49 protein-coding genes and 1 riboswitch (1 of these 50 running past the window's edge) are annotated in these 57671 nt (G+C 38.0%); of the genes, 41 read left to right on the top strand and 8 right to left on the bottom strand.

The features are described from left to right. From ACSU6B_RS11375 to ACSU6B_RS11360, 4 genes are all read left to right on the top strand, one after another. Positions 1-844 carry the end of an FTR1 family iron permease gene (locus ACSU6B_RS11375; RefSeq protein ID WP_410885266.1) on the top strand. 908 nt of this gene lie to the left of the window's left edge, so only the last 844 of its 1752 coding nucleotides appear in the window; the start codon falls outside the window, past its left edge; its stop codon occupies positions 842-844. A gap of 105 nt (positions 845-949) precedes the next feature. After that, the gene (locus tag ACSU6B_RS11370) at positions 950-2284 is read left to right on the top strand and encodes an oligosaccharide flippase family protein (RefSeq protein WP_410885264.1); all 1335 of its coding nucleotides are present in this window, start codon (positions 950-952) and stop codon (positions 2282-2284) included. Between the two features lie 87 nt (positions 2285-2371). Beyond that, on the top strand, positions 2372-2899 hold the full coding sequence (locus ACSU6B_RS11365; RefSeq protein WP_410885262.1) for an RNA polymerase sigma factor: 528 nt from the start codon (positions 2372-2374) through the stop codon (positions 2897-2899). A gap of 43 nt (positions 2900-2942) precedes the next feature. Beyond that, a complete protein-coding gene (locus tag ACSU6B_RS11360; RefSeq protein WP_410885260.1) occupies positions 2943-4694 on the top strand; it encodes an aromatic amino acid hydroxylase in 1752 nt (583 codons plus the stop codon). A 57-nt stretch (positions 4695-4751) separates the two neighbouring features. Here the strand turns inward: ACSU6B_RS11360 and ACSU6B_RS11355 are convergent, their stop codons facing one another. The 3 genes from ACSU6B_RS11355 to ACSU6B_RS11345 form a co-directional block, all read right to left on the bottom strand. Then, a complete protein-coding gene (locus tag ACSU6B_RS11355; RefSeq protein ID WP_410885258.1) occupies positions 4752-5387 on the bottom strand; it encodes a Bax inhibitor-1/YccA family protein in 636 nt (211 codons plus the stop codon). A 48-nt stretch (positions 5388-5435) separates the two neighbouring features. After that, positions 5436-5831 carry a large-conductance mechanosensitive channel protein MscL gene (gene mscL, locus ACSU6B_RS11350; protein ID WP_410885256.1) on the bottom strand — a complete coding sequence of 132 codons (396 nt, stop codon included), beginning with the start codon at positions 5829-5831 and terminating at the stop codon, positions 5436-5438. A gap of 77 nt (positions 5832-5908) precedes the next feature. Continuing rightward, positions 5909-7411 (bottom strand): response regulator transcription factor, encoded by a 1503-nt coding sequence (locus ACSU6B_RS11345; RefSeq protein WP_410885254.1) that lies wholly within the window; start codon positions 7409-7411, stop codon positions 5909-5911. A 201-nt stretch (positions 7412-7612) separates the two neighbouring features. Between ACSU6B_RS11345 and ACSU6B_RS11340 the strand changes: the two genes are divergently transcribed. From ACSU6B_RS11340 to ACSU6B_RS11330, 3 genes are read left to right on the top strand one after another with little or no spacing between them, the layout of a single operon-like run. Next, complete coding sequence (locus ACSU6B_RS11340; protein ID WP_410885252.1) at positions 7613-8188, top strand: DUF6230 family protein; 576 nt, start codon at positions 7613-7615, stop codon at positions 8186-8188. Between the two features lie 17 nt (positions 8189-8205). Further along, positions 8206-8592 (top strand): DUF6114 domain-containing protein, encoded by a 387-nt coding sequence (locus ACSU6B_RS11335; protein ID WP_215002946.1) that lies wholly within the window; start codon positions 8206-8208, stop codon positions 8590-8592. A gap of 13 nt (positions 8593-8605) precedes the next feature. Further along, positions 8606-9799, top strand: coding sequence for a hypothetical protein (locus tag ACSU6B_RS11330; RefSeq protein ID WP_410885250.1), 1194 nt, complete (start codon positions 8606-8608; stop codon positions 9797-9799). Between the two features lie 39 nt (positions 9800-9838). Here ACSU6B_RS11330 and ACSU6B_RS11325 read toward each other — a convergent pair whose 3' ends face one another. After that, a complete protein-coding gene (locus ACSU6B_RS11325) occupies positions 9839-11071 on the bottom strand; it encodes an aminopeptidase (RefSeq protein ID WP_410885248.1) in 1233 nt (410 codons plus the stop codon). A 404-nt stretch (positions 11072-11475) separates the two neighbouring features. Next, positions 11476-13566 carry a DNA topoisomerase III gene (locus ACSU6B_RS11320; RefSeq protein WP_410885246.1) on the bottom strand — a complete coding sequence of 697 codons (2091 nt, stop codon included), beginning with the start codon at positions 13564-13566 and terminating at the stop codon, positions 11476-11478. A 345-nt stretch (positions 13567-13911) separates the two neighbouring features. Here ACSU6B_RS11320 and hutH point away from each other — a divergent pair, with 345 nt between their 5' ends. The 24 genes from hutH (at position 13912) to ACSU6B_RS11200 (ending at position 44103) form a co-directional block, all read left to right on the top strand. Beyond that, complete coding sequence (gene hutH / locus ACSU6B_RS11315) at positions 13912-15438, top strand: histidine ammonia-lyase (RefSeq protein WP_410885244.1); 1527 nt, start codon at positions 13912-13914, stop codon at positions 15436-15438. A 629-nt stretch (positions 15439-16067) separates the two neighbouring features. After that, positions 16068-16829, top strand: a complete 762-nt coding sequence (locus tag ACSU6B_RS11310; protein WP_215002954.1) for a DeoR/GlpR family DNA-binding transcription regulator — start codon at positions 16068-16070, stop codon at positions 16827-16829. Positions 16830-16991: 162 nt separating this feature from the next. Further along, the gene (locus ACSU6B_RS11305; RefSeq protein WP_410885241.1) at positions 16992-17747 is read left to right on the top strand and encodes a DeoR/GlpR family DNA-binding transcription regulator; all 756 of its coding nucleotides are present in this window, start codon (positions 16992-16994) and stop codon (positions 17745-17747) included. Between the two features lie 346 nt (positions 17748-18093). Then, positions 18094-18957, top strand: coding sequence for a sugar phosphate isomerase/epimerase family protein (locus tag ACSU6B_RS11300; RefSeq protein WP_410885239.1), 864 nt, complete (start codon positions 18094-18096; stop codon positions 18955-18957). A gap of 289 nt (positions 18958-19246) precedes the next feature. Then, positions 19247-19636 carry a tautomerase family protein gene (locus ACSU6B_RS11295; RefSeq protein ID WP_410885237.1) on the top strand — a complete coding sequence of 130 codons (390 nt, stop codon included), beginning with the start codon at positions 19247-19249 and terminating at the stop codon, positions 19634-19636. A 214-nt stretch (positions 19637-19850) separates the two neighbouring features. Continuing rightward, complete coding sequence (locus ACSU6B_RS11290) at positions 19851-21314, top strand: CoA-acylating methylmalonate-semialdehyde dehydrogenase (RefSeq protein ID WP_410885435.1); 1464 nt, start codon at positions 19851-19853, stop codon at positions 21312-21314. A 96-nt stretch (positions 21315-21410) separates the two neighbouring features. Beyond that, positions 21411-22229 (top strand): 5-deoxy-glucuronate isomerase, encoded by an 819-nt coding sequence (gene iolB / locus ACSU6B_RS11285; protein ID WP_410885235.1) that lies wholly within the window; start codon positions 21411-21413, stop codon positions 22227-22229. Between the two features lie 19 nt (positions 22230-22248). After that, positions 22249-23247: a 5-dehydro-2-deoxygluconokinase gene (gene iolC / locus ACSU6B_RS11280; RefSeq protein ID WP_410885233.1), complete on the top strand. Its 999-nt coding sequence runs from the start codon at positions 22249-22251 to the stop codon at positions 23245-23247. 14 nt (positions 23248-23261) lie between these two features. After that, positions 23262-25172, top strand: coding sequence for a 3D-(3,5/4)-trihydroxycyclohexane-1,2-dione acylhydrolase (decyclizing) (iolD, locus tag ACSU6B_RS11275; RefSeq protein WP_410885231.1), 1911 nt, complete (start codon positions 23262-23264; stop codon positions 25170-25172). A 94-nt stretch (positions 25173-25266) separates the two neighbouring features. Further along, positions 25267-26133, top strand: coding sequence for a class II fructose-1,6-bisphosphate aldolase (gene fba / locus ACSU6B_RS11270; protein WP_410885229.1), 867 nt, complete (start codon positions 25267-25269; stop codon positions 26131-26133). A 79-nt stretch (positions 26134-26212) separates the two neighbouring features. Then, positions 26213-27406 (top strand): MFS transporter, encoded by a 1194-nt coding sequence (locus tag ACSU6B_RS11265; RefSeq protein WP_410885227.1) that lies wholly within the window; start codon positions 26213-26215, stop codon positions 27404-27406. Between the two features lie 472 nt (positions 27407-27878). Next, entirely contained in the window at positions 27879-28928 is a 1050-nt protein-coding gene (locus tag ACSU6B_RS11260; protein WP_410885433.1) for a Gfo/Idh/MocA family oxidoreductase, read from the top strand. Positions 28929-29058: 130 nt separating this feature from the next. Beyond that, complete coding sequence (locus ACSU6B_RS11255; protein WP_410885225.1) at positions 29059-30060, top strand: LacI family DNA-binding transcriptional regulator; 1002 nt, start codon at positions 29059-29061, stop codon at positions 30058-30060. A 457-nt stretch (positions 30061-30517) separates the two neighbouring features. Then, positions 30518-31507 carry a Gfo/Idh/MocA family protein gene (locus ACSU6B_RS11250; RefSeq protein WP_410885223.1) on the top strand — a complete coding sequence of 330 codons (990 nt, stop codon included), beginning with the start codon at positions 30518-30520 and terminating at the stop codon, positions 31505-31507. Between the two features lie 176 nt (positions 31508-31683). Further along, positions 31684-33192, top strand: coding sequence for a sugar ABC transporter ATP-binding protein (locus ACSU6B_RS11245; RefSeq protein ID WP_410885221.1), 1509 nt, complete (start codon positions 31684-31686; stop codon positions 33190-33192). Positions 33193-33196: 4 nt separating this feature from the next. Further along, entirely contained in the window at positions 33197-34198 is a 1002-nt protein-coding gene (locus ACSU6B_RS11240; protein WP_410885219.1) for an ABC transporter permease, read from the top strand. 110 nt (positions 34199-34308) lie between these two features. Further along, a complete protein-coding gene (locus tag ACSU6B_RS11235) occupies positions 34309-35289 on the top strand; it encodes a sugar ABC transporter substrate-binding protein (protein WP_410885217.1) in 981 nt (326 codons plus the stop codon). An 81-nt stretch (positions 35290-35370) separates the two neighbouring features. Continuing rightward, positions 35371-36375 carry a LacI family DNA-binding transcriptional regulator gene (locus ACSU6B_RS11230; RefSeq protein ID WP_410885215.1) on the top strand — a complete coding sequence of 335 codons (1005 nt, stop codon included), beginning with the start codon at positions 35371-35373 and terminating at the stop codon, positions 36373-36375. Positions 36376-36545: 170 nt separating this feature from the next. Further along, positions 36546-37565 (top strand): inositol 2-dehydrogenase, encoded by a 1020-nt coding sequence (gene iolG / locus ACSU6B_RS11225; RefSeq protein ID WP_410885213.1) that lies wholly within the window; start codon positions 36546-36548, stop codon positions 37563-37565. A gap of 125 nt (positions 37566-37690) precedes the next feature. Further along, on the top strand, positions 37691-38587 hold the full coding sequence (gene iolE, locus ACSU6B_RS11220; RefSeq protein WP_410885211.1) for a myo-inosose-2 dehydratase: 897 nt from the start codon (positions 37691-37693) through the stop codon (positions 38585-38587). 578 nt (positions 38588-39165) lie between these two features. Further along, positions 39166-40194, top strand: coding sequence for a LacI family DNA-binding transcriptional regulator (locus tag ACSU6B_RS11215; protein WP_410885209.1), 1029 nt, complete (start codon positions 39166-39168; stop codon positions 40192-40194). Between the two features lie 319 nt (positions 40195-40513). Beyond that, the gene (locus ACSU6B_RS11210) at positions 40514-41944 is read left to right on the top strand and encodes a sugar porter family MFS transporter (protein WP_410885207.1); all 1431 of its coding nucleotides are present in this window, start codon (positions 40514-40516) and stop codon (positions 41942-41944) included. A 164-nt stretch (positions 41945-42108) separates the two neighbouring features. Next, positions 42109-43131 (top strand): Gfo/Idh/MocA family protein, encoded by a 1023-nt coding sequence (locus ACSU6B_RS11205; RefSeq protein WP_410885205.1) that lies wholly within the window; start codon positions 42109-42111, stop codon positions 43129-43131. Between the two features lie 30 nt (positions 43132-43161). After that, positions 43162-44103 (top strand): sugar phosphate isomerase/epimerase family protein, encoded by a 942-nt coding sequence (locus tag ACSU6B_RS11200; protein WP_410885203.1) that lies wholly within the window; start codon positions 43162-43164, stop codon positions 44101-44103. 181 nt (positions 44104-44284) lie between these two features. Here the strand turns inward: ACSU6B_RS11200 and ACSU6B_RS11195 are convergent, their stop codons facing one another. Further along, complete coding sequence (locus ACSU6B_RS11195) at positions 44285-44410, bottom strand: hypothetical protein (RefSeq protein WP_410885201.1); 126 nt, start codon at positions 44408-44410, stop codon at positions 44285-44287. 365 nt (positions 44411-44775) lie between these two features. Between ACSU6B_RS11195 and ACSU6B_RS11190 the strand changes: the two genes are divergently transcribed. From ACSU6B_RS11190 to ACSU6B_RS11175, 4 genes are all read left to right on the top strand, one after another. Beyond that, positions 44776-45636, top strand: a complete 861-nt coding sequence (locus ACSU6B_RS11190; RefSeq protein WP_410885199.1) for an AraC family transcriptional regulator — start codon at positions 44776-44778, stop codon at positions 45634-45636. 287 nt (positions 45637-45923) lie between these two features. Beyond that, positions 45924-46844: a sugar phosphate isomerase/epimerase family protein gene (locus ACSU6B_RS11185; protein ID WP_410885197.1), complete on the top strand. Its 921-nt coding sequence runs from the start codon at positions 45924-45926 to the stop codon at positions 46842-46844. A gap of 28 nt (positions 46845-46872) precedes the next feature. Further along, on the top strand, positions 46873-48039 hold the full coding sequence (locus ACSU6B_RS11180; protein ID WP_410885195.1) for a Gfo/Idh/MocA family protein: 1167 nt from the start codon (positions 46873-46875) through the stop codon (positions 48037-48039). A gap of 153 nt (positions 48040-48192) precedes the next feature. Then, a complete protein-coding gene (locus ACSU6B_RS11175; RefSeq protein WP_410885193.1) occupies positions 48193-49614 on the top strand; it encodes a sugar porter family MFS transporter in 1422 nt (473 codons plus the stop codon). Positions 49615-49701: 87 nt separating this feature from the next. Here ACSU6B_RS11175 and ACSU6B_RS11170 read toward each other — a convergent pair whose 3' ends face one another. Beyond that, on the bottom strand, positions 49702-50565 hold the full coding sequence (locus ACSU6B_RS11170) for a sugar phosphate isomerase/epimerase family protein (RefSeq protein WP_410885191.1): 864 nt from the start codon (positions 50563-50565) through the stop codon (positions 49702-49704). Positions 50566-50857: 292 nt separating this feature from the next. Between ACSU6B_RS11170 and ACSU6B_RS11165 the strand changes: the two genes are divergently transcribed. From ACSU6B_RS11165 to iolI, 5 genes are all read left to right on the top strand, one after another. Next, positions 50858-51724, top strand: coding sequence for a helix-turn-helix domain-containing protein (locus tag ACSU6B_RS11165; protein WP_410885189.1), 867 nt, complete (start codon positions 50858-50860; stop codon positions 51722-51724). Positions 51725-52045: 321 nt separating this feature from the next. After that, complete coding sequence (gene iolE / locus ACSU6B_RS11160; protein ID WP_410885187.1) at positions 52046-52960, top strand: myo-inosose-2 dehydratase; 915 nt, start codon at positions 52046-52048, stop codon at positions 52958-52960. Positions 52961-52989: 29 nt separating this feature from the next. After that, positions 52990-54417: a sugar porter family MFS transporter gene (locus tag ACSU6B_RS11155; RefSeq protein WP_410885185.1), complete on the top strand. Its 1428-nt coding sequence runs from the start codon at positions 52990-52992 to the stop codon at positions 54415-54417. A gap of 98 nt (positions 54418-54515) precedes the next feature. Continuing rightward, complete coding sequence (locus tag ACSU6B_RS11150) at positions 54516-55550, top strand: Gfo/Idh/MocA family protein (protein WP_410885183.1); 1035 nt, start codon at positions 54516-54518, stop codon at positions 55548-55550. Positions 55551-55620: 70 nt separating this feature from the next. Next, a complete protein-coding gene (gene iolI / locus ACSU6B_RS11145; protein WP_410885181.1) occupies positions 55621-56475 on the top strand; it encodes a 2-keto-myo-inositol isomerase in 855 nt (284 codons plus the stop codon). Between the two features lie 309 nt (positions 56476-56784). Here iolI and ACSU6B_RS11140 read toward each other — a convergent pair whose 3' ends face one another. Continuing rightward, positions 56785-56997, bottom strand: coding sequence for a hypothetical protein (locus tag ACSU6B_RS11140; RefSeq protein ID WP_410885431.1), 213 nt, complete (start codon positions 56995-56997; stop codon positions 56785-56787). A 367-nt stretch (positions 56998-57364) separates the two neighbouring features. Then, positions 57365-57454, top strand: a riboswitch (cyclic di-GMP riboswitch). 30 nt (positions 57455-57484) lie between these two features. Here ACSU6B_RS11140 and ACSU6B_RS11135 point away from each other — a divergent pair. Next, positions 57485-57616 carry an anti-repressor SinI family protein gene (locus tag ACSU6B_RS11135; RefSeq protein WP_168242216.1) on the top strand — a complete coding sequence of 44 codons (132 nt, stop codon included), beginning with the start codon at positions 57485-57487 and terminating at the stop codon, positions 57614-57616. The last annotated feature ends 55 nt before the right edge of the window (positions 57617-57671 follow it).

Raw genomic sequence — 57671 nt, 5'->3', positions numbered from 1 at the left:
AGGGGAGATCGTAAAGGAATTAAATTCTCGTCTAGCGCCGTTAATTCGTAAAACTGATTATTCTTTATGGGATGCCGCATTAATTTTGTTACGTGAAGGGTTAGAAGGGTTATTAATCGTAGCCACATTGCTTGCCTTTCTGAAGAAAATGGGTCAGGGCGCGAAACAGAAATGGATTTGGGCAGGTGTTGGAGCAGGGATCCTTGCGAGTGCTGTTCTGGCCATTATTATCAATATTGTATTCTCACGAATAGTTGCTGCTTCTAGCCGAGAATATATTGAGGGAATCACTGGGGTTGTCGCTGTCATTATGATGTTAACCGTTGGGGCATGGCTCCACAATAAATCCAGTATCGGGAACTGGAATAAATATATTAATCAACAAATGGAGCAAGCGATTGCCAGAGGAAGTCTTTTTTCATTTGCACTGATTAGTTTTCTGTCAGTTTTCCGTGAAGGGGCAGAGACGATCATATTCTATACAGGAATCACGCCCTATATAAGCTTGCAGCAACTGGTTTTGGGTGTAATCCTTGCAGTAGGAATCCTAGTTATTGTTGGCTTTGCAATTATCTACTACAGTGTAAAAATTCCGATTCGCTTATTCTTTAAGGCTGCAACCATTCTTATCTATTTCTTAGCCTTTAAAATTCTTGGTATTAGTATCCATGCTTTGCAAATTTCGAATGTGCTGCCGACTAGCACTGTACATCAGTTTCCGTTTATTGATTGGATCGGATTATATCCAACCTGGGAAACGACGATTACACAGTTAATATTAGTCATGGCTATTATTTTATTAACATGGATGATTAGAAAAAAAACAGTAATGGTGAACGTTTAAAGGGCTGCGGGCCCTTTTTTTCGTTCTCCTAAAAATTTTTCTCTAATAATCAAAGAACTTGTCTCATAAGTTTATAAAAGTGAGATGAGTATGGAGGAGAAAAAATTGGCTATTTATTATAAGGGGATATTCTTTTTAGCTGTAGCTGCTTTTTTGGGGGAAGGTATTGAAGTTTTAGTAAATATGATTCTTGCTCGAGAGTTAGGACCACACGGACTAGGTCTGTATATGTCCATTTTGCCATCGATCTTTTTTATTGTGTTACTATCCAGCTTTGAGTTGCCTGTATCGATTTCAAAATTTATTGCTGAAAGGGAAGACCGTTATCACCGAAATATCCTTCATCATGCGATTACGATTACGATTGTGTTCTCGGCTGTCCTTTTTTTAGCAGCTACTGTAATCATTCCGTTTATTCCTGTGTTTGACAAATATCATCCATACGTAAGATGGCTTGTTTTGATCTTAATACCCATCATTTCCTTCACCTCCGTCGCGAGGGGATATTTTATGGGCAAGCAGCAAATGGGGAAAATAGCAGTCTCAAATTTTTTAAGGAAAACGATTCAACTCGGAGGACTGTTCCTCCTTTTCCGTTTCTTTGCTTTCGACACAGCGGAGTCAGTGTTAATCGCGATTGGTACGTTTATAGGAAGCGAGATAGTTGTGTTCCTTTATTTAATATACATGTTTATTATCCAATTTCAGCAATTGAAGCGACAGCCATTTTCTAATATGAAACGTAAGGTAGTTCAGAAAAATCTAATGGCAGTTTCGATTCCAACAACAGGTCTTCGCTTGTTTTCAGCTTTTACTGGTGCCATACAGCCCTTTATCATTAAGGCAGCTTTGGTTCGCTCTGGCTTGAGCGATACATTAGCGACAGAGCAATTTGGAATGCTGATGGGGGTGGCCATTTCGATAGGCTTTTTTCCGGGTTTTATTGCTCACTCGTTAATGGTCGTTCTAATCCCAGCTGTGTCCAAGACTTACGCAGAGGGTGATTACCAAAGGCTCCAAAAAATGCTTCTACAGGTGATGAAGCTAACCTTTGTATATGGGGTCATATCCGTAGCTATTTTCTACTTCTTTGCACCCGAGTTAACGTCGCTATTTTTTAAATCAGAAACACCTGCCCTATTTTTACAATTACTCTGGCCATATTTCTTATTTCACTTTTTTATCATGCCGATGCAGGCCTTTTTGTTTGGACTTAATCTACTTAAAGAGACATTCATTCATATCATTTGGTCGACGATCATCTCTATTTCACTCATTCTTTTGCTTGCAGCCATGCCTGAATGGAGAATGAATGGCGTTATTATTGGAATGAATACAGGCGCTGTTTTGTTAGCCCTCATGCATTATCTAACGATCTGCAAGAAAATTGGCGTCAGTATTTTTATGAAAGGCTTCATTCAAAATACTACTGAGCGATAAACTCCTGAGAAATTTTCTGTATTACTGTAGGGGGGAATACTGTTAATTCCGTCTAATAGAATGAAGATCATTTTAAAGATGGAAAGGATGGAGAACATGCTTGCTGGAATTGCCCCATCATTTGAAGAAGTGGTAATGGAACATGGAAGATCCATTTATAAATATATTTTGTCTTTAGTGAAGCATAAAGAACTTGCAGAGGACATCTATCAAGAGGTATTACTCTCAGCTTATTTAGCATATCCTTCAATTAAGGAGCAATCTAAATACAAAGGATGGTTTTTTACGATTGCAATCAATAAATGCCGTGATTATTGGCGGAAGGAAAATAAATCTAAGCAATTTTGGAAGGAAGGAGTTTATTCCTATTCAGCCTCATTCGAACCAAGTGTCATTCCAGAAGAGGAAGTCTTACATAAATTTTCTGCTGAACAGATGGCTGAAAAGGTAAACCTATTACCGGAAATTTACCGTTATCCTATTTATCTTTATTACTATCAAAATTTCTCACTCATTGAAATCGCGAAGAAAAGTAATCTGCCAATGTCGACAGTAAAAACAAGAATGAAAAGAGCGAAGGAGAGACTTCGCCCAAAAATGCAATCACTCGCATAATTGCTTCATCAAAGAATATTCTTTGCAAAGGAGAATGTTGAAGATGACAGGAAATGAAACAAAAAGGTCTCCGGTACAGTTACTTCCGTATATTTCAAAGCAATATTACAACCGTTATACGCCTATCGATCATGCGGTATGGCGTTTTGTCATGAAACAAAATCATTACTTTTTAAAAGATATCGCCCATCCTGCATATGTGAATGGCCTAAACGATTCAGGAATTAAAACAGAATCGATTCCAAAAGTAAATGACATGAATACCAGTCTAGCCAAAGTGGGCTGGGGGGCCGTCACGATTGCTGGGTTAATTCCTGGCACAGCGTTTTATGGGTTTTTGGCAAATTGTATTTTACCAATTGCAACGGAAATAAGAAAAATACAAAATATTGCCTATACCCCTGCACCGGATATGATCCATGAGGCAGCTGGACACGCACCCATTTTATTAGATAAATCATATCGGGAATTTGTTAAGAAAATCGGCGAAATGGGAGCAAAAGCACTCTCAAGTAAAGAGAAGCTAGAGGTATTTAAAGCAGTTCGTCATTTAACGATTGTTGCCGAAGATCCAAATTCTACACCAGAGCAGGTTAAAGAGGCAGAAAGACTGGTAGCAGAAGCTAGAAAGAAGGTCAAAGGTCTATCAGAGGCCGATCAAGTTTCAAGGCTTTTTTGGTGGACGGTAGAATATGGATTAGTTGGTGACCTAAAGAATCCGAAAATTTATGGAGCTGGCCTACTATCATCAGTAGGTGAGAGTCAAAGTTGTCTTGCTGATGATGTCAAAAAGATCCCATTCTCAGTAGAAGAATGTATTAAGACACCATATGATGTCACAAAGCCGCAGCCGCAACTATTTGTTTGTAAGAACTTTGATGAACTGGCAGCGGCTATTGATCAATTTGCTTCTACCATGGCATTTCAAAAAGGTGGAACGGAAAGCCTAGAAAAAGCTTTGCAATCTGATAATCTCGCAACTGTTGTCTTCTCTTCAGGGTTGCAAGTGACCGGCACACTAACAACGATTTTGAAGGATGATAAAGGGGAAGCTGTTTATATTAGAACAAAGGGACCTACAGCACTATCGCTTGATCAGAAACAATTAGTGGACCATGGCAAAGAGACACATCATAAAGGCTTTGGGACATCAATAGGCAAACTTGAAGGAAAGATTGTAATTGAGAATAGCTCGCTTGATCAATTAAAGGATTTAGGCATTATTGAAGGAAGCGAAGCAGATTTGAAATTTGAAAGTGGTGTCAATGTAAAGGGAACCGTGAAGACTATTTTGTTGTCTGCAGCAGGTAAGCCAATCTTAATCTCATTTAAGGATTGCCAAGTAAAATTCAAGGATCAAGTCCTTTTTGAACCATCTTGGGGGCCCTATGATATGGCGGTGGGAGCAGAAATTACCTCTGTTTTTGCAGGCGCGGCTGATCCAGACGGTTACTTTGACTGGCCAGCAATAGAGGGAACAAATGTTGTAGAGGAAACAGTAGGGCAGCAGAGTTGGAATCAACTAGAAAAGCTATATGAGGAAATCCGCAGTTTACGTGAGAGTCCGGTGTGGAATGAACAGAGTTGGTCCAGCTTGGAAAAAGTAATATCAACCTTGGATCAGCAGTACCTCAATGAGTGGCTATTGAGGCTTGAAATACTAGAACTCTATAAGAAGCACAATGGCAGCCATCCCAACATTAAGCGTATAACTGAAATGTTACTGAAAAAAAACTGGGAAAAATCAATAAAGCAGGTGATTCAGCGTGGATTCACGTTAATATATAATAGCTAAACGTAAAAGGAGCTTGGATACCCAAGCTCCTTTTATATACTGACCTAATTCAAGCGGCTAGTCTTTACTAGATAGAATCCCCAAAATACGAAGGATGCTGACGAAAAGGTTAATAAAATCCAAGTATAGGTTCAATGCCATCAATGGAACTTCTTCCGGTCTTACCCCGTAATGCTTCATTCGGCTGAAATCAAAGAGGACATACCCACTAAATACTAATACGCCGATAAAGGAGTACGCAAGCATCCCTGTAGAGCCTAATGGAATGAAGATATTAAAAATGGAAATGGCCACTAATGCAAGCAAGGCAGCAAGCAGGAATCCTCCTAAAAAGGAAAAGTTATGTTTTGATTTAGTCGCATAAATAGCAACACCTGTAAAAACAACCGTTGTACTGGCGAATGCCATAACCACCACGTTTGCACCTGCTGTAGCTAAGTAATAAGCTACGATTGGATAAAGGGTTATTCCAGATATAAATGTAAAAATGTATAAGAATGAATAAGAAATTGCCTTTTTGCGTCTGAAAAAGAAGGCAACCATGAGCATGACAAATTCTAAAATAGCTAATGGCATAAATAGGCTAGATGGAACAAATACTCCTGCCATTGTACCCAAGAAAGCAATCGCAAGCGAAAGGGCAAATGTTCGTAAAACAGATGGCAAAAATTCAGTAGATGTTTGAGTATACAAATTTTTCACCTCAAAAATTATTTATTACTAACATATACGTTGATATGGTCAAGATGTTTCATTTTTTCTTAAAAAATCTTTATCTTCTTTCAATAAATCGCGAATTTCTGCTAAAAGCTCTTCCGTTCGGTCCACTTTCGCAACAACCGCTGCTGGTTCCTCTTTCTTTTTAAAACGGTTTAGGAACTTCACAAATAGGAAAATGGAAAAAGAAATGATTAAGAAATCAACAACCGTTTGGATAAATTTACCATATGCTAATTTTCCATAGGCAAGATCAGAAAAATCAAAATCAACGCCTCCAATGATTACCCCAACTAAGGGCATAATTATATCGGCGACAAGAGAAGATACTATTTTTCCAAATGCTGCACCGATAATAACCCCGACGGCTAAATCAATGACATTGCCCTTCATGGCAAATTGTTTAAATTCATTCCACATAAAAAACATCCTCCAAACTCACTTTTTACTTAATTGTACATTGTAGCGATAAACCAAGTAAAATAGCAAACAATTTATCATGAAATTAAGTTCATCTTTATTGCTTTTACTGCTGCATCAATCCGGTTCTTTGCAGCTAATTTTTGAATGATGATAGAAATATAATCACGAACCGTATAGCTGCTTAGGTGAAGAACCGTTGCAGCCTCATTGATAGATGCACCCTCGGCGATCAATTTTAAAACTTCTTTCTCACGTTGTGTTAAGACGCCATTGGAGTTCGCAAATTGTTGAAGTGCCTCATCCCCAATAGAAAAAAGCAATTCCCCTGCATAATGCCCAAATTTTATTAATGTGGCCAAGGTTTGAATAGAAACTTTAAATTGAGACTCTTCCCCTTTGTCCAAAAGGGCAATTCCGATCAGTTTGCTTTTTGTTGGGACAAATATTGGTAATATCACTAGTGACTTTAATTTATATTCCTGGACATATTTTTTAGGTAACACTTCAGCAGCATCTGCAAAATAAAGGGGCTGAGAATGATTTAGTGTATGAAAATATTTTTTTAGTAGGGGGAGCTTAAATAATTCTTCCCTAATTTGCTGAATAGTGGGGTTGCTTACATTATATCCAGAAACTCCGATTCCTTTGTCCTCGTATGGATTATATAAAAATAGGGCACAGCGATTAAAAGGCATATATTCTACTAAACCTTTAGTAATCGCCTTAACCGCCTCATCCGCACCTCGGGTACGTAGCAAGTGCTGTAAGAAGAGAAGTGATGCATCTTTCCATTCCATCTTACTTTCAAGATGATGTAGTTTTAGCTGGCGTAAATACATCCCCCTAATAAATTCAATTTCATGATTGCTGATAGGATAGTCTTTATGTAGCAGACCTATTATCAGGGTGTCATTCAAACAAGGAATTTGGACAATGGAAGCCTCGTCGCTGCTTGTTCCTAATAGTCTGGCAATCGCTGTTGATAAGTGGTCGATTTGACTTGCCTTTAAACCTTTGGACATTTCAATTAAAGGGGTATCTACATGATTTAGTTCAGAACAGACAACACTATCCACCTGATAATCATCCTGTCCCTTGTTAACGACAGCTATCCAATTGATTGGAATGACGTTAGTAGCGATAATAGTTTTTATCCATTTCTCATTCCGATCTTCTATATCTTGTGTTAACAACGTCTGGTCAAGTATTTTCGAAAAAAAGGATTGGACTGCTTGATGATCGAGAAATGTTGAAGATTTATTTTCAGATAACAGCTTATGAAATATATTTTCAATCGTTGTTAACAAGAATATTGACTCATTTTCATCATATTTGGAGGCGAAACGATTTTTCCATTCAGCAAGCAGGGAAAGAATGAAGGAGTCTACACTAGGGATTTTATCGTTAAGTACTTGTTGGAAGGCAATCTGGATTAGACAATCAAATTCATCCACTAAACTGTCCTTTCGGTATTTTAATGTGGATAGAACTTCCTTCCATTCTTTCATAAATGGTTTATTAAGCCCAATAAGGATGGATAGTCCTTTTTGAATAAGCTGTTCCACTTTGTGCTCCATGTTGGTTCCACCTCCACCAATAACCGTTTTAATATTCTTCGGTATAATTTTTTTCGATATGTCCGTAGTAGTAATCCGTACCCGACATTTGACGGGGTACAAGATTTTATACGATATATTTCGTGATTGTGGCGGTGAAATAACCGTAGTAAGGTATTAAAAAGAATATTATTAAAAAATTCAGAAAGTAGGTGAGCGATTATGGAAAATTCAATTCAGCTTGTTGAGGGGATGACAAGTAAAAGGGTTTTCTGGTCAGCATTAGGGTCGGGAATTCTGGTATTAGCGCTGCTATTAGTCTCATTTGGGATTTCGGGAGTAGCATATGCTGTCCCAATTGCTGGTGTGGGCGACTTTTATGTAGAGTTTGATAAATTGGAAGGGAATGGCTACACCTTTTTTCCAAAAATGGGTGAAACAAGCAGTGAAGATTCGGCTCCACAAGGCACAAATTTAATAGAAAATTTGACAATTGATAAGTTGCAATTATACAAGGATTTCAAGGTGGGCGGACATTGGATCCGAGTCAAGATTACCGCCTCCAAACCTGTACAGATTACCGGACTGCAGCACGATGCGAGTCTTATTGAAGCCGATGCAAAATTCCAAAACTTAGCGCTAAAAGAAAATCATAGCGATGATTGGCAAAAACAATTCCAACAAACCTCCTCGAAAATTACCTTAGAGCATGCAAAGCTTAAAACACACTATCTGTTTCAGAAAACGATTAATATGAACGGGATGAGGCTGACAGTTGAAAAGATTAATAAGAAATAAGGAATGGAGGAAAGTAGATGGGATTTACTAAATGGCGAAAAAGCCGACCGCTGTGGGGTGCTTTGATTACCATAATCAGCGGACTCATGATTTCATGGGTGCCTTTAAACCTATATTTAAGTACATTCCTTCCAGGGTCGATAGCTATCATAGGCTTACTTTTTGGCGGACTACTTATATTGATTGGAATTGTGGCCATATTCTTTCCAAATGCTTCCAAAATTCTAGGAATCTTTACTATTTTTCTATCAATACTTTCTGTTATTGGAGCATTAGGAGGGTTTCTTTTTGGCACGATATTTGGCATCTTCGGGGGAGCATTGCTGATGGCCTGGAGTCTGGCGCCAGTCAAAGTAAAAGTAACACCTCCAACTGAGATGGAAAAAATGGCCCAGACTTTCTAAAGGAGACCAAAAAATGTGGTGGAAAAGTAAGATGATCTTATTAAGCTTATATCTCCCGTTGATGTTATTAACAATTTTCGCTAATGGTGGAGCAGTTAAGGCGGAAGAACAAACTACAGATGGTTTTGTAATTGAGGCAGACCGAGTCGTTGGTTCCGGTATGACTGCAAACATCATTAAACAAGAAACCTCTACAAATAGTGGTAAACTAATGCTGCGTTTTCATTATAAATCCGCAATAATTTATGGAATGAAATTAACCAAGCAGGTAAATTCCCCAAAGGGTCCTGTAAGTATTAGTTTAAAAGCAAATGGACCTGTTAGTGTAAGGAATATGACTGTTGATACATCGGCTTTTGTCTTTAAAGGGGCTTGTGTAAAGGCATCAGAAACTGTTCCAGAGCTTGGGATGGAGCAGGTGGTCATGGTGGCTCATTTCATGGAATCAGAGAATAGTATTATTAAGCAGTTAGTTCTTAATACGGTTTCCGGTCAATCGACTGCACCCAAGCCCGAAAGGCTGAAAATTATTCAAGATTTAAGCTCCCTTCCACTTCATCAATTGGATAAAGAGCTTGATAAAATTTCAAGTGGACATATGCCTCTCACGTGTGAAGAGGGTTCCAAAATAGTGGAGTCACCTGATGCGATTGGAAAAATCACTGAACCGGTTGAAGATGTGATGGAAGTCGTGACCAAACCATTAAAAACGATTCCAAAACCATTGGAACCGATAGTAGATCCACTCAAGCCAATAGTGAAGCCTTTAGAACCAGTAACAGAACCACTTGAGCCAGTTTTGAAACAGCTCGAGACTCCAACGAAAAAGTTTGAGACGGTTTTGAAACCACTTAAGCCTTTAACAAAGTCGCTTGACCCAGTAGTCAGCGGAACTACGGAAAAGGTGGAACAGATTGTAAAATCCGTTTGTGAACAAATGGAGGATGCAAAGGGAGTAATTAATAAGGAACTGGCCCTGTCTCTAATTAATGAAGCCATTGAAAAGAAAATATTATTGAGTAGTGTCTGCCGTGGTGACACATCACTGACAACAGAACTTCAAAGCTTAGAAGAGGGTTTATTAAAATCACTCGGTCTTATTGATTTAATAGGAAAAGTCGTACCTGAGGATCCAATTGAACAGTTGAATAAAATGCGTGAAAAAGTTGCAAAGGAAAAGGAGGGAGCCATTATTTTTTCACCATAGAAAAAAGAGCAGGGAGTCCCTGCTCTTTTTGTGCTTAGATTAGAAAGCCCAGTTTCCGCCTCGAAATACGGGTTCTGTTTTGCCATCAGCGGTGATTCCATCGATGTCCATCTCCGTGGAACCAATCATGAAATCAACGTGAGTGATACTTTCGTTCAGACCGTTCTCTTTCAATTCTTCGGAAGACATTTTCTTGCCGCCTTCGATACAAAAAGCATAGGCACTGCCGATCGCTAAATGGTTTGAGGCATTTTCATCAAACAGTGTATTGAAGAACAGGACATTTGATTGGGAAATGGGTGAGTTATATGGTACAAGTGCAACCTCCCCAAGATAATGTGAGCCTTCGTCTGTATCGACAAGACGCTTAAGGATCTCTTCGCCTTCTTCGGCCTTTACCCCAACAATTTTTCCATTTTCGAACGTAATCGAAAAGCGGTCAATAATATTTCCACCATAGCTTAAAGGCTTTGTGCTAGCAACTGTTCCATTAACACCAGTTTTATAAGGAACAGTGAACACTTCCTCTGTCGGCATGTTGGCCATAAACTCGAAGCCTTTCTCATTTACACTGCCTGCGCCCACCCAGATGTGTTTTTCAGGAAGTTCAATTGTTAAATCCGTACCAGGGGCAGTGTAATGGAGCTTTTGGTATCTTTTTTCATTTAAATAATGAACTTTTTCATGAAGGGTTTCATCATGTTTTTTCCAAGCTTCTACTGGATTTTCAACGTCTGCACGCACGGCTTTGAAAATCGCATCCCAAAGTTTGCTTACTTGGTTTTCAGCAGGCTCATCCGGGAAAACTTTAGCTGCCCATGCCGGAGCGGCAGCTGCAATAACAGTCCAACTCACCTTATCTGATTGTGCTGCCTTCCGGTAATTCGCCAGTGCTTTTCCAGCAGCTTTATTGAAGTTGGCAATCCGTTCTGGATTCACGCCTTTTAGCAAATCAGGACTAGTCGAAATAACCGACATAAAGGCAGCGCCTTGATCGGCTAGATCATCCATTTCTTTGGCACGCCAAACAGGGTACTCAAGGAATGCCTCATCGGGAGCTAAGTCATATTTTGTTCTCGTAACGGTATCGTCGTTCCAGTTAACGATGACATTTTGTGCACCAGTTTCGTATGCCTTTTTAACAATCAGACGAACAAATTCGGCCGCATCTAAGGTGGCGTTTACGACTAAGGTTTGACCTTTCTGAACATTTACGCCCACTTTAACGGCTAGTTCAGCATATTTTTCAAGGCTTTTTTGAAATTCACTCATATGTACGTCTCCTTTTCATCTGGATCTTCCTTTATTGTAGCGTTTCCAATTGGAAAAAGAAACTGAAAGCCATTAAGCAAAAGGCTACCTGATAAAAACAAAAAAACAGTAAAGATTTTCATCTTTACTGCAACTTGCTGCCGTATACTTTTATATTTAAATAAACACCTGCGGAAAATAGGACTAAAAATGTAATAATTCCTGACAATGAAGTTGGAGCCATGAACTGGGATAATTCCATTGTTTCCACCGCCCTTATAATATTAACTTTTGTAAGTTAATTATAATACAAATTAGGTAAATGTGAACATTTTGTACAATTTTCTATGATTTATTGACATGCGATAGCATTTTCTAGGATCTCGCACCTTCCGCTCCAATCACTTATCGGACAACTCATTTTGTTAGTCTTGATTTTTTAAGGCTTGTTTCAGTAAATCACCTAAGCTTGTTCCAAAATCCTCTTTTTGCGTATATTTCTGGACAAGTTTTTGTGCTTCTTTCTTATTAACTGCTTTTTTCTTGTCTTCTGCTTTTTCAACGACATTGCATCGGCGGCATTGGAAGTAGGCGCCTGCTTTCCCGTCATGAATCTCCATTTTTTTATGGCACTGTGGACAGCGGCGATTAGAAAGCTTCGGGTCCTTTCTTTTCCGAAATGAACACTCAGGACTTGAGCAAACAAGAATTTTCCCATCCTTTGTATTTCTTTCCTTTAAGAATTCGTTACATTCTGGACATCTCGAGCCGGTTAAATTGTGAGCCCGGTACGTTTTGTCGCTCGTTTTTATTTCGGAAACCAGCTGCTCTGTTTGACGGCGAATTTTTTGTAAAAAGGCTTTTGGGTCTGCCTTTCCTTTTGAGATTCGTTCCAGTTCCTGCTCCCATTTGGCCGTCAGTTCCGGTGACTTTAATTCATCATTGACAAGGTCGATTAGTTGTTTGCCTTTTTTCGTTGGATGAAAGCGTCCATTTTGTCGTTCAACGACTTCTGTTTCCACAAGCCTTTCAATAATTTCTGCTCTGGTTGCTGGGGTTCCTAAACCGAATTTCTCCATTTGAGCTAGAACATCTGCTTCAGAATAACGCTGCGGCGGTTCGGTCCATTTTTGGTTCATGGAGCTATTTTTAACCGTAAAGGACTGACCTTGAGCTAATTTTTGCAGGCCAGTTACAGCATGTTCAGTATCTTCTTTTCCTAAGACTTTCTTAAAGCCCAAATCGATTACATTTGTTTCTTTTGCTGTAAATGTCTCACCTTCTACCTTGAAGGTAGCCTGAATGGTTTCATATTCATAAGCAGGTAAAAACAAAGCTAAGAACCGTCTAGCAATAATATCGTATAGTTTTCTTTCATCTGAATCGAGCTCACTAAGATTCAGCCGTTGTTCCGTAGGAATAATGGCATGGTGATCCGATACCTTTTCATTGTTAAAAACGCGTTTGGCAAGTACTATACCCCTATTTGCAAGAAGAGGGCGGACCTCATCCTTATATCCAGAAGCCATTCCTTGCAGGCGGTCTGTCATTGTGTTCATCATATCTGTTGTTAAATAGCGTGAATCGGTTCTTGGATAAGTAACTAATTTGTATTGCTCGTAAAGACGCTGTAAAACGGTCGAAGTCTTTTTTGCAGAAAAACCAAATCGCTTATTGGCATCACGCTGTAGCTCTGTTAAATCATAGGGTAGAGGCTGCGGCTCTGATTTTTTCTTTCTCTCAATTTTTTCAAGCACAGCTTTTTTCCCATTGATTTTAGATTGGATCGCTTCCGCTTTTACTTTATCGAAAAGGCGCTTTTCATTGTCTCGTTCCCAATCAGTTGAAAGCGGGCCGATTTCTGCCCGAATTGTCCAATATTCCTCTGGTACAAAAGATTGAATCTGCTGCTCACGCTCAAGAGCAAGTGCAAGCGTAGGGGTTTGAACTCGACCTGCAGATAGAGGATCCTTGTATTTGGTGGTCAATGCTCTTGTCACATTTAGACCAATTAACCAATCAGCCTCTGCTCGGCAAACTGCTGAATGGTAGAGGTCCTCAAACTGTTTGCCTGGTTTTAATTGTTTGAACCCATCCTTTATAGCCTTATCTGTTTGTGAAGAAATCCATAATCTCTTTAAAGGTTTGTTCCAGTGGAGCTTTTCAAGAATCCAGCGGGCAACTAGTTCGCCTTCACGACCTGCATCCGTTGCAATGATACATTCGTTAATATCTTTCCGTTTGGCTAACGCTTCAATGGCTCGGAATTGATGGTTTGTTTGCTTCATAACCATCAGGCCCATTTTTTGTGGAATGATCGGTAAATCTTCCAAATTCCATGTTTTATATTTTGTGTCATAATGCTCAGGCATTTTTAATTCAATTAAGTGTCCAAGGGCCCATGTGACAATATATTGATTGCCTTCCATATAGCTTTTATGTTTTTGATTGCAGCCAAGGACACGAGCTAGTTCACGGGCCACACTTGGCTTTTCTGCAAGTACGAGAGATTTCATAATTACTCCTTTCGGGTAAATCCAATTTGACCTTTTTATAGTATAACGGAACTTTCCTTTATTTTAAATCGTTGTAGCTCATACGCCGCTAAACCGGCAATTCCGCTTTTCATTATTATCGTACTAAAGTGTTATCGTGCTAAAATTCAGAAAATTAAATTGACAGATAAGCTTCACATCACATACAATAATTATCATAAAGATAGTTAAAGAATGGAATGATCCCATGAGGCATCTAATAATATTCAATCAATTAATCATAAAAGAGGCTGGACTCCAAATCAATTAGATTCGGAATCCAGCCTCTTTCTTTATTATACTACAGTGGTAGAGGAGAGAGACAATATGATCACACTTACAGGTGGAAGCTTAACATTAGAGCAGATGAAAGGTGTATTATATGGCAAGCAAAAGGTTAATGCTTCAGACAAGAGTATGGAAGCAGTCAAGAAGAGCCGTGAAGCAGTAGAAAGAATTGTATCAGAATCAAAGGTAGTTTATGGAATTACGACTGGATTTGGAAAATTCAGCGATGTACTCATCGATAAGAATCATGTTCAAGACCTGCAGCTTAATTTAATTCGTTCCCATGCATGCGGGGTAGGCGAACCTTTTCCGGAAATTGTTTCTAAAGCGATGGTCCTTCTCCGTGCTAACGCACTACTAAAGGGCTTTTCCGGGGTCAGACCTATTGTCATTGAAAAGTTATTAGAGTTAGTGAATAAAGATATCATTCCTGTCATCCCACAGCAAGGTTCCCTTGGTGCGAGCGGTGATTTAGCCCCGCTTTCTCACCTTGCCTTAGTTCTAATTGGGGAAGGAGAGGTATTTTACAAAGGGAAGCAAATCGATGCTTTTGATGCGCTCCAGTTAGAAGGGATTTTACCCGTAACATTAGAAGCAAAAGAAGGTCTAGCTCTAATTAATGGTACCCAAGCGATGACAGCAATGGGTGTTATTGGTTACTTGGAGGCAGAACAGTTAGCACATGAAAGTGAGCTGATTGCTGCAATGACAATGGAAGGGTTAAACGGAATTATCGATGCATTTGCAGAAGAAGTTCATGTCGCAAGGGGATACAAACAGCAGATTGACACAGCAGAGAGAATTCGTCGTTATTTAAGCGATAGTTTATTGACAACACAGCAGGGCGAGTTACGGGTTCAAGATGCTTATTCTCTCCGCTGCATTCCACAAGTTCACGGGGCATCATGGCAGGCCTTGGATTATGTGAAAGAAAAATTAGAGATCGAAATGAATGCAGCAACGGATAATCCATTAATTTTTGATGATGGAGAAAAGGTGATTTCTGGGGGGAACTTCCACGGGCAGCCCATAGCTTTTGCGATGGATTTTATGAAGATTGCGGTAGCGGAACTAGCAAATATCTCGGAAAGACGAATTGAAAGATTAGTCAATCCACAGCTTAATGATTTACCGGCTTTCCTAAGTCCTGAACCTGGTTTGCAATCGGGTGCAATGATTATGCAATATGCGGCAGCAGCGCTTGTTTCAGAAAATAAAACACTCGCACATCCTGCCAGTGTCGACTCGATTCCCTCTTCCGCAAACCAAGAGGACCATGTAAGTATGGGAACAATTGCTTCTAGGCATGCTTATCAAATTATCCAGAACGCACGCAGAGTTATCGCAATTGAACTAATTTGTGCCATGCAGGCGGTAGAAATTCGCGGGATCGAAAAAATGGCATCTCATACCAGGGTTTTTTATGATAAGGGCCGCGAACAGATAGCTTCGATTAAACAAGACAGGGTGTTTTCCAAGGACATCGAAAAAGCAGCTAAATGGCTTAAAACAATTGAATTTTCACATTTTATTAGAAATTTAAGTATGGAAAAAGGCCAATTCTAGGGATATAAAATATATAAAGGCGTGAATGCATAAATATATAGAAAAATCTATACCAAAACATAATTGAGCAATGATGTTACTGGTTTTAGGTTTTATTATATATACGAAAAGTCATACGAAATTTTATTAATAAAAGGCGAGGTTTATTATTTTTAGCCGTTCTCTTTTGGAGTATCCGCAAAGGAAATAGCAAAAATAAGGGATAAATCTTTTATTATGATTTATCCCTTATTTATATGAAGAGACTACTTAGTAGGAATTGGTATGCAAAGCTGTTTATTGGGGCTGTATATTATAATAGAGCGATTGCAACTATTTCTACATTAGTGTTGGTTTTACAAAAACACGGGTTATATGTACGCAAATGAATCCGTTGTAATGCCATAGCTCCAGGTAGTGTGGAGACAAATATTGTTTCCTATATGACTCAGTAACTGGAAGGCAACTTACCCGACGAGGCGTTGCCTTTTTGCATTTCTTGATACTGATGAAGCTAAATAAGTTTATAACTTCATCATAAATATCTATTAGGATATCTTAAATACAAATTTATAGTGAAGTGTTGATAAGATTTTGGTAATATATTTATTAAGTTAATGTTATGAGTGGTTGTAAGGGGATGAAATGGTTTGATAAAGGAAAAGCGTATTAAAAAAATTTATGAATATGTTATTGAGCAACAATCTGCATCATTAGACGAATTGGTGTTAGTTTTTGATGTATCGAAAAACACAATCAGGCGTGATATTCAAACACTAGTGGAACGCGGAGAATTGAAAAAAGTTTATGGCGGTGTATCTGTCATTCATAAGAAACTGGAGTCATTTCAAGACAGAAAAATACGCAATCAAGAACAAAAAGCATCTATTGTAAAAAAAGCAGCCAGCTATGTGAAAGATGGTGATATTATTTTTATAGATTCAGGAACTACAATGATTGAGATGTTCAAATATATAAAGGACAAGAACTTGACAATTTTTACGAATAGTATTGATTGTATTGTTCGTGCTCTTCCGTTCGACCATTTAAATGTTATTTCAATCGGGGGGTTACTGGATCGAAAAACCGATTCGTTCGGTAATCCACACAATAACAATATGGACTTTCTAAGTAATTACAATATTAAGAAAGCCTTTATGGCATCTACTGGTATCTCCCTAACCAACGGGGTAACTAACGCCTCCCCACTTGAGAATGAATTAAAAAAGGTAATTGTTAAAAGAAGTTCAGAGGTTTATTTATTGGTTGACCACGATAAATTCGATAAATATGGGTTAATGACTTATTGCGGTTTAGGTGCTATTGATTATCTAGTTACTGATAGGCTTCCTAATGCAACATATAGAGAATATGCTAAAAAAAATGCCATCCGACTTGTGATTACTCAATGAAAATTGGAATAGTGTTGGCGTTAATTAATTACTTCTTTGACTTATTAAAGAAAATATTTCATCCTTTTTATAAAAATATAATGAAGTTTTGGTTATTTGTTGGTACTATGGAGATAGAATAAATATAATGTAAGCGATAACAGTGAATTAGGGTGAATTGAAATGATTAAAGAAATACGCATCAAAAAAATAAATGAATATGTAATTGAACATCAATCTGCGTCTTTGGACGAATTAGTAACAGCTTTTGATGTATCTAAAAATACAATTAGACGTGATGTTCAAGAGTTAGTTGATCGGGGAGAACTAAAAAAAGTTTATGGAGGAGTATCGGTAGTTCATAAAAAACTTGAATCTTTTCAAGATAGACAAATACGTAATCAACAACAAAAGGTATTAATTTCGGAGAAAGCATCGTGTTATGTAGAAGATGGAGATTTTATCTTTATCGATTCAGGTACCACTACCATTGAAATGTTTGATTATCTAAAGGACAAAAATCTGACTATTTTTACGAATAGTATTGACTTTATCGTTCGTGCCCTTCCAGTTGAGAATTTAAATGTTATCTCTGTCGGAGGGATGCTTGACCGTAAAACCAACTCATTTGTTAATTCTAGAAATATGGGCTTGTTTAAAGATTACAATATTAAGAAAGCCTTTATGGCTTCTACGGGTATCTCTTTGGTTAATGGAGTAACAAACGCTTCCCCTTTGGAAAGTGAATTAAAGAAGACGATTGTTAATCGGAGCTCGGAGGTCTATCTATTGGTAGATCACGCTAAATTCGATAAATATGGATTAATGACCTATTGCGGTTTAGATGAGATTGATTATTTAATTACCGATCAACTACCGAATGATACTTATCAAGAATATGCTAAGAATAACAATATTCAGCTTGTTATAGCTGAATAGCATATTCTTTCGAAAATCCCTTTCTTTTTGGATCATTCCATGTAAGGAGGGTTTTTTTTATTCTCGCTTTTTTCTGTAAAAATAATAAAAAAATATTGATTATTGGTACTGTTGGTATTAATATGTACTTATAGATAACCAAAAGTTAACCAACAGTTCATAAAGTGTTGAGTTCTGCGCTAGTTAAAATGAAAGCGCTTTGGGATTTCGAATTTGTATTTATCCAAAAGAATCATAGAAATAGATTAGTGGATTACATGCAAATCGAATTAGTGTTATTTACTTTTGGCTTGAATTAAAAAACATGGGACACACATTTTGTAGCGAAAGAAAGGGGAAATTTAGAATGCGTTTAGCGTACGATCCGTCACATTATCGTGACAATTCTAATTTAAAAGATACTATCGATGCAGTTGCCAGATTAGGGTATGAATGGGTGGAGTTATCTCCACGTAAAGATTTTATTTGGTTTAATCAATACCCAAAGGTTGATAAGCAGCTGATAAAAGATTTGAAAAAATATTGTTCAGATGCCGGCGTTCAAATCTCTTCCGTACTTCCTGTTCAACAATGGTCTTCGCCAAACGAAGAAGTACGCCAAGCTGCAGTAAGAAATTGGAAACGTTGTATTGAAATCACTTCTGAATTAGGAGTAGATTTAATGAACAGCGAATTTGCCGGCGACAAAAGCCGTCCAGTTGAAAGTGAAGCTGCTTTTGTAAAATCAATGGAAGAGCTAATGCCAATCTTTGAAAAAGAAGCTATTAAACTAAATTTACAATCTCATCCTCATGATTTTATTGAGTTGAACATAGAAGCAATTCAAATGATTCGTGCACTTGATAAAGATTGGATTAAGTTGGTATATTCGGTAGCACATGCTTTCTTTTATGATGATGGTATTGGTGATGTAGCCAAACACTTAGATGAAGCAGGAGATTTACTCGCACATGTCCTAATAGCTGATACGCTAAATCATAAAGCGGCATTTGGATTACGTTATATTGTTAATCCGCCTGATGCAAACGTAACAATCCATCAACATTTGAATCCTGGTCAAGGGGAAGTAAACTTTGATGCATTATATCGGAAATTAAGAGAAATGAAATTTGATGGAATTGTAACCAATTCAGTATTCGCGTATCCTGATAAACCAGAGTGGTCCAATGAAGTAACATTGAAATCCATTAAAGAAGGATTATATATTTAGACGCGCACTACATCCTTTAGCATTTGATTGAAATACCGATTTTAATTAAAAAAATTCATAAATAAAAAGCCTTTTCTCAGTGATTATGAGGAAGGGCTTTTTTGATTTCAGCCTTATTATTATAAATCTGTGTGTCATTGGGCTCCAAGGTATTTCAATTATTTAAAGTAAGATGAAATTATTGATTGAATCCCAAATTAATAATATGATATAATCATCATATTACCAACATATACTCAATAGTTAATAAGTAGTTGGTGTGATGATTAAACCAATTGGAGGGGATCAAATGCCGTTAATTAGATTTGATTTAATAGAAGGTCGAAATGAAAACGAGTTGAAACAATTACTAGACGTTTCTCACCGGGCTGTTGTTCAGGCCTTTGGAGTCCCTGAAAGAGATCGTTACCAAATCGTAAATCAGCATCAAGCAAATGAACTAATTATTCAAGACACAGGTTTAGGATTTGAAAGAAGCCGCAATGTAGTGATTGTATCTGTCACAAGTACCCAAAGAAGTGAAAAGCAAAAGAAGGATTTTTATAAACTATTAGCACAAGGGTTAGCAGAAAATTGTGGAATCGAACCAAATGATATTATGGTCTCCATTGTTACGAATGGGGCAGCTGACTGGAGCTTTGGTTTCGGGGAAGCTCAGTTTTTAACGGGTAAACTATAATCAAAACTTCCAAAATAATCTTAAAATAACAGTTGACTGAAAGCGTTTTTAGTATTAAGATGTAATCAAACATAACCAAAAGATAACCAATATATCACAAAAACTTAAGTGTAATTTACCAGTTTTATTAGTCTGATAGAGGATCTTACATTTTAAAGTACTCAAAAACTACGATGAATTTATTCTTAAGGAGGAAGCAAATATGACAAATGTAATGGTGAAAGTAGAAAAACTAAAAAATTATATCAATGGTGAATGGGTCGAAAGTAAAACGACGCAATTTGAGGATGTCTACGATCCTGCTAAAAAAGAAATTATTGCCCAGGTTCCTCTTTCAACAAAAGAAGAGATTGATTATGCTGTAGAAGTGGCAGCAAAGGCATTTGAAAAGTGGAAAAACGTACCTGTGCCAAAGCGGGCGAGAATCTTATTTGATTTCCACCAACTTTTACAAAAAAATAAAGAAGAATTAGCTCGTATTATCACCATAGAAAATGGTAAAAACCTATCTGAAGCATTAGGTGAAGTAGGACGCGGAATTGAAAATGTGGAATTTGCTACAGGTGCCCCTACACTCATGATGGGAGATTCACTTACTACAATTGCAACAGATGTAGAAATCACTAATTATCGGTACCCAATTGGTGTTGTTGGAGGAATTACACCATTTAACTTCCCGATGATGGTACCATGCTGGATGTTCCCAATGGCCATTGCCGTAGGTAATACATTCGTTCTTAAACCATCTGAAAGAACACCATTATTAGCTCAAAAATTAGCTGAGCTATTAGAAGAAGCTGGTCTTCCTAAAGGAGTCTTCAACATTGTTCATGGTGCACATGATGTTGTAAATGGACTTTTAGACCACCCAGAAGTGAAAGCTATTTCCTTCGTTGGTTCAAAGCCTGTCGGAGAATATGTATATAAACGCGGAAGTCAAAACCTAAAACGTGTTCAAGCCTTAACAGGTGCTAAAAACCATTCAGTCGTTTTAAATGATGCTGATTTAGAACTTGCTACAACAAATGTTATTGCTTCTGCCTTTGGTTCGGCTGGTGAACGCTGCATGGCTTGTTCTGTTGTAACCATAGAAGAAAGCATTGCAGATGCATTTCTTGATAGATTAGTAGAAAAAGCAAAAGAAGTAAAAATCGGTCATGGCTTAGATGAAGGCGTATTCCTAGGTCCAGTGATTCGTGAACAAAATCAGCAGCGGACATTAGGCTATATACAAAAGGGTATTGAAGAAGGGGCTAAATTAGTATGTGATGGCCGCGAAAATCTACCTGAAGAAGGATATTTTGTAGGACCAACTATTTTTGATGATGTAACAACAGATATGGCCATCTGGAAAGATGAAATTTTTGCGCCAGTCCTATCAATCGTTCGTGTTAAAAACTTAAAAGAAGCGGTGGAAACAGCCAATCAATCAGAATTTGCAAATGGTGCATGTCTCTATACATCAAACGCTTCGGCCATTCGTTACTTCCGTGAAAATATTGATGCAGGTATGCTTGGAATTAACCTAGGTGTCCCAGCGCCAATGGCATTCTTCGCATTCTCGGGCTGGAAATCTTCCTTCTATGGAACATTACCAGCAAACGGAAAAGACAGCGTCGATTTTTACACCCGTAAAAAAGTAGTTACAGCAAATTATAAAGCACCATCATTTGAATAAGTTACGAACATCTGTAACATTCGGCTATTATCCTGCTAATGATGGCTAGGATAATAGCCATTAATAGAATTTACATAAATAGGAGGAAACTACAAAGTGAGTAAATTGCTCCGAAAACCAAATCTTAAAGAAACGTCACCAGGTGTAACCATCGTTCATGAAGTAACAAGTGAAAATTCTTCATTAGAATATGTGGGGTTTAAATTAATCGACCTTACTCCAGGTAGTACATATACAGAGGAACTAGGAAAAGTAGAATGCTGCATTGTTGCCCTAACCGGGAAAATCAATGTTTCCGATCATGATAAGGCATTTAAAAATATAGGTACTAGAGAAAGTGTATTTGAAAAGAAACCAACAGATAGTGTTTACGTATCGAATGATCGTTCTTTTGAGGTGGGGGCTGTGAGTCAAGCTCGTGTTGCTCTTTGCTACTCCCCATCTTTTAAACAATTGCCTACTAAGTTAATTAGAGCGGAAGACAATGGAATTGAAAATAGAGGGAAATATAGCAATAAGCGTTTAGTGCATAATATCTTACCAGATTCAGACCCTTCTGCAAATAGTTTACTGGTTGTTGAAGTATTCACAGAAAGCGGAAACTGGTCAAGCTATCCGCCGCATAAGCATGATCAAGATAACCTGCCGAATGAATCATTTTTAGAAGAAAGCTACTATCATGAAATGAACCCGCGCCAAGGATTTGTCTTCCAACGTGTCTACACAGATGACCGTTCCCTTGATGAAACAATGGCGGTTGAGAATGGCGACGTAGTGTTAGTACCTGCTGGTTACCATCCAGTTGGGGTTCCTGATGGTTATGAATCCTATTACCTCAATGTAATGGCAGGTCCAACACGCATTTGGAAATTCCACAATGAACCAGCGCATGAATGGATTATAAACCGTAAATAAGAGGAGATGTTATGAAAAAATGAAACTTCAATTTCATTCTGATAGAGAATTTGACCTTATTGCCATCGGCCGTGCATGTATCGACTTAAACGCAGTGGAATATAACCGTCCAATGGAAGAAACGATGACATTTAAAAAATATGTAGGCGGTTCACCAGCCAATATTGCAATTGGATCCTCGAAGCTTGGACTAAAAACAGGATTTATCGGCAAACTTGCCAATGATCAGCACGGACGTTTTATTGAGCAGTATATGCATGGTGTTGGCGTGGATACATCCAACATGGTCGTTGATCAAGAAGGTCATAAAACAGGTTTAGCTTTTACAGAGATTAAGAGTCCGGAAGAATGCAGTATCTTAATGTACCGTGATGAAGTAGCTGACCTTTATTTACAGCCATCTGAGGTAGATGAAGACTATATTAAAAAAGCAAAAGTTCTTCTTGTTTCAGGTACAGCTTTAGCAAAAAGCCCTTCCCGTGAAGCAGTTTTAAAAGCCATTCATATAGCCAAAAAACATGACGTGAAAGTTGTTTTTGAATTGGACTATCGTGGATATACCTGGGTATCACCTGCAGAAACATCTGTTTATTATTCCTTAGTGGCGGAGCAGGCAGATGTTGTGGTAGGTACACGTGATGAATTCGATGTGATGGAAAACGTGACAGAAGGCAGCAACGCAGTGACTGTTGACCATTTGTTTAAATACTCTCCAGAATTAGTAGTGATTAAGCACGGTGTAGAAGGATCTTATGCGTATTCCAAATCAGGCGAAACATTCAGAGGACGTGCCTATCTAACAAAAGTATTAAAAACGTTTGGCGCAGGCGACTCTTACGCATCTGCCTTCTTATACGCTTTAATTACCGGTAAGGATATTGAAACCGCTCTTAAATTCGGCAGTGCCTCTGCAGCCATTGTGGTAAGTAAACACAGTTCTTCAGAAGCGATGCCAACCGTTACCGAAATTGAACAATTGATAGAAGAAAGATCGGAAAAAGCAGAACAATTAAGCTAGGGGTGAAAATAGCCATGGGGAAAATTAGATTAACAACGGCACAAGCTTTAATCAAATTTTTAAATCAACAATACATCTATGTGGATGGTAAAGAGTCTTTATTTGTTGAAGGGATCTTTAATGTATTTGGACATGGAAATGTTTTGGGGATTGGGCAGGCACTTGAGCAATACTCAGGTCATTTAAAGGTGATTCAAGGCAAAAACGAACAAGGGATGGCACATGCAGCGATCGCGTACAGTAAACAAATGCTTCGTCAAAAGATCTACGCCGTAACCACGTCTGTTGGACCAGGTTCAGCCAACTTGGCTGCAGCAGCCGGGACAGCCTTGGCCAACAACATCCCTGTATTGTTTATCCCGGGTGATACCTTTGCATCCAGACAGCCTGATCCAGTTTTACAGCAAGTAGAACAAGAATATAGCTTAGCTGTAACGACAAATGATGCATTAAAACCAGTCTCCAGATATTGGGATCGGATTACACGGCCTGAACAGTTAATGCCAAGTTTGCTTCGTGCCTTTGAAGTGATGACCGACCAGGGAAAAGCAGGTCCGGCAACGATTTGTATTGCGCAGGATGTAGAAGGGGAAGCGTTTGACTATGATGAAAAATTCTTTGAAAAACGCGTCCATTATGTGGATCGTAAAGCACCAGTTGAGCGAGAACTTAAGGGAGCTGCTGAACGGATCCTTGCAAGCAAAAAACCGGTGATTTTAGTTGGCGGTGGAGCAAAATACTCCCAAGCACGTGATATTTTGGTCTCGCTTTCGGAAAAACATAATATCCCATTAGTAGAAACACAAGCCGGTAAAGCAACAATAGAGTCTGATTTCAAAAATAATCTAGGTGGAATGGGGATTACTGGCACACTGGCAGCCAATAAAGCCGCGCGTCAAGCTGATTTATATATTGGGATTGGAACGAGGTATACAGATTTTGCCACTTCCTCAAAAACGGCATTTGACTTTGATCAAACCAAGTTCCTAAATATCAATGTAAGCCGTCTGCAGGCTTATAAAATGGATGCCTTCCAAGTTGTAGCAGATGCAAAAACAACATTAGAGCAATTGGCGCCATTATTAGAAGGATATGAAAGTGATTTTGGCAGTGAAATTGCTGAATTGAAGGAAGAATGGACTGCTGAACGTGACCGTTTGGGTCAAGTAACATTCAAGCGTGAGAATTTCCTTCCGGAAGTTAAAAATCATTTTTCTCAAGAAGTATTGAATGAATATGCGGACGCACTTAACACAGAGCTTGCTCAGACAACGGCCTTACTAGCCGTGAATGATACCATTTCACCTGATAGCGTGATCATTACGGCAGCTGGGTCCCTTCCGGGAGATGTACAGCGTATATGGAATACGGCTGAACCAAATACTTACAATGTCGAGTACGGCTACTCGTGCATGGGGTATGAAGTATCGGGTGCATTAGGGGTAAAATTAGCGGAGCCAGCGAAAGAGGTATATTCACTTGTAGGGGATGGCAGCTTCCTATTGCTGCATTCTGAATTAATTACGTCTATTCAATATGGACAAAAAATCAATGTTGTCCTCTTTGATAATTCAGGATTTGGATGTATCAACAATTTACAAATGGATCATGGCGGCGGCAGTTATTTCTGTGAATTTAGAACCCATGATAATAAAATCCTAAATATTGATTATGCAAAAGTGGCTGAAGGATATGGTGCAAAGACTTACCGCGTAAATACAGTCGAAGAATTGAAAGCTGCCTTAGAAGATGCCAAGAAGCAAGAAGTCTCTACACTAATCGATATTAAAGTCCTTCCAAAAACAATGACTGATGGCTATGATAGCTGGTGGAATGTTGGTGTTGCAGAGGTATCGAATAAAGAAAGCATCCAAAAGGCATATGAGTTTAGACAACAAAAATTAGAAACTGCAAAACAATACTAAAAATCTAAGAAACGATTTGGGGTTGGATCAAATTCACTTGAATTTGATCCGCCTTAATTAGTTCGAAAATTTAGACAATAAGGGTGGGATGGAAATGATCTCAACAACAAGATTAGTTCCGATGAAAGAAATGCTTGAGAAAGCGAAAAAAGAAAAGTATGCGGTAGGGCAATTTAATATCAACAGCTTTCAATGGGCAGAAGCGATGCTGGAAGCGGCTGAAGAGGAACGGTCTCCTATAATTGTAGCCTCATCCGATAGACTAGTAGATTATTTGGGAGGATTTAAGACTATATCCACGATGGTAAATAGAATTGTAGAAGAAAATAATATTACGGTACCGGTTGCCTTGCATCTTGATCATGGAAAAAGTGTGGAAAGATGTAAAGAAGCCATTGACGCCGGATATACTTCCGTAATGATTGACGGTTCGCACTATTCAATTGAAGAAAACATTGCAATGACAAAGCAAGTGACTGACTATGCCCGACTTCACGGTGTGACAGTGGAGGCTGAGGTCGGAACCGTGGGTGGTAATGAGGATGGTCTTATCGGCGGCATTAATTACGCGGATCCACAGGAATGTTTACGGCTTGTCCAAGAAACAAACATTGATGCACTGGCAGCGGCCCTTGGCTCTGTACATGGGCCATACCAAGGAGAACCAAAGTTAGGGTTCGCTGAAATGAAAGAGATTTCAGAATTAACCAATGTACCGCTTGTATTACATGGCGGTTCAGGCATCCCATTACACCAAATCCATCAAGCAATTGAATTGGGGCATGCCAAAATTAATGTAAATACAGAATGCTTGCAGGCATGGGCAAAAGCCGTCCGAAATGTGCTCGAGAACGATAAAGAAGTGTATGATGCCCGAACCATCCTTACACCAGGTAAGGAAGCTGTTAAAGAAACGGTCAAAGCGAAGATCAGAGAGTTTAAATCAAGCTATAAAGCATAAATTCAACCGGGCGATATTTGCCCGGTTTTTTCTTAAATATCATTAAAAAATGGATGTGGTATGTCTGAGTACATTACGTATGAATAGAAACAAATATCTTTTTATTGTTGTTTCCTTTTTATTGTGGTTTCCACAATTTCTCTATGTTCCCATTTTTTCTCCTTATATGGAAACGTTGGGCGGAAAGTATACATTTATTGGATTCGTATTGAGCAGCTATGGGATTATGCAGCTTTTATGCAGACTTCCGATTGGGATCTTTTCTGATGTAAAGAAAGTGAGGAAACCATTTATCATTTTTGGGATGTTGGCCAGCATGTTAAGTTGTGTGATTTTTTTACTAACAGATAGTTTAGGCTGGATTCTCGCAGCCCGCGCACTTGCAGGAATTTCAGCGGCTACATGGGTCGCATTTACAGTCTTATATCCAAGGTATTTTGCTGATCATGAAGTACATCGGGCAATGGGGAGTATTTCATTTATTGTCGTCCTTGCCCAGTTTTTAGGGATGAGTTTCAGTGGTTCGATCGTAAGTGAATGGGGCTGGAAAGGCCCATTTTGGATAGCTGGATCTTTTAGCATCCTCGGTGTGATCCTATCCCTTTTTATTTATGAACCAAAAGAAGGAATAGAGAGGGAACCGCTAAAGGTGAAGGAATTAGCGACTGTTATAAAAGAACCATCATTGATGAAGGTGGCCCTCTTATCGATTTTGGCACATAGTATTATTTTTTCAACTATGTTTGGATTTACATCCAACTATGCACTAACTATTGGCTTTCATGCAAGTGAGCTTACTTTCATCGTGTTTGCATTTATGATCCCTCATGCTATTGCAACTCTTTTTATAGGGAGAGTACTTGTTCCGCTTTTGGGTGAATGGAATGCCCTAAAAATGGCCTTTTTCTTTGCCTCCGTTTTCACGCTGCTGATTCCGTTCGTTCAGAGTAGAGAGTTATTTTTGGCCGTTCAGATATTTAGCGGATTTTCACTGGGCTTAATTTTCCCGCTGCTGTTAGGATTGGCCATTGAAAAAATTGCATCTGAAAAAAGAGCGACGGCGATGGGTGCCTACCAGGCGATTTATGCTATTGGTATCTTTACGGGGCCATTTTTTGCAGGAATCTTTAATTCGCTTATGGGAATAAAAGCAGGATTTTATTTTGTCGGGGTACTGGGATTAGTGGCTACGCTCCTTATCATTATTTGGGGGAAGAATCATGCAAAATTGGCAGTAGAAAAATCCGTCAAAAAAAGTAAGGCTGGTGCCTAGGAATTGTCGATGTGCCCTTGTATTTTAAAGAAATTAGGATGGAGAGTTTATGAAATATATTGATGTAATTTATGGAGGAAATGTAGAAATAGATCGATAAAGACTTATTACCCCCAAATGCAAGTAATTGATATTAGAAAGTGTACGAGTCCAAGGATATATTTTTTGAGTATAAGGTTAACGTTTCCCCTCGCTCCAATAAATAATGCTAATATTGTTTGTTGTGTAATTTATTTGAAAAAGTCTTTTTAATTAGGAAATACTTATTTCTACTTTTAATAAATAAAGTGTTGACTTGAGTATAAATGGATAATATAATCGTAAAAAAGGGTTAACGTTTACCTAAAAATACTCGTAATTTTCTTTCAGGTATAATCTACATTATTTTATGCTTTAGTGGTTAATAGTTTCCTATATTTATAAAAAAGAAAACGTTTTACTAACGATAATCCAAAAAAGGTAGGGATATATGATGAAAAAGGTTAAAGTTGGGATTGTAGGTTTAGGAAGACTAGGAAGACAACATGCTGAGAATTTAGCGTTTCGTATTCCGAATTGTGAACTATCGGCTGTTTGCAGTGTCATTCCGGAAGAAGTTGAACAAGCCCAAAAGGAATGGAGTATACCATATGCTTATACTAGCTATGATGAAATGCTTAATAATAAAGAGCTGGACGCAATCTTTATTGCTTCTCCGTCAGGGTTTCATTGCGAGCAAATCGAGAAAGCTTTACAAGCCGGTTTTCATGTATTCAGTGAAAAACCGCTTGGATTATATATGGAGGAAGCATTACGTGTTCAAGAAGTAGTGAATAAGCATAAAGAACAAGTTTTCATGCTTGGGTTTATGAGAAGATATGACAAATCCTATGCATATGCGAAAAAGAAAATTGAGGAAGGTAAGATTGGTGAACCATACTTAATTCGCTGCTACGGTTTAGATCCTGCAAAAGCCATAAACGGGTTTATGCAATTTGCCAAGAATAATTACAGTGGTGGTTTGTTTTTAGATATGGCCATTCATGATTTGGATCTTGCCAGATGGTTCCTAAATGTTGAAGCTAAGCAAGTTTGGGCAATTGGCGGCGCCTATGGGTATCCTGAAATAGCCGAGTTGAACGATGCAGAAACAGGGACTGCCTTAGTGAAATTTGAACAAAATAAAATGGGTGTTTTTGTTGCTGGACGTAACTGTACTCATGGATATCATATTGAAACGGAAATCATTGGTACAAAAGGTACATTGCGGGTTGGAACCATTCCTGAAAAAAATATGGTCACGGTATTTGATGAATCCGGGGCTGTAAAGGAATGCTCGGATGGATTTTTGGAGAGATTCGAACAAGCCTATTTAAGTGAGGTCGAAGAGTTTATTTCTTGTGTCAGTGAAAAGAGACAGCCAAATGTTACCGTTGAAGATGGGGTATTATCAACAGCTCTTGGATATGCTTGTAAAGAGTCATACGAAACAGGAGAATTGATCACAGTTCAATCACCTTATAAAATTTCTTCGTCTAATTAAAATAATAAATAAATTGTTTATATGAATAGACAGTTTGCTTTAGCAGTAGCAGCACTGTCTATTTTTCTGACATTATGACTTTGTAGTGTTAAACTGAACAAAAGAGGTTACTGGGAAAGAAGGGTCTATAATGAAGGTAACCATTCATAGCGTCGCTCAGGAAGCAGGTGTTTCGACTACAACTGTTTCGAAGGTGATTAATCATACTGGCAGCATTAGTGAGCAAACCAGAAAAAAAGTATTGGCAGCAATGAAAAAACTTAATTATTCTCCCGATGTAGCTGCTGCCTCGTTAAGAGGAAAACGAACAAAAGCTTTCGGTTTGCTTGTTCCTGATATTTCGAATCCATTTTATGCCGAAATCGCGAGAAGTATTGAAGATCGAAGCCATGAGTCTGGATATAATGTGATGATGTGTAACACAGATAATGATACTGAAAAGGAAAAGAGCTATCTATCACTGCTAACCAGTCAGAGGATAGATGGTCTAGTGGTAGCATCTGCTTTCAGAAGTCCAGATTTACTTGAAGAAATGCTGGATAAAGGATTTCCGATGGTATTAATAGCTTCGGAAATTCCAAAGTTATCCGTAAATACGGTGACAGTGGATGACTATAAAGGGGGATATTTGGCAACTTCCCATTTACTATCCTTGGGCCACAAAAAAATAGCAATCATCATCGAAAATATACGCAGTAATGCCGCAAGGTTGGCTGCATTTAAGGAAGAGATGAAAGAAGCAGACTTACCAATACCAGATGGCTTTATTGTGAAAACAGAAGCCTCCATTCAAAAAGGTTACGAAAGCGGCAAAAAAATTCTCTCAATGAAAGAGAGGCCGACTGCTATTTTTGCGTGCAATGATTTATTAGCAGCGGGTGTTTTACAGGCTGCTAAAGAAGTTGGTTTAAACATTCCAAAAGATTTATCGGTTGTTGGTTTCGATAACACTGTGCTTTCTACCACAACATCCCCAATGTTAACAACCATATCACAGCCGATTAAACTAATGGGAGCGAAAGCGGTTGATTTGTTAATCGGGGAAATGAAGGAGGAAAAGACGAATAAGGAACGTTTGTTACTTTCTCCGGAATTAATTATTCGACAATCAACAGCATCCTTGTCAAAATAAAATTTTTTGAAAGTATAGATTCTCTAACAAAAATAACAGTACAGTTGGACATAAAATTAAACTACCTGTATCCAGCACATGTTCATGTTTTCTGGTGTTCTTAACCAAATGAAAAATCGAGAGTAAAAAAGAGAGATTAGCGTGTAAATGATTACTGTATATCTGAATGTGAACCAGCCTATTCTCAAAAAATAACAAAGAGAATGGGCTGTTTCTTTTATTACATGTCCTTTCGTTCTTCTACCAATATACTCCTCCCCATTGGGTCCTTTTGTTATTTTTAAAGAGATTTTTCTTAAATCGCCTGCTGTTCTTTAATAAAACCTTCAAAAAATTTTCAATAATTAAAAAATGATATTGAATTATTTCAAAAGGGAGGTTAAAATTATTCGAGAAAGCGCTTAACCAACCATCTAATATTAACTTTCTAATAGATTTAAAATAAAGGAAGAAAACTATGAGGAAAATCCGTTGGGGAATAATGAGTGCAGCCAATATAGCGTATGATGAGCTTGTCCCGGCCCTGCTCCGTTCAGATAAAGCCTGCGTTGTAGCCATTGCTTCAAAGAATTCAGAAAAGGTTAAGCGTTTTAATTGCCCTGTTGTTTATCACCAATATGAACAGTTAATTGAGGATCCATCCATTGATGCAGTTTACATACCACTTCCAAATTCACTGCATGCGGAGTGGGCTATAAAAGCAATGAAAAAGGGGAAACATGTTCTTCTTGAAAAGCCTGCGGCATTAACAGAGGACGAGATGGAATTAATCCATCAAGCTGCTCACGAAAACAATGTTGTTTTTATGGAAGCTTTTATGTATCAATTTCATCGTCAGCATAAAGAGGCAAAAGAGTTACTTAAGTCTGGAGTCATCGGTGAGTACAGCCATATTAAAGCTCACTTTTCATGGATGCTTAAGGATCCGGGAGATATTCGGTTAAATCCGGAATTGGGCGGAGGTGCTTTGAGGTACGTAGGCTGCTACGGACTTCATGCAGTAACACAAATTATCGGCTTTAAACCAATTCAAATTTCCATGAGTGGAAAAATTCATCCGGAATACGGTGTTGATACAACTTCGGTTTGTGTTTTAAAAGATGAACAAAATCGGATCGCAGAAATATCTGCTTCAATGGAACTCCCGTTTATTAATCGCTATGAAATTATTGGAATGAAAGGATCAATAACAGTGGACTCTTCTTTTCGCCCTGATGTTTCTGATGACAAATTTGGAAAAGTTACTGTAAGAGATAAAAATAATAATGTTGTTCTTTTTAAAAGATTCAAAGATGATCAATATTTAAGACAGGTTAACCATTTCCAGGACTGTATACTTAATGGGGAAAATCCGGTATATCATTCAGGTCACTCCCTTCAAATGGCACGCTATCTGGAAAAGGCGTACCAATCATTGTCAAATGGATCTGTTATGACGAATATTTAAGCAACTAGTTAGTAGGGTTTAAAATAGTTACAAAACATATTCAAAATATGTTCAAAAAATATTCATAATATTGTTGCAAGTGGAGAATATGATGGTATAATTCTAATTAAAGGGAAAGCGCTTACCTTAGGAAATTTCGTCATAATTAAGAGAAAAACCAAGAAAGGGGACCAAATATGGTTGTGCATTCAAGAAGCCTCCTTGAAATAAAAGGAATTAAAAAAAGCTTCAATCAAAACCATGTACTAAAGGGGATTGACCTCGATGTAAAAGCTGGTGAAGTTCATGTGTTACTTGGGGAAAACGGAGCAGGCAAATCAACTTTAATCAAAATTTTAACAGGCGCATATCAAAAGGATGCTGGAGAAATTTATTGGGAAGGGAACCTGGTTCACCTAAATAACCCGGTTGATTCAATGACATTAGGTATTGCGACAATCTATCAGGAACTGAATGTTATTCCAGAACTAAAAGTATATGAAAATATCTTTCTTGGAAGAGAATTAAAACACGGCGGCAAAATGTCCTTACTTAACCGCAGAGCAATGCGAAAAGAAGCAGAGCGCTGTCTGGAGTTGCTTGGGCAGGACCCAAAACTTGCTGATGAGCAGCTTGGGAAACTAGGCATTGGGCAGCAGCAGCTGGTTGAGATTGCAAAAGCGATCACACTGGATGCGAAATTAATTATTATGGATGAGCCGACTTCTAGCTTAAGCGCCCTGGAAGTAGAACAGTTATATAAGGTTGTCGAAGAACTTAGGAAAAAAGGAATTGGGATTATCTTCATTTCCCATCGTCTTGAAGAAATTAGGCACCTTGGTGATAGAATTACCATTCTACGTGATGGATTCAAAATTGAAACTTTACCAGTAAAAACAACTGAAACCGACCTCTGGATAGAATTAATGGTTGGACGTTCGCTGGATGAAAAGTTTCCAAAGCAATCCTTTAAACTGGGAAAAGAAGGATTCCGGGTTGGAAATTTAGTAGTAGCAGGCACAAATGAGCCGATCAATTTTTCAGTCCGATATGGTGAAATTGTAGGGATTTCAGGACTGGTTGGCGCAGGACGTACCGAATTGGCCAGAGCGATTTTTGGTGTTGATCACCATAAAGGCGGGAAGGTCTTTATTGATGGCCAGGAAATCCGGATTAAATCTCCACGGGACGCTATCAACGCAGGAATTGCTTTTATAACAGAGGATCGCAAAAGTGAAGGCCTGTTGCTTGATATGACGCTTGACTTTAATATGGCCATAGCTAATATGGATAAGTTTAAAGGAAGTACAGGATTGCTCGATTTAAACGCAATGCGTAGAGAAGCAGTAAATTATGTGAAAGAGCTAAAAATTCGTCCAGGTAACATTGAACTTCACTCACGGAACTTGAGTGGAGGAAATCAGCAAAAGGTTGTTATCGCCAAGTGGTTATGCACCCGGGCAAAGGTATTTATTTTTGACGAACCGACAAGAGGAATTGACGTAGGTGCTAAAGTCGAAGTCTACCGTTTAATGAATCAGTTAGTTGAAAACGGTTCTATTGTCATAATGATTTCATCAGACCTTCCCGAAATTCTTGGGATGTGTGATCGAGTGATAGTTATGAGTGAAGGAAAATTAACGGCAGATCTGCCGATTCAAGAAGCTTCGCAAGAGAGAATAATGAAAGCGGCTACAGGAGGATGAAAAGATGAGTCAAGTTCAGGTAGTAACAAAATCAGAAACCGAATTACCTAAAGAAAAAAACACATTTAAGAAAGTAATCAGTAAGCTGGGACCTCTATTAGCTCTTATCATCTTGGTTGTAATCCTTTCTTCCCTATCAGATAAGTTTTTAACGATTAATAACCTCATGAATATTGCCAGTCAGTCTTCCATTAATGCTCTCCTTGGCATCGGAATGCTTTTGGCAATCTTGACTGCAGGGATTGACTTGTCAGTAGGTGCAATTCTTGCAGTATCGATCATGATTATGGGAATTGTAACCGTTAACATGCACATGAACCCGATTATCGGTATCATTGTTTGTCTTGGTGTTGGCACTTTCTTCGGCTGGATAAATGGAATTTTATTAACAAAACTGCATTTACCACACCCATTCATCTCAACTCTTGGAACACAATTTATAGGCCGCGGAATCGCACTTATTGTAACTGCGGCCGCACCAATTGCCGGTTTCCCGCTTATGATTCAATTTGCTGGAAATCAATTCGTTGGTCCGATTCCAGTAAGCTTTCTTCTAGTGATTGTTGTTTATGTAATCTTTCATATTTTCCTTACAAGAACAAAGACAGGTCGCTATATTTATGCGATTGGTGGCAATCCGGAAGCAGCTCGCCTATCAGGGATCAAGGTAGATCGCGTGCTGATGATCGTTTATTCATTAAGTGGTTTGATGGCAGGTCTTGCAGGGTTAGTAATGGTAGGACGTGTTAACTCAGCATTCCCGCTTGCAGGACTTAACTATGAATCTGATGCGATTGCAGCTGTTATCATCGGTGGCGCCAGTTTCTTTGGCGGGGTTGGTACAGTTTCCGGTACATTAATCGGTGCATTAACAATTGCTGTTCTTCGTAATGGTTTAAATCTTCTGAACGTTTCTGCAGACTCGCAAATGGCTGTAATCGGTATTGTTATCATTGCAGCAGTTTATGTGGACGTAATCCGTCAACGCAGAGCAAAGAAAAAGTAATTCTTTTGTTTCTATCTTGTTCGACAAATATCTATACAAAACGCGACTGCTTAATCACTATGAGGTAATCATAAAACATCATTAAAAACAGGAAAAGTGGAGGAATATAAATGAATACGAAGAAAATCAAAATAGTAGGTGCTGCTGTAGCCTTATCCTGCATGACATTTATCGCCGGTTGTTCATCAAGTGCTAGTAAAAGCACCAGCGCAACTGCAAGTAATAACAGTAATAAAAGCGTCACTGTTGTATTAAAAACTTTATCAAGCCCTTATTGGCAATATGTCCAGGCTGGTGCTGAGGCAGCAGGTAAGAAGCTGGGTGTTAATGTAAATGTAGTAGGACCATCAGCTGAATCACAAGTTATGGAACAAGTTAACATGATTCAAGACCAAATCAGCCAGTCACCAAGTGCACTTGTTGTATCTCCATCGCAGCCAACCACGGTTGTACCAGTATTAACTAGTGCGGCAAAAGCGAAAATACCGGTGCTTTTAATTGATTCAGACGCTACATTTGATGGCAAAACTACTTTCATCGGAACGGATAATGCAACAGCAGGTGTTCAAGCAGGTAAATTGCTTGGATCCATGCTTCACAAAGGTGATAAAGTGGTCCTCATTGCAGGAGCTCTCGGTAACCCTGCGACTGACCAACGGATTAAAGGTGCTAAGGACGAACTTATTAAAGAAGGAATACAAGTCGTTGCACAACAGCCAGCTGATAGCGACAAAGCAAAAGCATTGTCTGTAATGGAAAATATTATTGAGAAACACAGTGACGTAAAAGGTGTATTTGCAGCTAATGATGATATGGCACTTGGAGCATTGCGTGCGGTTCAGGCAAAACACTTAGATATTAAAGTAATCGGTACTGATGGAACGGAAGAAGCAGTTCAATCAATTCTTAGCGGCGGTCTTGCTGGTACTATTGCACAAAGTCCATATAATATGGGATACCAAGGTGTTGAAAATGCTATAAAAGTAGCTGATGGCAAAAAGATCTCAAACCGTATCGACAGTGGAATTCAAGTTATTACGAAGGAAAATGCTCAAAAACAACTTGATTTTTTAAAGAGTATTTCAAAATAATTGGCCCTGGTATTACCCCAAAAATTCCTTCATGGTAAAATGGTAACAGAATAGGACAGTTTAGAAGGAGTTTGAAAGTGGATGAAACCTACGATTTACGATGTAGCTGAAAAGGCGGGGGTCTCCATTGCAACCGTATCAAAGGTAGTTAATAATTCAGGTCGAATTAGTGAAAAAACCAGGAAAAAAGTGACTGAAATAATGAGGGAACTTGACTATCAACCAAGCAGTGTTGCAGCGGCATTAACAGGAAAGCAAACATATACGATTGGAGTTCTTGTTCCTGATATTTCAAATGCCTTCTTTGCAGAAGTTGGGCGGGCGTTGGAAAACAATGCCCGCGAGATGGGCTATGCAATTATTATGTGTAGCACAGATTACCAGATTGAGCGGGAAAAGGAATATTTGGATCTTTTATTAAAAAAGCAAGTTGACGGGATCATTATTGCGACAGAGCAGGAAGATTGGAAGGTATATAAAAATTTACAAAGAAAAAATATACCCCATTTAATGTTTTCAATTGATAACCTCCGTTTTTCATCACACATTGTTACTACTGATGATGTAAGAGGTGGATATATGGCAGGCCGTTATTTATTAGATAAAGGACATACGGATATTGCGATCATAGCCGAATTAAATCGAGCCAGCGGACGCATGCGTTTAGAGGGATTCAAACAGTCGTTAGCTGGTGAAGGGATTTCGTTAAAGGAAGAATGGACGGTCAACGCGATGTCTACAATTGACGAGGCAAAAACCGCAGCAAGGAAAATATTTTCTTTAAAGGATAGGCCTACTGCTGTGTTTGCCTCAACAGATTTGATTGCTGCTATCCTTATTAATGAGTCACGGAAAGTAAATATTCGTATACCGCAAGATTTATCAATTGTTGGCTTCGATAATACCATTTACGCTGAATTAGCAGACCCAGGTTTAACAACAATTGCTCAGCCGAAGGAAGAATTAGCCCACTATGCGATTGATCAGCTCTTAAAATTAATGAAAGACCCAATGATGCCACAGCAGCGGATCATGCTCTCACCCATGCTGGTAGAACGTAATTCTGTAAGAAGCTTAAAAAATTAATGAAGGAAAACCCGGTTAGGTCGGAGTTTTTCCCTTTTTAGAGTAAGCGCTTAATCATTTTAGTAAAAAGATTAGGAAAATTCAAATAACGGCTTGATGAAAATAATAGAAAGTGTATAATCATTTTAAGGAAAGCGCTTAACCAAAAATATTATTGGAGGAATCATTTCATGACATTATTGACAATTGGAATTATCGGAGCTGGCCGTATCGGAAAATTACATGTAGACAACTTAAAAAAAATCCCAAAAATTCGCATTAAAAGTGTTTCAGATGTTTTTATAGATCACCTTGAATCATGGGCAAAAGAAAAACAAATTGAAGTTTTAACATCTGATTATCACGAACTGCTAAATGATCCGGAAATTCAAGCCGTTTTCATTTGTTCACCAACCAATACTCACGCAACAATCATTAAAGAAGCCGCACTTGCCGGCAAAGATATCTTCTGTGAAAAACCAGTAAGTTTTTCAGTAGAAGAAACAGAGGAAGCATTGGCAGTTGTTGAAAAGGCCGGAGTAAAGCTGCAAATTGGTTTTAATCGCCGCTTTGATCCGAATTTCCGGAGAATTCAAACGCTTGTCAAAGATGGGCAAATTGGTCAGCCACACATTTTACGAATTACTTCCCGTGACCCGGAGCCGCCAGGTGTTGACTATGTGAAAGCTTCTGGTGGATTGTTTATGGATATGATGATCCATGATTTCGATATGGCCCGCTATGTAATAGGCAGTGAAGTTGTAGAAGTATCAGCAGCAGGGGCAGTCCTTGTTAACCCGGCAATTGGCGAAGCCGGTGATATTGATACCGCTATCGTTACGTTAAAATTCGCCAATGGAGCTCTTGGAGTCATTGATAACAGCCGCCAAGCAGTATACGGTTATGATCAGCGCCTTGAAGTTTTTGGTGCCAAAGGGGCAGCACAAGCTGATAACAATCGTGCCACTAACGTTGAAGTATCCACAGCAGAGAGTGTTACGAAAGATAAGCCGCTTTATTTTTTCCTAGAGCGTTACACTCAAGCGTATATCGATGAAGTGTCAGAGTTTGCCTCTGCTATTCTTGAAAATACAGAAATTACTTGCACAGGTTTTGATGGTTTACAAGCGCAAAAAATCGCGAGAGCCGCAAAAGAATCGCTTGAAAAGGGTGTTCCTGTCCAGTTGAAGCAGAGTGTACCAGTAGTTTAATAGAGATGAAGGAACTGGATACTAAGTAAAACAAGAAAAAGAAAAGGGAAAGGGAAAGGGAAAGGGTAGGGTCCTGCCTCTTCTCTTTTTTCATTTTGAAAAAATATTTGATGGAGGAAGATTGGATGTTTAATAAAAATCAAGTAAAATTAGCGATTGCCCCGATAGGATGGACGAACGATGATATGCCTGAACTCGGCAGCGAAGTTACCTTCGAGCAATGCATAAGCGAAATGGCGCTTTCCGGTTTTTCGGGAAGTGAAGTAGGAAACAAGTATCCGCGAAACACAGAGGTTTTAAAAAAAGCACTTTCTTTAAGAGGATTAGAGATTGCAAGTGCTTGGTTTAGTTCCTTTTTAACATCAAAGCCATTTGAAGTAACCGCAAAAGCTTTTATAGAACACCGTGATTTTCTTCATGAAATGGGTGCAAAAGTAATTGTTGTCTCAGAACAAGGCAACAGCATCCAGGGCCAAATGGAAACACCGCTATTTGCAAATAAACCTGTAAATTCTGAAGAAGAATGGAAGCTCTTATCGGAAGGGTTGACTCACCTTGGCGACTTGGCGGCTGAAAAAGGCATGAAAATTGTCTACCACCACCACATGGGGACAGGCGTGCAAACCACAACAGAAATCGACCGTTTAATGGAAGGAACCGACCCTGAAAAAGTATCCCTTCTTTATGATACAGGCCATCTTGTATTCTCTGGCGAAGATCACCTGGCAGTGTTAAAAAAATACGTTGATCGGATCCATCACGTTCACTTAAAGGATGTCCGTTTGGAAGTTGCGGAAAGAGTACATAGTGAAAAAATGAGCTTTTTGCAGGCTGTAAAATCAGGGGTTTTCACCGTACCAGGAGACGGCATCATTGATTTCAAACCGGTATTTGAGGTACTAGATGAAGCAGGCTATAAAGGCTGGTTTGTAGTCGAGGCCGAACAGGATCCGGCAATAGCCAATCCATTAGAGTATGCATTGAAAGCAAGGAAGTACATCCGGGAAACAGCCGGGGTGTAGAGGAAAGAATACCTCTTTAAGAAAAGAAACGGTACAATAAGAAGTTAAGGTCTGGGGAAGAACTCTTAAAGGGTTCTTCTCCACAAAGCGCCAAAATGAGGGTTAGAACTGTAGTTTTGGAGCAGGTCTGGAAAAGTAAACACTTTAATGATAACATAGTTCCATTTTTCGTTGATAATGGGTAAACCATTAGAGATTTAGTTGATATTTTAGAAGAAAATAATAAAATTTTTTAGTGATTGTTGAAACAACTATTGACTGAAAGCGTTTTTAATATTAATATTTACTCATAAGTTATTCAATAGTTGACCAAAAAAACTATTTGATAACTTCTTTGAAATAGTTGAAAGGGAGGGATTGACTAAAAAAATAAAGGAATTTACTACTTTCTTCCGCGCAGCCAAATTGTAAAACAAGGAACTTCTAAAAATGATTTATCCGCAATTGTATTCTGTAACATGGACAAAAAGTGAACTCTTTATTGATTTTATAGACTGAATATTATAAACTATAATTCAAATCGCATACGTATGCGTGGTCTAATAAAAAATAGATAATAAAGAGGCGAAAATGCTATTATGGCAATCACCACAAAAGATATTGCAAAAATGGCGAATGTAAGTCAATCTACCGTTTCCAGATGTTTAAATGACAGTCCAATGATTTCAGAGAAAACCAAGAGAAAAGTTTTGAAGATTGCACAAGAGCATGGCTTTCAATTTAATGCTAATGCAAGAAGCTTAAGTGCAAATAAAACCAATACAATAGGTGTCATTTTACCTCAGAGTTTATTTGGACAGGGGATAGAAGTGTACTTTAGCTCATGGCAGAATGAAATTATCGAAAGTTTAGAACGGATGCAAATGGATGTTATTATCTCATTTTTTGAGAATCGATTTACAAAACAGAATAATATCGAGAGATTCATTGCCGCAAAGAAAGTAGATGGACTGATTATTATGGAGCCGTCATTAGACGATAAAGCCATAGCAACCCTAGAAAAAACTGAAGTTCCTTTTATCTTCTGTAAGTATTTACCGCCCTTTTATAAGACAAAGGACGTAGATTTTGTTTGTGTTGACCAGTACAAAGGCGGGTATATTGCGGGTGATCACTTAATTAAACTAGGTCATAGGAACATCATGTGTTTGTCAGCTAATATCAGCGGCAGCGAGTTTGAACAACGGACCGAAGGCTTTAAAGCAGCGTTCAGGGATCATCATCTCCAGTATGATGATGATAAATTACTTTATGGGGACACGACTTTCCAATCGGGTTACCGCTTGATAAAGGATAATTTTGATATTTTAAAAGATGTGACGGCCATCTTTGCTCAGAATGATCTGATGGCACAGGGGGCAATCTCAGCATTGAAGGAATTTGATATAAAGGTTCCTAATGAGATAGCCGTGATCGGATTTGATGATATTGAGTTATGTACATTCTATAAACCATATCTATCAACCATCCATCAACCTATAAAAGAAATTGCAACACTAACATGTAAACGGTTAATAGAGAAATTAAATTCAACATCCAGCATGAAACAAAAACTAGAAATTAGTCCTACATTAGTTATAAGAGAATCTTGCGGGGGAAAAGTCTAACTTATTCCTTTTTTCTCCCAATAATGCAAGCGTATGCATTAACCTCAAGATCTTTTATTAGATGAATATGGGTAACCTAACTATTTTTTAGCATTAAATGCAAGCGTATGCATAAGGAAAATTTACCTAGAGGGATATCTTTGAGAATTTGAAAAAACCTGATTAGATTAACCATTTTTTAAAAAACAAAAATGCAAGCGTATGCGTAACAAAGCCTTTTTAAAAGATCATTGTTATTGAGCCTAAGTAGACCCAAGGAATCATACATAAATGGCTCTAAAGTTCATAGTTAACATTAAAATGTGGGGGAGAAATACTTATGGCAAATCAGGTAACTGAGAATGGGCGTACTCCAAAGGCATTTTTACGAATCATTACTTTAGTATCGACATTCGGGGGACTACTGTTTGGATATGATACCGGTGTAATCAACGGTGCACTTCCTTATATGGCTAAACCAGACCAGCTCAATCTTAATGCGTTAACAGAAGGACTTGTTACGAGTTCACTTCTTTTCGGTGCTGCGCTTGGGGCAGTGTTTGGCGGCAGGCTGTCAGATCGTAACGGTCGCCGAAAGAATATTCTTAGTCTTGCATTATTATTCTTTATTGCAGCGCTAGGATGTACCCTTTCACCAAATGCAGGTATTATGCTTGTTTTTCGTTTTCTGCTTGGTCTGGCTGTCGGAGGGGCCTCCGTTACAGTTCCAACCTTTTTAGCAGAAATGGCACCAGTTGAACAGCGGGGCAGGTTGGTTACTCAGAATGAGTTAATGATCGTTACTGGACAATTTCTGGCTTTCGCGCTTAATGCAGCCATTGCATCAACATTGGGTGAAAATGATCACGTTTGGCGTTACATGCTAGTTGTAGCAACACTTCCAGCAGTTGTCCTTTGGTTTGGAATGCTAATAGTACCTGAAAGCCCGCGCTGGTTGGCATCGAAAGGAAAAATGGGGGAAGCTTTACGTGTTCTCCAACAAGTACGTGAAGAAAACAGGGCCAAAGCAGAATTGCAAGAAATTAAAGCTGCAATTGCTGGAGAATCTGAAATTCAGAAAGCAACAATGAAAGATTTGGGAGTGCCTTGGGTGCGACGCATAGTTGTTCTAGGGATTGGAATTGCGATGTCGTCACAACTTACAGGTGTCAACTCGATTATGTATTATGGTTCTGAAATTCTAAGAGAAGCTGGGTTCGCTACTAAGGCCGCTCTTATTGGTAATGTTGCAAATGGGGTGATCTCGGTATTGGCAACTTTTATCGGTATTTGGCTGCTTGGAAAAGTCGGCCGTCGATCCATGATGCTGAGCGGTTTGACTGGAACAACAACGGTACTTTTGCTTATTGGAGTGTTTTCGTTCCTTCTAAAAGGGGCTGCAATTCTTCCTTATGTTATGCTTTCCCTGACAGTCACGTTTCTAGCTTTCATGCAAGGAGCCATTGGGCCGGTATTATGGGTTTCGCTCTCAGAGATATTCCCGTTAAGACTGAGAGGCCTTGGCATGGGGATTAGCGTCTTCTTTCTCTGGATAACAAATTTTGTAATTGGCTTGATGTTCCCAATATTACTCGAAAAAGTTGGTTTATCAGGAACATTCTTCGCTTTCGCGGCAGTAGGATTGATTTCTATCACCTTTATTTGGAAAATGATGCCTGAAACGAAGGGCCGCTCTCTTGAGGAGATTGAAAGTTATTTCCGCACCTATGATGAAGTTCATGATGATGAGAAAGCTGCAGCATCAAAATAGCAACTTCAGTTGTCTTAAGACAATAATGTATGCGTCTACAAATCTTGTGTTTTATAGATTGCTGCCTTTCCTATAAAAAGGCAATGGAGATTTTTATAGGAAGTGCTTAATCTAGGATAATTAATAAAAAATATTATTCAGATAATTAATAAGGAGTGATTATTGTGGAATTAAAGATCGGTGTTATTGGCACGGGTGCAATTGGGATGGATCATATTCGAAGAATTACATATAAAACTAAGGGAGCAAAGGTGGTTGCAGTCTCTGATATTAATGTGGAAAGAGCGCAACAAATTGCTCAAGAGGTTGGTGCTAAATTTGTAAAGTCTGGAGAAGAGCTCATTAAATTACCTGAGGTTGATGCAGTAGTCGTTACCTCTTGGGATCCAACACATGAAGGTTATGTTTTAGAAGCAATAAAAAATAAGAAATATGTATTTTGTGAAAAACCTTTAGCTGTAAAAGCGGGGGGCTGTAAAAGAATCATGGATGAAGAAATAAAACTAGGTAAAAAATTAGTTCAAGTAGGATATATGAGAAGATATGATCGAGGATACGAAGAAATAAAAGAAATGCTTGACAGCAGAAAACTTGGAGAAGTACTAATGCTTCACTGTGCCCACCGAAATCCTGGAGTAGATGAAAGCTATACTACCCCTATGGCTGTTGAAAATTCAGTTGTTCATGAAATCGATGTATTAAGATGGTTACTAAAAGAGAACTATGTAGCGACACAAGTTATTTTGCCAAAAAGAACAACTAGTGCACATAAAGAGTTACACGACCCTCAGATTGTAATTTTAGAAACAGAGTCGGGCATTCATATTGATATAGAAATCTTTGTGAATTGCCATTATGGATATGATATAAAATGTGAAGTAATGTGTGAAGAAGGAATGGTATATTTAACGGATCCAGCTTTTTCAAGTGTTCGTACGGAAGGTAAAGATTTTACAAAAGTATCATCCGATTGGAAGGATCGCTTTGTAAAGGCATATGATAGAGAAATTCAGCTTTGGGTTGATTCCGTGAAGGCTGATGAATTAAATGGTCCAAATGCTTGGGATGGATATGTAGCTGCGATTACTTCTACGGCTTGTTCAAAGGCAAGAGATACGGGGGAACGTGTACAAATTCAACTTGATGAATGTCCAGCTTTATATAATGATAGCTTAGTTTTGGCATAAAAATAAACTAGATTGAGAGAGGTTTTTAACATGCGATTGTCATATGTAACCGATAGTTTAGGCCATTTACCTTTTGAAAAAATGTTGGATGTTGTTGCAGGAATGGGAATTGATATGATTGAGATGACAACAGGAGGATGGTCACCGGCTCCACATTTACGTTTAAATGAATTGTTGGAAAGTGAAGTAAAAAGAAGTGAATTTTTAGGTGAATTAGAGAAGCGGAATATTAAACTTTGCGCACTGAATTGTTCCGGAAATCCTTTAGATCCAGGTAAACTTGGTAAAGAGCATAGAGAAGTAACAGAAAAAACAATGGAACTAGCTGGTCTACTTGGTGTCAAGAAGGTCATTATGATGAGCGGGCTACCAGCAGGGAGCCCAGAGGATAAAATTCCTAACTGGATTACCTATACAGTTAGCTGGCCCCCGGTATTAAAAGATATTTTAGATTATCAATGGAATGAGGTAGCAATTCCATATTGGAAAGAGTTAGTGAAAAAGGCTGAGGCAAGCGGTGTTGAAAAAATTGCCCTTGAAAATTTCAGTTCGCAATTAGTATATAATCCAGAAACATTATTTAGATTGCGGAATGCAGTCGGACCTATGGTTGGTTTGAATTTAGACCCAAGCCATTTACTCTGGATGGGTGCAGATCCAATTATTGCAGCAAGAGAATTAGGAGCTGCCATTCATCATGTTCACGGTAAAGATGTAAGACTTGAAAGACATTTATCAGCTATTAATGGCGTATTGGAAACAAAAGAGGTTACGGATACAGCAAATAGAGCCTGGAATTATGTGGCTGTCGGCTGCGGTCAAGATTTGCAATGGTGGAAAGAATTCTTCTCTGTTGTTCGCATGATGGGATATAACGGTGAAGTTTCACTTGAAATGGAAGATCTTACAATGTCCGTTGAGGCAGGAATCAGAACATCAGTTGATGCTTTAAAACAAACTCTTAGTTTTTGAGATTAACATTTATTTCTTCCAGTTAGATGGAATTATTAAAATTCAGTTACACCTAAAAAAGTAGAGATGACATGACATCTCTACTTTTTTAGGTGGGATTCCATTATGTCAAGGTAGTTATGTTATTTTATTTTAGCTTTCATCTATAGAATATGGTTTTTATAGTCTTTGTAAAATGAGATTATTTTTTTTCGCCTAAAGCAGACATACTTTCATAAAAAGTGATTCGTGCATTTCCATATTGATCCATAGAATCTTTAAAAGATTGCATTGTATGTTCAATGAATTTCATTATTCTTTTCATCATGATTCCTCCCTGGGAATTACTTTGGTTTAATTTAATATTGTACCTCGTGAGTCCCTTTAGCAATCATGATGAAAACGAAAACATGTACGAAAAAAACGCTGACATTCATAATGAAAGCGTTTAAATATGAATTATTCTCAATATTTCTCTTTTTTTATTTGTTCAATAAGGGCTTTGGTGAAAAGATGGGGTTAAGTATAAAAAGACTCAGGGAGGCCGTTTAATTTTTGAAGAAGAGCAGAGTGATAAAATAAGTTGTCATTTGTGATATTCATCGTTTAAAGTCTAGTTAGAAGGTAATTAAAACTTTGGGTTAACAGTCTCATTTATAAAGAAAGTACAGCAATGTTTTAGGAGGAATCATAATGACTCAGTATTTTGTAAAAAAAGACTTTAATCCAACATTCGAAAATGGTTCAGTCCCTAAATTGCTCTATATTTGTAATGTTGATCCTACTCATACAAGCTTACCTAGAACGATGCATATGCACAATGATCTATTGGAGATTATTTATATCAAAGAAGGAAATGGCAGTCATTTGATTGGTGAACGACAATATAAAACGCTTAAAGGTGATATTTTAATATATAACGAAGGTGTTCTTCACGATGAATATGGAAACCCGGATACAAATATGAGCGTTTTTTGTTTAGGTATTACAAATGTGAAGCTCCCTCGGTTACCAAAAAATCATTTGGTTTCAAAGGAATCTTCATACGTTTTGCGAAGTGGAAAGGATGCTTCGATGATTGAATCATTATTAGAAATAATGTATTCACAAATTTCTGAGGAAAAAGGTGGAGCAGAGGAAATGTGCAGTTATCTGCTGCGTGCACTTCTTACGCATATCTTACAAATCCCGCAGGAATATCACGTCTTATCAAAATCAGAAGAATCATTACTATCAAACAGCATCAAAGCATACATTGATGAACATTATTTAGAGGAAATTTCATTGAATTCTCTTTCGGAAACACTTCATATAAGCCCCTATTATTTGGCACATGTTTTCAAGGAATCGACGGGATTCTCTCCAATTCAGTATATTATTCGACGTCGAATTGGCGAAGCACAGTCATTACTTATTAATACAAATGAAAGTGTTACAAATATTGCTGGTATTGTTGGCTACGATAATACCAGTTACTTTACGACCCTCTTTTCTAAAACAGTCGGGATGTCCCCGAAAAAATACCGACAGCTATGGATTAAAAGTGAAAAGTAGAACGTTTACTATAAAAAGCAATAGTGACTATTGCTTTTTACTTTTTCCCCTCATTTCTCCTCCAATGTCCCATATTATCAACTATATAACAGAATTCTACATTTCCGGGAAATTTGAAGAATCTCTCGTTAAAAAATCATTCAAAATCTCTCAAAAACTATAAAGAACAAGATAGTGAAACTTTTTAAAAATTATGTAGAATAAACCGCTTAAATTAAACAAGATAGTGAAAGCGGTTAACTTAGGCTGGATTTATAATTAATTTATAAGTTTTGGAGGTGTTTCAATTGAGTATAAAAATTTCAGGAGCGCCTTGCTGCTGGGGTGTGGATGATCCAAAAAACCCTTATCTGCCGCCATGGGAGAGAATTTTAAATGAGGCATCGCAAGCTGGTTATAAAGGTATCGAGTTAGGACCATATGGTTATATTCCTATGGAAATTGATCGAGTACAAGCAGAGCTTGCCAAAAATGATTTGACAATCATTGCAGGTACCATTTTTGATGATTTGGTATCCGAAAGTAATTTGGGAAATTTATTAACACAAGTAGACGATATCTGTACTTTGATAACAAAACTTCCGCCTTCTCCAAAGGAGGAAGATCAAAAATTCCCCGCTCCCTATCTGGTTATTATTGACTGGGGGCATGATGAAAGGGATTACAATGCCGGTCATCCAGAACGGGCACCAAGATTACCTGCAGAGGATTGGAACAGGATGATGAGTCATATTCGTGCTCTTTCAGAGCGGGCCAGCAAGTTTGGCGTGCGGGCAGTTATCCATCCGCACGCAGGCGGCTATATTGAATTTGAAGATGAAATAAAGCAGCTTTTAGAAGATATACCTTATGAAATAGCAGGGCTTTGTTTGGATACAGGACATCTTTATTATTCAAAAATGGATCCGGTTCAATGGCTTAAAGACAACATGGAGCGGCTAGATTATATCCACTTTAAGGATATTGATCTGGATGTTTACGATCAAGTTATGGAGGAACATATTCGATTTTTCGAGGCTTGTGCCAAAGGCGTTATGTGCCCAATCGGACAGGGAATCATCGATTATAATTCCATTCATTCTTTGTTAAAAGAGATCAATTACCATGGCTATATCACAATTGAACAGGAACGGGACCCTAGAAATGCTGACACCAGTTTACGCGATGTAAAACAAAGTTTGGATTATTTAATGAGTGTTGGATATTAATAGATTTTGAAAAAAGGAGAATGAAAACATGATTAATGGTGAAAAAAACGTTGAGCAGCCCATCCGCTGGGCAATGGTAGGTGGTGGACGCGAAAGTCAAATTGGCTATATACACCGTTCAGCTGCGTTACGTGATTTTAATTTTGAATTGGTTGCGGGTGCCTTTGATATTAATCCAGAACGCGGGAGAAATTTTGGAATAAATTTACACGTTGATCCGGAACGTTGTTATCCTGACTACAAAACAATGTTTGAAGAAGAAGCAAAGCGGGAAGATGGGATTCAAGCGGTTTCTGTTGCTACTCCAAACGGAACACATTATGAAATCACGAAAGCAGCTCTAAATGCTGGACTTCACGTTGTGTGTGAGAAACCTCTATGTTTTACCACCGAAGAAGCACTTGAATTACAAGAAATTGCGACAGCAAAAAATCTTGTTGTTGGCGTTACATATGGTTATGCTGGACACCAGATGATTGATCAAGCACGAAGAATGATTGAAAATGGAGATTTGGGAGAAATCAGAATCGTAAAAATGCAGTTTGCACATGGTTTCCATTCTGCTGCAGTAGAAGAAAATAGTGAAAGCACGAAATGGCGTGTTGATCCAAAAGTTGCAGGTCCAAGTTATGTTTTGGGTGATGTAGGAACACATCCATTGTACATATCCGAGGTTATGCTGCCAAACTTAAAAATTAAAAAATTAATGTGTTCCCGCCAGAGTTTTGTTAAGAGCCGTGCGCCACTTGAGGACAATGCATTTACCATTATGGAATATGATAACGGTGCTGTTGGTTATGTTTGGTCTTCCTGTGTAAATGCAGGTTCAATGCATGGGCAAGCGATTCGTGTGATAGGTTCGAAAGCTAGCATTGAATGGTGGGATGAACATCCTAATCAATTAAGATATGAAGTTCAAGGTCAACCGGCACAGATTTTAGATCGTGGTATGGATTATCTCTATCCACAAGCACTTACAGATGATCGTATCGGTGGTGGCCATCCAGAAGGACTATTTGAAGCATGGTCAAATCTATATACTCGTTTTGCCAAGGCGATGGTTGCAGCAGATCGCGGAGAAGCGTTTGATACATCTTGGTATCCAGGAATCGAGGCAGGGGTAGAAGGTGTTCGTTGGGTTGAGAACTGTGTACGCTCTGCAGATAATGGTGCTGTATGGATTGAATACCAATAAGCATAAGGTTTCATTACAATCAAGGCCTTTGATGATCTAAAAGGCCTTATTGTATAGAACTATATGAAAACGCTTTAACAATTCTTCAGTTTTATAGAATGAGAGGCTTAAGGGGAAAGATAAATAAAAAATAAAACCTTGGGAGGAAAATGCATGGGTAATCAAGTAGGAAATTTTAAACATAATTTACGAACGATTATGATTTCTGCAACATTTGGGGGACTTCTTTTTGGATATGACACTGGAGTTGTTAATGGCGCTTTACCTTTTATGGCAAAACGTGACCAGTTGAATCTTACACCAACTACAGAAGGGCTTGTGACCAGTTCGCTTCTTGCAGGTGCAGCAATTGGTGCTTTACTAGGAGGGAAACTGCAAGACCGCTATGGCCGACGTAAAATGATCCTTAATCTTTCATTATTATTCTTGATCGCAACACTTGGAACTACATTTGCTCCCAATGTTTCAGTAATGGTTACCTTTAGATTCTTGCTTGGACTTGCTGTTGGAGGAGCATCTTCAATGGTACCTGCCTTTTTAGCAGAGATGGCACCTGCTGAGAATCGAGGGCGAATGGTTGCCCAGAATGAAATTATGATTACCGGCGGGCAATTATTAGCCTATGTTTTCAATGCTATTTTAGGTGTTACAATGGGAAGTACAGGACATGTTTGGCGTTATATGCTCTTCCTTTGTGCAATTCCCGCATTCATGTTATTTGCTGGCATGCTAAAGGTTCCGGAGAGTCCGAGGTGGCTGGCATCAAAAGGGAAAAAAGATGAGGCGCTAAGCGTTCTTAAACAAATACGTGATGAGAAACGAGCAATTGCTGAATTTAAAGAAATTGAAGAATCAGTAAAAAAGGACGCAGATCTTGAAAAAGCAACCATTAAAGACTTTTCTGCACCATGGTTACGCCGTATTTTATTGATTAGTATTGGAATTTCCGTCGTGAATCAAATTACCGGTGTTAATTCCATTATGTATTATGGTACACAAATTCTAGAGCAGGCCGGTTTTGGTACGAAGACGGCATTAATTGCAAACATTGCAAATGGACTTATTTCCGTTCTTGCTGTAATATTCGGTATTTGGATGATTGGCAAGGTGAACCGCCGTCCAATGTTGATCATTGGTTTGTCTGGCACAACCACCTCACTTTTATTGATTGCAATATTTTCAATGGTACTTAAAGGTTCTCCTGTACTGCCGTATCTTGTACTTTCTTTGACTGTCTTATTCCTAGCTTTTATGCAAGGTTGTATTGGGCCGGTAACATGGTTAGTTGCTGCGGAAATATTCCCACAAAGATTAAGAGGCCTTGGTAATGGTATTAGTGTATTTTTCCTATGGGCTGTCAACTTTGTTATTGGTTTTACATTCCCTATTCTTTTAAGCACCATCGGTTTATCCGCTACATTCTTTGCTTTCGTTGTAATTGGCTTATTGGGAATTGCTTTTGTCTACAAATTTATGCCAGAAACAAATGGACTTACGCTTGAAGAGTTGGAGGAGCAGTTCCGTACAAAGTATGATAAAGGTAATATGAAAAAATCTTTTAGTAAGGCCCAGTAAGAAAAACTTTATAACTAAAAATGTATTAAAATATTAAAAAAGAGGCATAAAGGACTTTTTCTACAAAAGATCCTTTATGCCTTTCTATCAATTATAAATAACGTGATTATTATAGTACTTTTCCAATACTTCCAAGGTCGTTTCTTTAGCTTTTTTTATGACTTCTTCAGGATCCATTTGATAATATTCTGGTCTGAATAACTCAACGGAAGCGACAAAATCATAATTCAATTCTTTTAATCTTTTCAAATGCGCTTCTAAATCAATCACACCGTGCCCAGGCCATACTCTGTCACTATCACGCATTTGGCCAATCGGATAACCCTCAACATCGTTGATATGGAAAATAAACAATTTATCTGCCGTTTCATCTGTTACATCTTCTAATCTTGACCCCATTCCAGTGAATTGGAAAGTGTCATACACTAGACCAACATTATTTCGATCAACAGCTTTTACAATACTGTATGCTTGGGCGAATGTATTAACCGTATTCTCCTGAATTCCGATAAACTCAATCGCGATCTTTACTCCGTATGGTTCAGCTAAATCAGATAGATGAGTTAAAACTCGAATACAATTTGCATTTACTTCTTCCGTCAATGTTTTTCCTTTTACCGTCACATCAATATTAGAAGGTACCACGCAAATATATGGGCAATCTATTTTTTTACAAATCTCTAAGTATTCTTTGAATTCCTCAATAATCTTCTCTTCGTCTTCTTTGGTACGATTATTAAAAAAGCATAATGCATTCAAAGAAAGTGGTTTAATATGATGGGTATCAAAATAGGCTTTTAAATCATCTAATGTATATTCTTTAAGATAATCTTTTAACTGATCAATTGAACGAATTTCGATAAAATCGTAACCGTGTTTTTCACAATACTCTAAATTCTGTTGAAGAGAAGCACTTTCGAATGTTGTTCCTTCATTAAATGATAATTTCATGGTAAACCTCCATTTTTCAACTAATGTATGCGATTTCAGTTTAATAGAAATTTTCTTTATTTACTCTATATAATCTTGCTCTAAAATTGTGTTTTGGTGCTATTTTATAATTTGTTTGATAACTTTTGGTAATGAAATAGGTCGTTTATATTATGTTCAGAGAATATTCACCGTGCTATTCTATAAAATATTTGAATAGTTCCAAATAATAGACCATTACCTTTTGAGTTAGTATAAAATATACTATATTTAATAATGTTAATTAGTATTTACTTTAGTGAGAGGTGAAAAGATGAATTTCTATATTCCAAAGGTAGAACCGGGCATCAAGTCAAAAAAGGGATTATATTTCTATGAACCTTCCGCTTTAACGAAAGAATTATATAATTATGTCCTATGGGGCGGAGAATATATAGTAGATGTCCCTTACAGCATTAAGCGTGATTACATGAATTCCTTTATCATTTTTTATATAGAAAAAGGTTCGATGCATTTCCACTATCTAGGTCAATCATTTGTAGCCTCAAAGGATGAAATTGTTCTTTTAGATTGTAAAGAAAAGAATAACTATTATGTGCCTGAAGAAACGACCTTCCAATTTATTCATTTTACGGGAAACCACATACAGGATATCTATAATGAGTTATATAAAAGAAAGGGATGTGTTTTTAAACTGCCTTCAGAAAAAAATAATATCCCGAATATTTTATCCCTTATAGCGTCAAACGGGGAAATAGACTTTAAGATATCTTTAGAAATTTATGAACTGCTGGGTAATTTAGTAGAAAGTACCCGTAATACGTTTGAAAACAGAGATACAAACGTTGCAAAAGCAGTACCAACCGAAATTCAAGCTGTACTGACTTATATAAGTGAGAATTACTCATCTAAAATTTCCGTCGATCAGTTGAGTGAAATATCCAATTTAAGTACATATCATTTTTGTCGTACGTTTAAAAAGTATATAGGAACCAGTCCTCACCAATATGTACTAAATTACAGATTGATCCAAGCTAAGAATCAATTGGTGGAAACCAATCTTTCAATCGAGAAAATAAGCATGGACTGCGGTTTTAATAGTATTGGCCATTTTATTAAAGTGTTCTCCCAATCTACTGGAGGCATAACTCCTGGAAAGTTTCGAAAACTTTGTTTTTAATTACATATTTTTAAAAGATACCCTTTTGCATGGGTATCTTTTTGTTACATTTTGATACTCTTCTAGTGATTTAATAAGATTTTAGCAAGAAATGATAATTTGATAGCAATTTTATATAATACATCGCTTCCTCTTAATCTATAAAATAGGAACTAATCAATACCTCTTGGTTAACAGATGACTGAACACTCTTGTCTGCAGACGATCATTGGAGTGAAATCTACTAATAAGAGAGGGAGTATATATTATTTCTGGTTTTTACGCTATTCATAAAACAACCGGTTAAACAGTCCTACTTTTAAAAGGGAAGAAGGTTAAACGATGGAAAATAAAAAAATTTCATGGGGGATCGCTCCGATTGGTTGGAGAAATGATGACATCCCGGAAATTGGGGCAGAGAATACATTATCACACTTACTAAGTGATATTGTAGTAGCAGGCTTTGAAGGAACAGAAGTTGGCGGCTTTTTTCCAGAACCTAAAGTATTGAACAAAGAGCTTCAACTTCGAAAATTAAAAATTGCAGGACAATGGTTTAGCAGTTTTATTATTCGAGACGGTGTGGAAGAAGCCTCTAAAGCTTTCCATAAACATTGTGAATATTTGAAAGCGGTTAATGCAGCTGTTGCTGTCGTATCAGAACAAACCTATAGTATTCAAGGTACAGATAAAAATGTTTTCAAAGAAAAACCATATTTCACAGATAAAGAATGGGATCAGTTATGCCGGGGACTAAATGAATTAGGAAAAATTGCTGAAGAATATGATTTGAAGCTAGTTTTTCACCATCATATGGGGACGGGCGTACAAACATTAGCCGAGATTGATCGTCTAATGGAAAACACAGATTCTAATCACGTTCATTTGCTCTATGATACCGGCCATATCTATGTATCAGATACTGATCATATGACTCTATTAAATAAACATATCAATCGTATCCATCACGTTCATTTTAAAGATGTCCGTCAAGTAGTAAAAGAACAATGTGAAAAAGAAGGAAAGTCCTTCTTACAATCCTTTTTGGCAGGAATGTTTACCGTTCCTGGTGACGGCTGCATTGATTTTACAGAAGTATACAAGAAGCTTCTCCGAACGAATTATTCAGGCTGGATTGTCATTGAAGCAGAACAAGACCCCTCAGTTGCACATCCGTTGGAGTATGCGTTGAAAGCCCGTAACTATATTAATGAAGAATTAATTCCGTTAGAAAATGGTTCATTGATTAAAGCTTAATAAAAAAACGAACCCTGGGGAGGGAGAATATGAGTAATCAGTCGATTGAAAAACCACGTGATTACGAAAAAGCTTTAAAAAAGATTACGGTTATATCCACATTTGGGGGACTTCTTTTTGGATATGACACTGGTGTGATTAACGGAGCATTACCTTTTATGGCAGAACCTGACCAGTTAAACCTGACACCGGCAACGGAAGGTCTCGTTACAAGCTCATTACTTTTTGGAGCTGCGCTTGGATCCGTATTTGGAGGGCGTTTATCGGACCGTTTTGGCCGCCGTAAAATGATTTTAAATCTCGCTTTACTATTCTTTATTGCAGCAATTGGATGTACGCTTTCACCGTCTGCTGGTGTTATGATTGTCTTCCGATTCTTGCTGGGTTTAGCCGTAGGTGCTGCATCTGTTATGGTGCCATCCTTTTTAGCGGAAATGTCTCCGGCCGAGAAACGGGGAAGGATGGTGACTCAGAACGAATTAATGATTGTTTCCGGTCAATTGTTAGCGTTTGTATTTAATGCCATCCTTGGAAATACGCTTGGTGAAGGAGCTTCACATGTTTGGCGTTACATGTTAGTGATTGCGTCACTTCCGGCTGTGGTCTTATGGTTTGGAATGTTAGCGGTTCCAGAGAGCCCGCGCTGGCTCGCTTCAAAAGGAAAACTGGGGGATGCACTAAGAGTCCTTAAAGAAATACGGGAAGCAAACCGTGCCGAATCGGAACTTGATGAGATTAAAAATAATATTTCTCAAGAGTCAGGGGTTCAGCATGCAACATTTGGGGATTTAAATGTACCGTGGGTCCGCCGGATTATCGGGATTGGAATTGGTATTGCGATTGTGCAACAAATAACAGGTGTTAATTCCATCATGTATTATGGTACTCAAATTCTTCAAAAATCAGGTTTTTCAACCAATGCAGCTCTAATCGGTAATATTGCTAATGGTGTCATCTCAGTATTAGCAACTTTTGTCGGTATCTGGCTTTTAGGAAAAATCGGTCGACGTCCGATGCTTATTGCTGGATTGACGGGGACAACGGCAGCTCTTGCCTTAATTGGGGTATTCTCGTTAGTACTTAAAGGGTCACCAGCACTTCCGTTTGTCGTTCTTAGCTTGACTGTTACCTTCCTTGCATTCCAACAGGGAGCTATTTCCCCGGTAACCTGGCTAATGTTATCGGAAATCTTCCCGTTAAAATTACGCGGACTTGGAATGGGTGTTACGGTATTCTGCTTATGGCTTACAAACTTCCTTGTTGGTCTATTTTTTCCAATATTACTAAGTGTGGTAGGCTTATCGATAACCTTCTTTATTTTCGCTGTGTGTGGAATTGCCGCCATTATTTTTGTGAATAAAATCTTGCCAGAGACAAGAGGAAAGACACTTGAGCAGTTAGAAAGTTATTTCCGTAACTATGGACAAGAAAGTCATAAACAAGCTTCCAATCAATAATCTTATAAAACAATGATTGAATTGTGAATTAACTAAAAAATGAAAGCGTTGTCTAGGTGTATCACATTAAATTCATAAACATAAAGGAGAGTATCAACATGACTTTAAGATTTGGTGTAGTAGGAACAGGTGCAATTGGAAGAGAACATATTGATCGAATTACCAATAAATTATCCGGTGGAAAAATTGTAGCCGTTACAGATGTTAATCAAGAATCTGCAAAACAAACGGTTGAAACCTACCAATTAAATGCAGTTATTTATCCAGATGATAAAGCATTAATTGCTGATGAGAATGTGGATGTTGTCCTTGTAACTAGCTGGGGTCCTGCACATGAAGCAACGGTTGTCGCTGCAGTTGAAGCTGGTAAATATGTTTTTTGTGAAAAACCATTAGCAACCACGGCTGCAGGCTGTATGAGAATTGTCGAAGCAGAAATGAAGCAGGGCAAGAAATTAGTTCAGGTCGGTTTCATGCGTCGTTATGATAGCGGATACGTTCAATTAAAACAAGTGATTGCCAACAAGGAAATTGGTGCGCCATTAATGATTCGTGCTGCACACCGTAATCCAATAGTTGGTGAAAACTATACAACTGATATGGCTGTAACAGATACCTTAATCCACGAAATCGACGCGCTACACTGGCTAGTAAATGATGACTATAAATCTGTTCAAGTTGTTTTTCCAAGGAAAACAAAATATTCACATGATAAACTGCAGGATCCACAATTATTTGCGATTGAAACGAACAGTGGAATTGTCATGAGTGTGGAAGTATTTGTGAATTGCAAATATGGCTATGACATTCAATGTGAGGTGATTGGTGAAGATGGAATTGTAAAATTACCTGAATTCTCCAGTGTTGTCATGAGAAAAGATGAAAAATTAAGCACAAGCATTTTAAATGATTGGAAATACCGCTTTATGGATGCCTACAATGTTGAAATTCAGGACTTTATTGATTCTATTACAAAAAAAGGCGAGCCACAAGGACCAACAGCATGGGATGGTTATATTGCGGCAGTAACATCTGATGCATGTGTAAAAGCCCAGCAAACAGGTGAAAAAGAAGCCATTACCCTTAAAGAAAAACCGACATTTTATAGTGAAAAGCAGCTTCAAAAAGCGTAATTTTTTTAACGAAAATGATAAGTAGATCACTTGATTCTAAATTAACTATATCGCTATGGAGATGATACCGATGAAATTATGTTTTAACCAAGCTACTACACTCGAAAATTCTAATCTTGCCAAGGATTTGGAATACTGTGAAAAACATGGCTATGATTCTATCGAAATCCGTACCATGGACAAGTTGCCAGAATATCTAAAAGACCATTCTATTGAAGATCTTGTAGAATATTTTCAAACTCATCATATCAAGCCGCTTGCATTTAATGCTCTAGTATTTTTCAATAATCGTGATGTAGCAGGCTATAGGGCCATCATTGATAAATTCAAAAAAATGATGAAAATAGGCAAAAAAATTGGTGTTCAGTATGTGGTAGCAGTGCCATTGGTTACTGAACAAAAAATTCTGAAACAGGATATTAAAAACAGTTGTGTAGAAGTCCTTAAAGAGCTGTCTGATATTGCTCAGCCTTTTGGCATTAAAATAGCCGTAGAATTTGTTGGACATCCGCAATGTACGGTCAATACTTTTGGGCAGGCTTACGACATTGTTGAAACAGTTAATCGTGAGAATGTCGGATTAGTTCTTGATTGTTTCCACTTCCATGCAATGGGATCAAAAATGGAAGACCTGAAGAACGCAGACGGCTCGAAAATCTTTATCTTACACATGGATGATACAGAAGATTTCCCAATTGGATTCTTAACAGATGAGGATCGAGTATGGCCTGGATTAGGTGCAATTGATTTAGATGGCATTTTATCAACATTGAAGGAAATTGGTTTTTCAGATGTTGCGTCTGTAGAATTATTTCGTCCGGAATATTATCAATTAGACGCAGAGGAAGCCATTAAGGTTGCTAAAGAAACAACAGTAAAAGTAGCTTCAAAGTATTTTGAATTTGATACCATTGCAGTTGGATAACTGAACAAGCAAAAGTTTTAAATTTTAGATTGTAGTAGCTCGACACGTAAAAGTGTGTACTGCACCCCAAAAGTAGAGTGAAATTTAACTTTTTGGGTGTATTTTTGCTCGCTTGAAATATGCATTATTACCATATATATTAATAAAAGAGGTCAGTGTTATAGGTATATATTGGTAATGATATAACTATATATTTATATAGTGATGGATTAGAAAACAGCCCTTTTCATTCTGAAAAGGGCTGTTTTAGTTAAAAATGTTTAAGTTTTAGTATACTTATCAGCTATATATTTAAGTGCTCACGTCTTTTTACTCTGTCTGATCGGGCAGCAAACGAGCTGTGTCACCGCGATATTCTTCCTCATCTTCCACTCGATTTTTAAATGCTTCTCTTACCACTAGGAATTCTTCGTCTCCAACAGCTTCTCTCGTATGTTTTTCCGTTAAACTGTCTTTTGGAAAATTACCTGGGTGGTTTTTCTTTTTATGTTCAAAATGTTCTCCACGTGCCAATTTCAACACCCCTTTCGTCATCAAAAGTAGTATTCCCTGAATGAAGTGAAAATAATTATTATAAAAAAAGAAAATGCTGTCTGAAAGTGGAATCTAATAAATAGATTCAATCTTCACCAGCTTTATCTTTCGGGGGATCTAGTTTTCACAAGGAAATCCTTAGACATGGAACATCAAAGGGGTAAGCTGTAATTGGTATATTTTTGTAGATATTTGGCATAATTTGTTAGAAAAAAATGTGTGAAAATTAAAATAATGCGACAAATTACAACAACCTACTAAAATAGCACTAGATATAATATCTATGAGGATTAAGTAAATCGACCTATCAAATAAGAACGATAAGCTAATACAGTCATACTTAAGTTGTATTAGTATCAGAAAAAGGCAAACCTGTTGAAAAGCAGGGACGCAAAGCCGAGGATCTAAGGCAAGTATGACTTGTTACGATGGCCGGGCTACCTGGAATACACAATGTATTTTAGGAGTGAGAAAAATGGTTATTACAAAAAGTGAAGTAGAAGTAATCGATCAAGAATGGATGGACCTCATATTAGAAGCAAAAGACTTGGGATTATCCATAAAAGCAGTTCGTGACTTCCTTAGCCAACAAGAGGTTATGAGTTAATCACGGAACGACAGTGTACATAAATAAAAAAAGCATTCTACAAATGGGAGTATTT

It is taken from the genome of Neobacillus sp. C211, from assembly GCF_051842875.1.
GTDB lineage: Bacteria > Bacillota > Bacilli > Bacillales > Cytobacillaceae > Neobacillus.
Note: the sequence above shows the minus strand (reverse complement) of the source record. Positions and strands in the feature narration are given on the sequence as shown.

Coding starts and splice junctions, on each gene's coding strand:
- ACSU6B_RS11365 (WP_410885262.1), top strand. CDS start 2,372: ATGGAGAACATGCTTGCTGGAATTGCCCCATCATTTGAAGAAGTGGTA.
- ACSU6B_RS11360 (WP_410885260.1), top strand. CDS start 2,943: ATGACAGGAAATGAAACAAAAAGGTCTCCGGTACAGTTACTTCCGTAT.
- mscL (WP_410885256.1), bottom strand. CDS start 5,831: ATGTGGAATGAATTTAAACAATTTGCCATGAAGGGCAATGTCATTGAT.
- ACSU6B_RS11345 (WP_410885254.1), bottom strand. CDS start 7,411: ATGGAGCACAAAGTGGAACAGCTTATTCAAAAAGGACTATCCATCCTT.
- ACSU6B_RS11340 (WP_410885252.1), top strand. CDS start 7,613: ATGGAAAATTCAATTCAGCTTGTTGAGGGGATGACAAGTAAAAGGGTT.
- ACSU6B_RS11335 (WP_215002946.1), top strand. CDS start 8,206: ATGGGATTTACTAAATGGCGAAAAAGCCGACCGCTGTGGGGTGCTTTG.
- ACSU6B_RS11330 (WP_410885250.1), top strand. CDS start 8,606: ATGTGGTGGAAAAGTAAGATGATCTTATTAAGCTTATATCTCCCGTTG.
- ACSU6B_RS11325 (WP_410885248.1), bottom strand. CDS start 11,071: ATGAGTGAATTTCAAAAAAGCCTTGAAAAATATGCTGAACTAGCCGTT.
- ACSU6B_RS11320 (WP_410885246.1), bottom strand. CDS start 13,566: ATGAAATCTCTCGTACTTGCAGAAAAGCCAAGTGTGGCCCGTGAACTA.
- hutH (WP_410885244.1), top strand. CDS start 13,912: ATGATCACACTTACAGGTGGAAGCTTAACATTAGAGCAGATGAAAGGT.
- ACSU6B_RS11305 (WP_410885241.1), top strand. CDS start 16,992: ATGATTAAAGAAATACGCATCAAAAAAATAAATGAATATGTAATTGAA.
- ACSU6B_RS11300 (WP_410885239.1), top strand. CDS start 18,094: ATGCGTTTAGCGTACGATCCGTCACATTATCGTGACAATTCTAATTTA.
- ACSU6B_RS11295 (WP_410885237.1), top strand. CDS start 19,247: ATGCCGTTAATTAGATTTGATTTAATAGAAGGTCGAAATGAAAACGAG.
- ACSU6B_RS11290 (WP_410885435.1), top strand. CDS start 19,851: ATGGTGAAAGTAGAAAAACTAAAAAATTATATCAATGGTGAATGGGTC.
- iolC (WP_410885233.1), top strand. CDS start 22,249: ATGAAACTTCAATTTCATTCTGATAGAGAATTTGACCTTATTGCCATC.
- iolD (WP_410885231.1), top strand. CDS start 23,262: ATGGGGAAAATTAGATTAACAACGGCACAAGCTTTAATCAAATTTTTA.
- fba (WP_410885229.1), top strand. CDS start 25,267: ATGATCTCAACAACAAGATTAGTTCCGATGAAAGAAATGCTTGAGAAA.
- ACSU6B_RS11265 (WP_410885227.1), top strand. CDS start 26,213: ATGAATAGAAACAAATATCTTTTTATTGTTGTTTCCTTTTTATTGTGG.
- ACSU6B_RS11260 (WP_410885433.1), top strand. CDS start 27,879: ATGAAAAAGGTTAAAGTTGGGATTGTAGGTTTAGGAAGACTAGGAAGA.
- ACSU6B_RS11255 (WP_410885225.1), top strand. CDS start 29,059: ATGAAGGTAACCATTCATAGCGTCGCTCAGGAAGCAGGTGTTTCGACT.
- ACSU6B_RS11250 (WP_410885223.1), top strand. CDS start 30,518: ATGAGGAAAATCCGTTGGGGAATAATGAGTGCAGCCAATATAGCGTAT.
- ACSU6B_RS11245 (WP_410885221.1), top strand. CDS start 31,684: ATGGTTGTGCATTCAAGAAGCCTCCTTGAAATAAAAGGAATTAAAAAA.
- ACSU6B_RS11240 (WP_410885219.1), top strand. CDS start 33,197: ATGAGTCAAGTTCAGGTAGTAACAAAATCAGAAACCGAATTACCTAAA.
- ACSU6B_RS11235 (WP_410885217.1), top strand. CDS start 34,309: ATGAATACGAAGAAAATCAAAATAGTAGGTGCTGCTGTAGCCTTATCC.
- ACSU6B_RS11230 (WP_410885215.1), top strand. CDS start 35,371: ATGAAACCTACGATTTACGATGTAGCTGAAAAGGCGGGGGTCTCCATT.
- iolG (WP_410885213.1), top strand. CDS start 36,546: ATGACATTATTGACAATTGGAATTATCGGAGCTGGCCGTATCGGAAAA.
- iolE (WP_410885211.1), top strand. CDS start 37,691: ATGTTTAATAAAAATCAAGTAAAATTAGCGATTGCCCCGATAGGATGG.
- ACSU6B_RS11215 (WP_410885209.1), top strand. CDS start 39,166: ATGGCAATCACCACAAAAGATATTGCAAAAATGGCGAATGTAAGTCAA.
- ACSU6B_RS11210 (WP_410885207.1), top strand. CDS start 40,514: ATGGCAAATCAGGTAACTGAGAATGGGCGTACTCCAAAGGCATTTTTA.
- ACSU6B_RS11200 (WP_410885203.1), top strand. CDS start 43,162: ATGCGATTGTCATATGTAACCGATAGTTTAGGCCATTTACCTTTTGAA.
- ACSU6B_RS11195 (WP_410885201.1), bottom strand. CDS start 44,410: ATGATGAAAAGAATAATGAAATTCATTGAACATACAATGCAATCTTTT.
- ACSU6B_RS11190 (WP_410885199.1), top strand. CDS start 44,776: ATGACTCAGTATTTTGTAAAAAAAGACTTTAATCCAACATTCGAAAAT.
- ACSU6B_RS11180 (WP_410885195.1), top strand. CDS start 46,873: ATGATTAATGGTGAAAAAAACGTTGAGCAGCCCATCCGCTGGGCAATG.
- ACSU6B_RS11175 (WP_410885193.1), top strand. CDS start 48,193: ATGGGTAATCAAGTAGGAAATTTTAAACATAATTTACGAACGATTATG.
- ACSU6B_RS11170 (WP_410885191.1), bottom strand. CDS start 50,565: ATGAAATTATCATTTAATGAAGGAACAACATTCGAAAGTGCTTCTCTT.
- ACSU6B_RS11165 (WP_410885189.1), top strand. CDS start 50,858: ATGAATTTCTATATTCCAAAGGTAGAACCGGGCATCAAGTCAAAAAAG.
- iolE (WP_410885187.1), top strand. CDS start 52,046: ATGGAAAATAAAAAAATTTCATGGGGGATCGCTCCGATTGGTTGGAGA.
- ACSU6B_RS11155 (WP_410885185.1), top strand. CDS start 52,990: ATGAGTAATCAGTCGATTGAAAAACCACGTGATTACGAAAAAGCTTTA.
- ACSU6B_RS11150 (WP_410885183.1), top strand. CDS start 54,516: ATGACTTTAAGATTTGGTGTAGTAGGAACAGGTGCAATTGGAAGAGAA.
- iolI (WP_410885181.1), top strand. CDS start 55,621: ATGAAATTATGTTTTAACCAAGCTACTACACTCGAAAATTCTAATCTT.
- ACSU6B_RS11135 (WP_168242216.1), top strand. CDS start 57,485: ATGGTTATTACAAAAAGTGAAGTAGAAGTAATCGATCAAGAATGGATG.